We start from the raw sequence: 56,842 nt of genomic DNA, 5'->3' as shown, positions 1-56,842 counted from the left end.
ACGGGCCCGGCGGCGAACCGGGGGCGGCTGCAGCCCGCCCCGCGGATCGGCGACGGGGTGGTCCGGCACGCCCTGACCTTCACCGTCAAGCCCGGCAGTGAGAAGGACGTCGCCGCGATCCTGGCGAACTACGCCTCGCCCGAGTCGCGGGTGGACGACACCACCCGGCTGTGCCGCACCTCGCTGTTCATGAGCGGCAATCGGGTGGTGCGCGCCGTCGAGGTCCAGGGCGAGCTGATGGCGGCGCTGCGCCATGTCTCCCGGCAGCCGGAGATCCGCGAGGTCGAGGAGGCCATCAACCCGTACCTGGAGGAGGCGCGCGATCTGGACGACCCGGAGTCGGCGCGGGAGTTCTTCATGCGGGCGGCGCTGACGGCCGTGCACCACCTGTCGGTGAAGGGCGCGGGGCACTCGTCCGCCGACATACGGCGTCATGCGCTGCTCTACCCGGTCAAGGAGGGCTGCGGGATGGCGGTCGCCCGGCTGCTGGCCCGCCAGGACGAGCTCGCCATCGGCGGCGAGGGGGCAGGCGGACGGAAGGGCCGGGGGAAGAAGGGCGCTCCGGCCGTGGTGACCAGCACGATTTTCCACCACGTGGACACCGTCGTCCGGCTGGTGGATATCACCGGTTCGCTGGACCAGGACCCCGCGCTCTTCGCCGGGGTCGGCGGCAAACGTGCCGCGGCCATGCTCAGCCGACTGGTCGAGGTCGGTCCGGGCCGGGAGCTGTCGGACGAGGCGGGCCTGCGGCGTTTCCTCGCCGACTGCGACATGACTCCGGTCACCGACCGCCGCGCGGCGGACTACTGACGTCGTTCCCGCTTGCCCGCGTCCCCTTTCGTCCCCACGTCCGGAAGGTACCGATCATGACCACGCAGTCCCCCCGCATCGTCGACCTCGCCGACGTCGCGCACAACCGTCGGCGCGGCGGCGACCTGCGCGCCATGCTCACCCCGAGCACCGTGGGCGCCACGAGCGGCTTCATGGGCCTGGCCATCATGGGGCCCGGTGAACGCATCGGCGAGCACTACCACCCGTACTCCGAGGAGTTCGTGTTCGTCGTGTGCGGCGATCTGGAGGTGGATCTGGACGGGGCCACCCACCCGCTCCGGCCCGACCAGGGTCTGCTGATCCCCCGCGATATGCGCCACCGCTTCCGCAATGTGGGGGACACCGAGGCCCGGATGGTCTTCCACCTCGGTCCGCTGGCCCCGCGTCCCGAGCTCGGGCACGTGGACACCGAGGCCACCGAACCGGCAGAGGCATCGTCGTGACCCGACGGGTGGCGGTCACCGGGATCGGTGTGGTCGCGCCGGGAGGCGTGGGCGTCCCGGCCTTCTGGGACATGCTCACCGCCGGGCGTACGGCGACGCGCGGGATCACGCTCTTCGATCCGGCGGGGTTCCGGTCGCGGATCGCCGCCGAGTGCGACTTCGACCCGGTGGCCGCCGGGCTGACTCCGGAGCAGATCGAACACTCCGACCGGTACGTGCAGTTCGCGATCGCGGCATCGATCGAGGCGACCCGGGACGCGGGCCTGGCCCCGCAGCCGGAGAGCTGGCGCACCGCGGTGTCGCTGGGTACCGCGGTCGGCGGCACCACCCGGCTGGAGCACGACTACGTCAAGGTCAGCAGCGGGGGCGAGCACTGGGACGTGGACCACCGGCGGGCCGGTCCGCATCTGCACCGCGCGTTCGCCCCCAGCGCGCTGGCCTCCGGTGTCGCGGAACTGATCGGCGCACAGGGCCCGGTGCAGACCGTCTCCACGGGCTGCACCTCGGGCCTTGACGCCATCGGCTACGGCTTCCAGGCGATCGAGGAGAACCGGGCCGATGTGTGCCTCGCGGGCGCGGCGGACTCGCCGATCTCCCCGATCACCGTGGCCTGTTTCGACGCCATCAAGGCCACCTCGGCCAACAACGACGACCCGACGCACGCCTCGCGGCCGTTCGACGCCCGCCGCGACGGCTTTGTCCTGGGCGAGGGCGCCGCCGTGCTCGTCCTGGAGGAGCTGGAGCACGCGCGCGCCCGCGGGGCCCGGATCTACTGCGAGCTAAAGGGCTTCGCCACCTACGGCAACGCCTATCACATGACCGGTCTGACACGGGAGGGCCTGGAGATGTCCGAGGCCATCGACCACGCGCTGGGACATGCGCGTATCGACAGTTCCGAGATCGACTACGTCAACGCACACGGCTCCGGCACCCAGCAGAACGACCGCCATGAGACCGCCGCGGTCAAGCGCTCGCTGGGCGAGCACGCGTACCGCACCCCGATGAGCTCGATCAAGTCCATGGTCGGCCACTCCCTCGGCGCCATCGGGGCGATCGAGGTGGTGGCCTGCACCCTGGCCCTCGCCCACGGTGTGGTGCCGCCGACCGCGAACTACGAGAACCCCGACCCCGAGTGCGACCTCGACTACGTACCGCGCACCGCCCGCTCGCTGCCGCTGCGCCATGTGCTCTCGGTGGGCAGCGGGTTCGGCGGCTTCCAGTCGGCGGTGGTCCTCAGCCACGGGGGTGCGTCATGAGCGCCCCGGAGAGCGGACACGACCGCGGCGCGGTCATCACCGGGCTGGGGATCGTGGCGCCGAGCGGGGTGGGCACCGACGCCTTCTGGAAGGCGGTACGGGAAGGGATCAGCTCCCTGGACCGGCTGTCCCGGGAAGGCTGTGAGCACTTCCCGCTGCGGGTCGCGGGCCAGGTCCACGGTTTCGAACCGGGCGCGGTGATCGAGGAGCGCTTCCTCGTCCAGACCGACCGCTTCACCCACTTCGCGATGGCCGCGGCCGATCTGGCGCTGGAGGACGCCCGGCTGCCGGCCGGGGAGATGTCGCCGTTCGCGGTGGGCGTGGTGACCGCGGCGGGCTCCGGTGGCGGTGCGTTCGGCCAGCACGAGCTCCAGCAGCTGTGGGGCAAGGGTCCGCGGTATGTGGGCCCGTACCAGTCGATCGCCTGGTTCTACGCGGCCAGCACCGGCCAGATCTCCATCCGCGGCGGCTTCAAGGGCCCCTGCGGGGTGGTGGCCAACGACGAGGCGGGCGGCCTGGACGCGATCGCCCACGCCTGCCGGTCCATCCGGCACGGCGCGGACGCGATCGTGGTGGGCGCCGCCGAGGCGCCGCTCGCCCCGTACTCGATCGTCTGCCAGCTCGGCTACGAGGAGATGAGCCTGGCCCGTGAACCGGGCCGGGCCTACCTGCCGTTCACCGAGGACGCCCGCGGTTTCGCCCCCGGCGAGGGCGGGGCCATGCTGATGGTCGAGGAGGAGGGCGCCGCGCTGCGCCGCGGGGCGCGGATCCGCGGCCGGATCCTCGGTCATGCCGCGACCTTCACCGGACCGTCCCAGTGGGAGCGATCCCGGGAGGGGCTCGCCCACGCCATCCAGGTCGCCCTGGCGGACGCGGACTGCGCGCCGGAGGAGATCGATGTGGTGTTCGCGGACGCCCTCGGCACCCCGGCGGCGGACCGCGCCGAGGCGCTGGCCCTCGCCGACGCACTGGGCGCGCACGGCACCCGGGTCCCGGTGACCGCCCCCAAGACCGGCTTCGGCCGGGCGTACTGCGCGGCTCCGTGCCTGGACGTGGCGGCCGCGGTGCTCGCCATGGAGCACCGTGTGGTCCCCCCGACCCCGTACGTCACCGACGTATGCCATGACCTCGACCTCGTCACCCGCACCTCCCGTCCGGCCGAGCTGCGGACGGCGCTGGTGCTGAGCCGAGGGCTCATGGGTTGCAACGCGGCGCTCGTGCTCCGCGGCCCGGAAGGAGATATCTGATGCCCAGTCAACTGTCCTACGGTGAGCTGGCGGCGCTCATGAAGAGCTGCGCCGGACTCACCGTCGACCCCCAGCTGCTCGAAACCCGCCCGGACGCCCCCTTCGAGGAGTACGGGCTGGACTCACTCGGTCTGCTCGCCATCGTCGGCGAGCTGGAGAACCGCTACGGCACCCCGATCGAACCGGGCGCCGAGAGCTCCAAGACCCCCGGCGACTTCCTCGACGTCATCAACACCTCACTCACCACGGGAGCATGAGATGGCCGCCCATACCGACAACGAGATCGTGATCGCGGCTCCCCTGGATCTGGTCTGGGAGATGACCAACGATCTGGAGAACTGGCCGCAGCTGTTCAGCGAGTACGCCTCGGTGGAGGTGCTCCAGCGCAGCGGTGACACCACCACCTTCCGGCTGACGATGCACCCCGACGAGAACGGCAAGATCTGGAGCTGGGTCTCCGAGCGGGAGACGGCCCGCGATGTGCGGACCGTCTGGGCGCGCCGGGTCGAGACCGGCCCCTTCGCCTTCATGAACATCCGCTGGGAGTACGACGAGGAGCCCGAGGGCACCCGGATGCGCTGGACCCAGGACTTCGAGATGAAGCCCGACGCCCCGGTCGACGACGCCGGGATGACGGAGCACATCAACCGCAACTCCAAGATCCAGATGGAGCTGATCCGGGACAAGATCGAGCAGCGCGCCCGCGCGCGGGTGGGTGCGTGAGCCATGTACCGATCACTGATCGTCGCCCGGATGAAGGAGGACTCGGCGCCGGGCATAGCCTCGGTCTTCGAGGAGTCGGACCGCGGTGAACTGCCGCGGCTGATCGGGGTCACCGGTCGCAGCCTGTTCCAGTTCGGCGATGTGTATCTGCATCTGATAGAGGCCGACCGCCCGCCGGGACCCGAGGTCGCGCGGCTGGCCGGCCATCCGGAGTTCCGCGACATCAGCGACCGGCTGGCCGCGTACGTCCAGGCGTACGACCCGGAGACCTGGCGGGAGCCGAAGGACGCGATGGCCCGCGAGTTCTACCGCTGGGAACGGGACCGGAGCGGCCCGGCCCGGAGCTGAAGGGAGCACCACGTGGTCGCCGACTGGGTGCGCTGCGCGGGCTGTGCCGGGCTGATCTACGGCAAGCGGTTCACCCGGTGTCTGCGGGTCTGCCCGGACTGCGGCCGGCACAGCCCCCTGTCCGCGCCGCAGCGGCTGGACCAGCTGCTGGACCCGGGCAGCACCGAGCCGCTGGACACGGTGCGGACGGTGGACGACCCGCTCCGCTTCACCGACACCCGGCCGTATCCGGACCGGCTGGCGGAGGCGCGCACGGAGACCGGTCTTGACGAGGCCGTGGTCGGTGTCCGGGGCCGGATCGAGGACCGGCCGGTGGTGGTGGCCGTGATGGACTTCCGCTTCCTGGGCGGCAGTCTGGGCTGCGCGGTCGGTGAGCTGATCACCGAGGCGGCCCGGACCAGTCTGCGCCACCGCGTTCCGCTGCTGCTGGTGACCGCCTCGGGCGGGGCGCGGATGCAGGAGGGTGTGCTGTCCCTGCTCCAGATGGCCAAGACCGCGCAGGCGCTGGCCGCGCTCGACGCGGCGGGTGTGCTCACCGTCTCGCTGGTCACCGATCCGACGTACGGGGGCGTGGCGGCCTCCTTCGCCACGCTCACCGACGTGATCATCGCCGAGCCCGGTGCGCGGCTCGGCTTCGCCGGGCCCCGGGTCATCGAGCAGACGACCCGGGAGCGGCTTCCGGAGGGCTTCCAGACCGCTGAATTCCTGCTGGCGAACGGCATGGTGGACAGCATCGTGCCGCGCCCGGGACTGCGGTCCGCCCTCGCCCGTCTGCTGGGTCTCGGGCACCCCGGCCCCTCCCCCGGCTCCGGCGCGCAACCCGCCCCGGAGCACGCACCGCTCGACCCTGCCGAGGTGCTCCTGCGGAACCCCGAGGAGCTTGCGGAGCGGGAGCCGTGGGAGGCGGTACGGCTGGCCCGGCACCCCGGGCGGCCCACCACCCGGGACTACATCGGCCATCTCCTGGACGACTTCCACCCGCTGCACGGCGACCGGCTGGCCGAGGACTGCCCGGCGGTGGTCGGCGGGCCGGGGCGGCTGAACGGCATGCCGGTGATGGTGATCGGCACCCACAAGGGCGGACCCACCCTCGCCGAGCGCCAGGCGTGCGCCTTCGGGATGGCCACCCCCGGCGGCTACCGCAAGGCGGCCCGGCTGATGCGGCTGGCCGCCAAGCTGGGGCTGCCCGTCATCACCCTGGTGGACACCCCCGGCGCCAACCCCGGCACCGACGCCGAACGCGGCGGCCAGGCACTGGCCATCGCGGAGAACCTGCGGCTGATGTCCGTACTGCCGGTGCCCATCGTGGCCGTGGTCACCGGGGAGGGCGGCAGCGGCGGGGCCCTCGCCCTGGCCGTCGCCGACCGGGTGCTGATCAGCGCGGGCGGGGTGTACTCGGTCATCAGCCCTGAGGGCTGCGCCGCCATCCTGTGGAAGAACCCGGAGGCCGCGCCCACCGCGGCGGCGGCGCTGCGGATGGACCCGCGGGAGCTGCTGCGCCTGGGGGTGGTCGACGGGGTGGTCGCCGAGCCGCCGGACGGCGCCCACAGCGACCACGCCAAGGCGGCCGCGCTGCTCGGTGACGCACTCACCGCCTGCTTGGGCGAGTTGACCCCGTGGGACCCGGACCGGCTGCGGCAGGAGCGTGTCCGCCGCTTCCAGCGGATCGGCGTCGCCACCGGCGCGGACCCGGTCGCCACCACGGCAGAGGCAGACGACGGGAGAGGTGCATGACCATGGACGGCCCTGTGACGAACACCGCGGACCATCGGGAGAACGGCCACCACCGGCCCGGTCCGGTCGTGCTGCCCCCGCACGCCACCCTGGACTCCCTGTGCCGCAGTGTGACCGAGCTGGCGAAGGCCGCCGATCAGCAGCCGCGCCGGATCACCCTGCGGCACGGACAGACGACGGTCGAGATGGAGTGGCCGGACCCGGCCGGGACCCGTCCGGCCGCGCCGCCACCGGCCCCGGCCGGGCCCACGGCGGAGGGCGCCGCGGGCCCCGTGGCCACGGCCGCCCCCGCGTCCCCGCCCGCCGTCGTGGACGGCGCGCACCCCGAACACCCGGCGCGCACCGCCCCGGCGCCCCAGGACGCGGCGCCGGGGATGCGGTACGTACAGGCACCGACGGTCGGCACCTTCTACCACGCGCCCGAACCGGGCGCCCCACCGTTCGTCGCCGTCGGCGACCTGGTCAGGCCGGGGCAGCCGGTGGGTGTCCTGGAGGTCATGAAGATGATGAGCACCGTCGAAGCGGACAGCGCGGGACGGGTGGTGGAGATCCTGGTGCCCAACGGCCAGCCCGTGGAGTACCAGCAGCGGCTGCTCGCGGTGGAGCCGCTGTCCGGCACCGGCCCGGGGTGAGAACAGTGTTCTCCACCGTTCTCGTCGCCAACCGCGGCGAGATCGCGATCCGGGTGGTACGCGCCTGCCGTGAACTGGGCATGCGCACGGTTGCGGTGTACTCCACCGCGGACCGTGACTCGGCCGTCGTCCGGCTCGCGGACGAGGCGGTGCACATCGGACCCGCACCGTCCAAGCGCAGCTATCTCGCCATCCCCGCGATCATCGAGGCGGCCCGGCGCACCGGCGCCCAGGCCGTCCACCCGGGATACGGATTCCTCTCCGAGGACCCGGACTTCGCGGAGATCTGCGAGGACAACGGGATCACCTTCATCGGTCCCCCGGCCTCGGTGATGCAGCGGCTCGGGGACAAGGCGGCGGCCCGCGCCCTGATGGAGAAGGCGGGGCTGCCGGTGCTGCCCGGGAGCCCCGGCGCGGTGGCGACTCCGGTGGAGGCACGGGAGATCGCGGAGCGGATCGGCTATCCGCTGATCCTCAAGGCGGTGGCGGGCGGCGGTGGCCGGGGGATGGCGGTGGTGCGCCAACCCGACGCCCTGGTAAGGGCGTTCAACGAGACGCGCGCGCACGCGCGCGCGGTATTCGGGGACGAACGTCTCTACATGGAGCGGTTCGTCGATGACGCCCGCCATGTCGAGGTGCAGGTGATCGGGGACCGGCACGGCCGGGTGGTCCATCTCGGCGAACGCGACTGCTCGGTGCAGCGGCGCCACCAGAAGATGGTGGAGGAGGCCCCGGCGCCGAATCTCCCGCCGGAGCGGCGGGAGGAGATGTGCGCGGCGGCGGTGCGCGGCGCCGAGGCGGTGGGCTATGTGGGCGCGGGCACCTTCGAGTTCGTGCTCTCCCCCACCCATGAATTCCATCTCATGGAAATCAACTGCCGCCTCCAGGTGGAACATCCGGTCACCGAGATGGTCACCGGAATCGATATCGTCCGGGAGCAGATCCTCATCGCCGCCGGACAGCCGCTCTCCGTCCGCCAGGAGGACGTGGTGCGGCGCGGGGTGGCCATCGAATGCCGGGTGAACGCCGAGGACCCGGACCGGGAATTCATCCCCGCCCCCGGGCTGCTCACCGAATTCATCCCGCCCGGCGGGCCCTTCGTCCGGGTGGACACCCATGCCTTCCCGGGCTGGCGGGTGGGACCGGACTATGACTCGCTGCTGGCCAAGACCGTTGTCTGGGCGCCCGACCGCGAGCAGGCGCTGGCGCGTATGGACCGGGCCCTGGGCGAGTTCCGGGTCACCGGCGAGGGCGTACGGACCACCCTCGGCTTTCTGCGCCGCGCACTCGCGCACCCGGATTTCCGCTCGGCGACACACACCACTGGGCTTATCGGAACGATGTCGGCCGAATCGGTGACGCGGCATCAGCCCGTTCGCGCGGCAGAAGAGTGATCACTGCGCTTATCTCCACCCGGAGGGCTTAACACCGGGGCGATTGTAGGCCGCGTCAGGTGGCAGCAGGCGCATTCTTCGCTGACGGTGGATAAGACGCCTACGCGATCCCTTTATCTGGCAAATAGTCAGTAATCGTGCAGGCGCCGGAAGGAATGACTCATGCGATCGACTCGCGCACTCTTCACCGGGGCGGCGATTGCCGCCACCCTGACCCTGGGCGCCCCTGCCGCCGCGTTTGCCGCCGACGTCTCGGACCCGGGCGGTCACGGTGGGTACTCGAGCAGCCAGGAGTCCTCCGACGACAGCTACGGCGAGAGCGGCGACCCCCGGATGGACCACAAGAAGGACCACGGCAAGGAGGAGGGCAAGGAAGAAGGCAAGGAAGAAGGCAAGATGGAAGGCAAGGACGAGGGCGACTGGTCCGGCCGGGAAGGCAAGGACGAGGGCGACTGGTCCGGCAAGGAGGAGCACGGCAAGGAGGAGCACGGCAAGGAGGACCACGGGCGCGAGCACGACTGGTCGGGCGACAAGAAGCACGACTGGGAGGGCGGCTCCTGGAAGTCCGAGAAGCCGAAGGGCGGCGTCCACACCGGCGGTGGCGGTATGGCCTCCACGGGCAGTGGCATGGCTGCCGGCTCCGTTCTGCTTCTCGGTGGCCTCGGCGCCGGCGCCTACGCCCTGCGTCGCCGCAACTCCGCGGGCACCGCGATCTGAGCCTGACTCTTTCGTATTCCGTGCTGCCGTGGCACCTCCGCCCAGCGGTGGTGCCACGGCAGCGCTACGCGGCTTGCGAGAAAGGCACACACCTCCATGAGCAAGCAGGGCAAGCAGGGCGGCGCCGACGGCAACACCCGCGTGCTCCGGTGGGCCGCGGCATCGGCCCTCATCGGTGTCTTCCTGATCTACAACTCCGTCGACGCGGCCTCCCAGAACTCTCCGTCGGACACACCCACGGCCGCCGCCTCCGCGAACCGGCCCGAGCCGGAGTCGGTTCCGGACACGGAACCGCAGACGCCGCCGCGGCAGGAGCCCACCGAGGAGCCGGCGGCCACCCCGCAGTACCGGCCCGGCCCCGCGCTCTCCCGCTCCCCCGCGACCCATCTGGACATCCCCTCGATCGGGGTGAGCGCTCCGTTCACCCAGCTGTCGCTGGACTCGGGCGGCACCCTGATCCCGCCGCCGGACACCGACAACAACCTGGTCGGCTGGTACAAGGACGGCCCCGCCCCCGGGGAGCGCGGCAACGCCATCGTGGCGGGGCATGTGGACACCAAGATCGGCCCTGCCGTGTTCTACACGCTCCGAAACCTGAAGCTGGGCAGCGAGGTCAACATCACCCGCGAGGACGGGATCGTCGCGACCTTCACCGTCGACAAGATCAAGACCTTCAAGAAGAACGACTTCCCGGACCGGAAGGTGTACGGGGAGACCCCCAACGCCCAGCTGCGTCTGATCACTTGCGGTGGCGCGTACGACCACAACGTCAAGGACTACACCGCGAACGTGGTGGCGTTCGCCCATCTCACCACCTACCGCTGGGCCTGAGCGCACCGGCCCCGGAAGCCGCACCACAACGCCAGGGTGCCCGCGCTGTCGTGGACAGCGCGGGCACCCTGGCGTGACGGGTGGCTCAGCCCGGCACCGTGCTGTCGAAGGCGTGCAGATAGCCGTTGACCGGGCGGATGTCGGTGACGGTGAGTCCGGCGGCGGTCATCCGCTCCGTCATGCTGTCCGTGGTGTGCTTGCGGCCGCCCACGTTGAGCAGCAGGAACAGATCCATCGCCGTGGTGAACGACGCGGGGCTGTTGTCGACGAGGTTCTCGATGACCACGACCCGGGCGCCCGGCCGCGCGGCCCTGACCACATTGGCGAGGGTGCGGCGGGTGCTCTCGTCGTTCCACTCCAGGATGTTCTTGATGATGTACAGGTCGGCCTGGACCGGGATCTCCTGACGGCAGTCGCCAGGCAGCAGCGTGGCCCGGTCGGCCAGCGCACCGCCGTCCCGCAGCCGGGGGTCGGCGCCCGCCACCACCGGCGGCAGATCGAGGAGCGTACCGCGCAGGGCCGGATGCCGCTCCAGCAGACCGGCCAGCACATGCCCCTGACCGCCGCCGATGTCCACGACCTCCTTGATGCCCTCGAGGTCGAGGAAGGCGGCGACGTCCTCGGCGGACTGTCTGCTGGAGGTGGTCATCGCCTTGTCGAACACCTCGGCCGACTCCCGGGCGTCCTCGTGGAGATAGCGGAAGAAGTCCTTGCCGAAGATCTCGTCGAAGAGGACACCGCCGGAGCGGACCGCCTGGTCGAGACGTGGCCACGCCTCCCAGGTCCAGGGCTCGGTGCACCACAGGGAGATGTAGCGGAGGCTGTGGGGCGCGTCCTCGCGCAGCAGCCGGGAGATGTCGGTGTGGGTGAAGCGGCCGTCCTCGGACTCGGCGAAGATCCCGCAGCAGGCCAGGGCGCGCAGCAGCCGGCGCAGCGGATCGGGCTGGGCGGCCACGGCGGCGGCCAGCTCCTCGACGGTGGCGGGCTGCTCCCCCAGGGCGTCGGCGACACCCAGCCGGGCGGCGGCGCGGACGGCGGCCGCGCGGGCGGCGCCGAAGGCGATCTCGCGCAGCTGCCGGGTCGCCTGCGGCGGAGCGGGGGCGGAAGGGGTGGTCCCCGTGGTGGTCATGGCGCCGCCTTTCAGCACCGGTCCGCGGGCACGGAGGTCCCGCAGACGTTGTCGGCGAAGGTGTTCCCGGGACCCTTGTCCCGGTCGGCCAGATCGGCCGGCCTGTTGCCGCTCAGCACGTTCTGGCTGATGGCGTTCTGGGTGTTCGGTACGCCGACGAAGCTGTTGAACAGCACCACCCCGCCGGACATCGGGGACTTGCCCACGTTGTTGAACACCTGGTTGCCCGTCACCCGGCTGCCCTCGGATCCGGTGAGCACGATGCCCGCGCCCTGGATGACGGGGAGCCGGTCGCTGGCCGGACAGAGCCGGTTGTTCTCCAGCACGGCGTTGTGGCGGAGGGTCAGCGCACCGGCGCGGGGCTTGTTCTCGTCGCCGATGACGAAGAGACCGCCGCAGTTGTCGGTGATGATGTTCTGCTCGACGGTGAGGTTCCGCATCCGCCGGATCACCACACCGAGTCCGTTCTCGCTCAGCCGGTTGCCCACCACCTCGGTGCCGCGCGCGTCGATGGACCCGGCCTCATGGGTGTTGGTGTTGACGATGTGGATGCCCGACTCCTTGTTGCCGCGCAGCACGTTGCGGACGAAGACACCGCGGGTGGACATCTCCTGGCCGATGCCCTGCTGGCCGTTGTCGGCGGCGGTGACCCTGCGGACCCGCAACCGGTCGGTGTACGAGGCCCAGATGCCGTTCTTGGCGAAGCCGCTGACCTTCAGGGACTGGATGCGGACATTGGTGACGGGCTGTTCGGCCGTCCCGGTGACACACAGTCCGTGGCCCGCCTTGCCACAGGCGTTGGCCGCGGCCTTCTTGTCGGGTCTGAGCACGGTACGGGAGCCCGCGCCGCGGAGGGTCACCTGGGAGGTGGTGATCTGGACGTTCTCCCGGTAGACACCGGCCAGCAGCTCGATGGTGTCCCCGGGCCGGGCGGTGTTCAGGGCCGCCTGGATCGACTGGCCCGGCTGGACGACATGGACAGGGTCGGGGCCGCCGCTCGCCACCGACCCGGTGGCCTGGGCGCTGGGCAGGGCGGCGAGCTCAAGGGCAAGGGCGGCCGCGGTGAGGGCCGTGAGACCACACAGTTTTCGTGTACGCATGAACAGGAAGCTAGGCGGGCCCCGCACCATTCGCCACTTATGATCCATTTTCCGGATATGCCTGGTTCTCCCTCATTCGAGCACCCGGGAGCCGCCGATCGGCAGATCCCACAGCGCCTCGCGCGGAGCGCCGGTGGCCTCCCAGGAGGCCCGCACCCGGTGCAGCGGTTCCAGCGGCGGTTCGGCCGAGAGCAGGAAGGTGGACCAGTGCATGGGCACCAGCGCCCGTGCCCCCAGGTCGCCGAACGCCCGCACCGCCTCTTCCGGATCGGTGTGCACCGTCCGCAGCATCCAGCGCGGGTCGTACGCGCCGATGGGCAGCAGCGCCAGATCGATGCCCGGGTAGCGGCGGCCGATCTCGGTGAACCAGTGGCCGTAGCCGGTGTCCCCGGCGAAGTACACCCGCTGTCCGTCCGGACCGGTGAGCACCCAGCCGCCCCACAGCGAGCGGCAGGTGTCGGTGAGGGTGCGCTTGCTCCAGTGGTGGGCGGGGACGAAGTCGAAGCGGACCGGGCCGCCCTCGCCGTCGAGTTCGGCCGCCTCCCACCAGTCCAGTTCGGTCACCCGGGTGAAGCGGCGGGTGCGGAACCACCGGGCGAGACCGGCGGGGACGAACAGCGGAGTGGCACGGGGCAGCAGCTCGAGAGTGGGCGCGTCCAGATGGTCGTAGTGGTTGTGGCTGATGACCACGGCGTCCACCGGCGGCAGATCCTCCCAGCGGACCCCGGGCGGGGTGACCCGGACCGGGGTGCCCAGGATCCTGCGGGCCCAGACCGGATCGGTCAGCACGGTGAGCCCGCCGATCCGGACCACCCAGCTGGCGTGGCCGACCCAGGTGAGCGCGGTCTGCCCGGGGCCGGTCAGCGGCAGCGGGCCCGGGGCGAAGGGAAGTTCGGGGATCTCGCGGAGCGCCTCGGCGGGCGGCCGCAGCCGCCCCTCACGGGCCAGCCGGGCGATGGCCCGCACCCCGGGCAGCGGGGAGGTCAGCCGGTGGACGAACGACCGCGGCCAGGTGCGCACCTCGCCGAGCGGGCGCGGCGCGGGCAGCGCGGGCGCGGCCGGGGCCGGACGGGGCCGGCCGGAGGCGGCGGACCGGGTGCGGCGCAGCTCGGCCGGTTCCGCGGGCTCGGCCTGCTCGGCGTGGTCGGTCATGGCGTGGACTCTCCCTTCCCTCGGTGGGACGACCCCAGCGGCACCGCCGCGAGGGCTTCAGCCGCCGTCCTCGATCAGCGCCCGGAAGCCCGTGTCGAAGGCGGCCAACGCCTCCTTCACATGCGGAAGTTCCAGCGGGTCCGGGGCGTCCAGCGCCCGCTGCCGCTGCGCGTCGGCCGCCCCGAGCAGCGGCAGCGTCGACAGCCGCACCCGCAGGGTGTGCGGAGGGTCGCCGAAACGGTGGCCACCCGCCACGCCCCGGCCGAGCCGCCCGCTCAGTTCACGCTCCAGCTCCACCGAGTCGGTGATGTTACGGGCGGCCAGCACCCCGCGCAGCTCGTCGAGATCGGCGTAGAGATGGCGTCCGGCCTGGGGCGGGCGGCACAGCGCCCCCACGGCGGTCAGCGCGCGGTAGGCCGCGGCGGCCACCGCGCCGTGCGTCCGGGCCGCGGCGGCCGTGCGGGCGCGCACCGGCGGGGGCTCGTCCAGGGCGTAGGCGGAGGCGGCGGCGACAGGGGCGGGCAGCCCGGAGCGTACGGCGGTGAGCAGGGACAGCACCCGGGCCCGCAGCTCCACCCCGCGCTCGGTGGCCGGGAACCGGGCGATGGCGGAGGGCCAGCCGGCCGGGGTGAACGCGCCGACCAGATCGGAGAGCACGATGACGTCGTCGGGGCACATCTCGGCGGGGCTGAGCAGCACCGTGCCGTGCGGATGGTGGACGGTGTCGCGCCAGGTTTCATCGCTGACGATCAGCAGTCCCTCGGCCACGGCCGCCTCGCACACCTCGTGCATCAGCTCCGGCGGCGCCACCGTGCCGGTCGGGTCGTCGGCCACCGACAGCAGCAGCATCCGCGGCCGCCCGTCCTCGGCGCGGATCCGGCGGACGGTCTCCAGCAGGGCGAACGGATCGGGCAGTCCACCGCACTCGGCCGGGACGGGCGCGTGGTAGGCACGCCGGTCGACCAGCCGCACCAGCGGCGCGTACCAGGCGGCGCAGGGCCGGGGCAGCAGCACATCGCCGCCGGAGGCCGAGGCCAGCAGCGCCAGCAGCAACGGCTCGGCGCCGGGGGCGACCACCACATGGGCCGGGTCGGTCCACAGTCCGCGCCGCGACCAGTAGCCGCAGGCGGCATCCCGCAGCTCGGCCGAACCGCCGACCGGCTCCGGCGCGGTGCGGTCCACCGCCCCGGCGAAGCGCTCGGCCAGCTCGGGGAGGACGGGCAGACCGCCGTCCTCCCGGTCCGCCGGAGCCGGTGCGGTCCACTGCCGCTGCATTCGTCCACACCTCCGCCTGGCTGCCCCCGGGTAACCGTGCTGACCCGTCCACCTTCGCAGATCTCCGGCATCGTTTCGCGGGACCGGGCCGGGGGACCCGGGCACCATGACAGCGATGCCCGAACAGCACGATGTGGTGGAGCTGCTCACCGCGGACCACCGTCAGGTGCAGGAGCTCTTCGACGGCTACCGAACCGCCGGGGACCCGGGGCAGCGGCGGCGGCTCGTCGAGCGGATCACCGTGGAGGTGGTGCGGCACTCCGTCGCCGAGGAGGCCCATCTGTATCCGACGGTGCGCACGGCCCTGCCGGACGGCGACCAGGTCGCGGACGAGGAGATCGAGGAGCTGATCCAGGCCGAACGGATCCTGGCCGACCTGGACGCGCTGGACCCCCGGGACCGGGAGTTCGACCCGCTGGTGCGGCGGCTGATGGACGTGGTGTCCATGCATATCCGCGGCGAGGAGGACCTGGTCTTCCCCGAGCTGCGGGAGCGGCTCACCCCCGAGGAGCTGCTGGCCCTGGGCCTGCGCGTCGGGGAGACGACGGCCGCGGCGCGGGCGGCGGCGCCGCTCAGCCCCGAGGAGGGTCCTGGTCCGGGGCGGACCCTCGCCGATCGCGTCCGGAAGCAGCTGACCGGCCGAGGGCGATGAGGTTCCGCTCCAGACCGCGGCCCCGGGTGCGCACCACCGTCCCGGCCAGCTCGGTCAGCTTGCGGTTGGTCCGCTGGGAGGTGCGGCGCAGCAGGTCGAACGCCTGGTCCGGATCGCAGCCCAGCACATGCATGACGATGCCGCACGCCTGGTCCACGACCGGGCGGGCGCGCAGCGCCGCGTCCAGCTGGTCGACCTGGGCGAGGGCGTCGCGGTAGAGGCGGTCGCGGGCCAGGCTCTCGGTGGCCAGGTCGCCGAGGAGTCCGGTGGTGCCGCGGGCCGCCTCCTCCAGGGGGCCGGGGCGCAGCCCGTAGAGGGAGACGGTCACCCTCAGTCCGTCGCATTCGAAGGGCAGGGTGGCGGTGGACCGGATGCCCGCGTCCAGCGCACAGGCCCGGAAGCGCGGCCAGCGGGTGTCGCGCAGCAGATCGTCGGCGCCCACCGGGCAGCCGCGGTCCTGAGCCTCGGGGATCGGCCCCTCCCCGGTGCTCAGCTGCACCGAGACCAGCGGGGACAGATCGGGATGGGTGGCCGCCGTGGTCGGACCGGGGTCCGCGGCCCCGCGCCCGTCCGGCGCGGCCTCGGCGGTGGTGGCGGCCCCGCATCCGGCGGGGGTGTGGGCGAGGGCTTGCTCGGCGAGGTCGGCCAGGCCGCGGCCGAGGAACGGCGCGTCGGTCTGGCAGGCCGGGCGGCTGTGGCTGCGGTCCGGCATCGCCCGTCCCTCCGTCCGGCGTCGGTGGCCGTGGCCCCAGGGGGCCTTAGGGTCCGGCTTCCCACGGCGGGGAGCGGAAAACACGCGCGGTGCCTGGACCGGGGCCGGTCAGGCTACGGTGTGGCCATGACCGGGGCGCAGGAGTTCGGTGCGGAGATCACAGACTTCCGCAGACGGGTCGAGGAACTGCGGAACGCACGGGCGCTGCCCGCACAGGAGCGGCTGTCCGTGCTGGACGCCGCTCTTTTCGAGCTCCAGCACGTGGTGGATGTGCTGATGCCGGGCTACGAGGAGCTGGCCGGGGCGGCGCGCGCCCCGGACGGGGCCCGGTCCGACGCCCGTGAGCAGCAGTTGCTGCGGGAGCTTTTCCAGCGGCTGCCGGTGGCGGTGGTGCTGCTGGACCGGGAGGCCGTCGTACGGCGGATGAACGATGCGGCCACCCGGCTGTTCAACACCCGGGCGGGATACGCCACCGGGCGGCCGCTGACGTCCTCGCTGCGGCGGGACGGACAGGCGGCGCTGCGCTCACAGGTGGCGGCGGTGGCGCGGGGCGAGGGCAGCCGCAGTCTGACCGTGCGGCTCTCGCAGCCGTCGGCGGACGGCGAGGTGCGGGTGACCCTGTCGGCGCTGCGGCCGCCGGGCGAACCGCATCCGGCGGTGCTGGCGGCATTCCAGCCCGGTGTGCCCGCGGGGACGGGCGGCGGCGCGGAGGGCGGCCGGGAGCCGCGGCCGGGTCCGGATCTGGCCGAGGTGACACGCCATTCCGAGCTGCTGGACCTGGTCGACGACATGGCCGCGGCGCTGCTGGAGGGCGCGGCGTCGGCCGACGGCGGACCGGAAGCGGTGCTGGCGCGGGCGGCGCAGGTGCTGCACGGCCGCTTCGCGGACTGGGTGATCGCCGATGTCGCCCCGGAGGACCCCTCGGGGGCCCCGCGCCGGGTGGTGGCGCTCGGCCCGCCGGAGGCGGTGGGCGACCGTACGGCGTCCCTGGCCGGCCAGGACCCGGCCGGCTGCCCGCTGGTGCTCGACGCGCTGGAGGACGGGGTGTCCGCGCTGCGGGTGAGCCCTCCGGACGCGGACGCCTTCGGCCAGGACGCGGCGGGGGCGCCGGTGCTGGTCCGCGAGGAGGTGACCTCGCTGTTGTGCATACCCCTGCGCACCTCGCCGGCGGACCGGGTCCGGGGTGCGCTGACGCTGTTCCGGACGGGCGGACGGTCCGCCTTCGCGATGGCGGAGGCGGGGGCGGCGGACCGGGTCGGCCGCCATATCGCGCTGGCGCTGCCGCCTCCCAAGCCGGAGGACACGGACGCGGCCGCCGGGCCCTGAGGCCGCCGGGGGCGCCAGTCGAGGCCGGAGCCGGTCCAAGGGCCGGTCACGCCGCGTCGGCTCCGACCTCCTCGCCCAGCCGGGCACAGGTGCGGGAGATGAGCCGGGAGACATGCATCTGGGAAATGCCCATCCGGTCGGCGATCCGGCTCTGGGTCTCATCGCAGAAGAACCGCAGATACAGGATCTCCCGCTCGCGCTCGGGCAGTGCCCGCAGCCGGGGCTTGAGGGATTCGCGCTGCACCACCCGCTCGTACGACGGCTCCGTCGCGCCGAGGGTGTCCACCAACGCGTATCCGTCGTCGGCGCCGCGCAGTTCGGCGTCCAGGGAAAGGGTGGTGAAGCTGCCCAGGGCCTCCAGGCCGACGCGGACGTCCGCCACGCTCATCCCGGTGTGGGCGGCTATCTCGGCCGCGCCGGGGACGCGGTCGTCCGGGGTGCGGGTCAGCTCCTGGACGGCGATACGCACCCGGTTGCGCAGCTCCTGGACCCGGCGCGGGACGTGCAGTCCCCACAGGTGGTCGCGGAAGTGCCGTTTGACCTCACCGACGACGGTCGGCACGGCATAGCTCTCGAAGGCCGAACCGCGGTCGGGGTCGTACCGCTTGACCGCCTTGACCAGGCCCACCATGGCGACCTGGCGCAGATCCTCGGTCGCCTCGCCGCGGTTGCGGAACTGGCGGGCCAGCCGTTCGGCCATCGGCATCCAGGCCCGGACCACCTCGTCCCGCAGGGCGTCCTTGGACGCGCCGTCGGGCAGGTCGGCGATCCGGCGGAAGGCGGCCGTGGTGTCGGGGGCGTCGTCGTGCGGACGTCGGGGCTGTGCTCGTACGGATGTCATGCGCCGGTGTCTCCCTTGAGCTATGGTCGGATCACCAAAAGGAGCAAAACCGGACAGAATCGGCGACCATTCGAGACACGCCGCCAGCAGCCAAGCTGCTCCCATGGCGTGCCTCCGGTCCGAAGCACACCGTGCGCCTGCCCGTCACGAGCCCTGCCAAACCAGGCCGAACCAGGTTTCCTTCCCGGCACCCCGGTCATCCGTCGCACCGGCTGCCCGCCTCGAGGAGGGCCTATGACCGAGTACGGCTACTTCCTGGCCGCCGAAGAACATGGACCCGCCGCACTCGTCGAACAGGCACGGATGGCGGAGCAGGCCGGATTCAGCGCCCTGTGGATCTCCGACCACTACCACCCCTGGACCGGGGCCCAGGGCCAGAGCCCCTTCGTCTGGTCGGTCATCGGCGCCCTGGCCCAGGCCACCAGCCTGCCCGTGCAGACCGCGGTCACCTGCCCCACCGTCCGCATCCACCCCGCCGTCGTCGCGCAGGCCGCGGCGACCAGCGCGGTGCTGCTGGAGGGCCGGTTCCGGCTGGGGGTGGGCAGCGGGGAGGCGCTCAACGAGCATGTGCTGGGCGGCCGGTGGCCCCAGGGGTCGATCCGGCTGGAGATGCTGGAGGAAGCCGTCTCGGTGATGCGCCGACTCCTCGCGGGGCACGAGGTGAACCACCACGGCAGGCACTACACGGTGGAGAACGCCCGGCTCTACACCCTGCCCGAGGAGCCGGTGCCCATCGACATCGCCGCCTCCGGCCCGGCCGCCGCGGAGCTGGCCGGACGGGTCGGCGACGGCTTCATCACCATGGTCCCGGACGCGGAGATCGTGGCGCGGTTCCGGCGCGGCAGCGGCGCAAGCGGCAACTCCAAGCCCGTGCGCGGAGGGCTCAAGGTGTGCTGGGCCACCGACCCCTACGAGGCGTTGCGCACCGCCCACCGGCTGTGGCCGAATCTGGCCCTCCCCGGGGAACTCGTCCAACTGCTGCCCACCCCGGCCCATTTCGAGCAGGCCGTCGAGCTGGTCACCGCCGAACATCTGGCGTCCCGGGTGACCTGCGGCGACGATCCGGAAGCGCACACCCAGGCGCTCGCCGCCTACGCGGGGGCCGGTTTCGACACCGTCTTCGTCAACCAGATCGGCCCCGACCAGCGAGGCTTCTTCGACTTCTACCGCACCAAAGTGCTGCCGCAGCTGCCGGGTTGAGGCCATGACCGGGAATGTGGCCGACCATCTCCTCGCCCGGCTCGGTGAGTGGGGCGTGTCGCATGTCTTCGGCTGCCCCGGCGACGGCATCGGCGGACTGCTCGCGGCCTGGGGACGGGCGGCGGACGAACCGCGGTTCATCCGGTCCCGGCACGGGGAGATGTCCGCCCTCGAGGCCGTCGGCTACGCCAAGTTCAGCGGGCGGCTGGGGGTGTGCGCGGCGGCCTCGGGCCCCGGTGCGGCCCAACTGCTGGGCGGGCTGTACGACGCCAGGCTGGACCACGTCCCGGTGGTGGCGCTGGTCGGGCAGGTCCCCCGCAGCGCGATGGGCGGCTCGTACCAGCGGGAGGTGGATCTGCACAGTCTGCTCGAGGACGTCGCCTCCGCGTTCCTGGAGACGGTGACCGTCCCCGAGCAGCTGCCCAACGTACTGGACCGGGCGATCCGCTCCGCGTACGCCCGCCGCGCCCCCACCGCGGTGATCGTCCCGGCCGATGTACAGGAGCTGGAGTACACCCCGCCCACCCAGGAGTTCGGAAACGTGCCCTCCAGCCTGGACCGCAGCGGCTGGTCGGCGGTGCCGTCCGCCGCCGCCCTGGAGCGGGCCGCGGAGGTGCTGAACGCGGGCGAGAGGGTGGCCGTGCTGATCGGCCGGGGCGCCGGCCGGGCAAGCGCCGAGGTCCAGCGGGTGGCCGAACGGCTCGGCGCGGGCGTGGCCAAAGCACTGCTCGGCCTGGACGCGCTCAGCGATGAACTCCCCTATGTCACCGGGCCGATCGGACCGCTGGGCACCCGCCCCTCCTATGAGCTGATGCGGGACTGCGACACCCTGCTGACCATCGGCTCCAGCTTTCCGTACGCCGAGTTCCTCCCGGAGTTCGGCACGGTGCGGGCCGTATCGATCGATCTCGACCCCCAGATGATCGGGCTGCGCTATCCGTACGAGGTCAATCTGGTCGGCGACGCCCGGGAGACCCTGCTGCGGCTGCTGCCCCTGCTGCACCGCACCGAGTCCCGCGACTGGCAGGAGGAGATCATCGCGGGCGTCCAGCGGTGGCGCCGGGTGCTGGAGCACCGCGCCGGGCTGGCCGCCGACCCCGTCAACCCCGAGTACGTGGCCCACTGCCTGGATCCGCTCCTGCCCCCGGACGCCATCGTCACCTGCGACTCCGGCTCCGTCACCCACTGGTACGCACGCCATCTGCGGATGCGCGACGAGCTGCGCGCCTCGCTGTCGGGCACGCTCGGCGCCACGGGCTGCGCCCTCCCGTACGCGATCGGGGCGAAGTTCGCCCGGCCCGAGCGGCCGGTGGTGGCGCTGGCCGGGGCCGGCGCGATGCGGATGAACGGCATGGCCGAGCTGATCACCGCGGCCGCGTACCGCGACGCCTGGGAGAATCCGCGGCTGGTCATCGGCGTCTGGCGTGACCATGACCTCGACGAACCGACAGGGCAGACGGGCGCGTGGGGCGACGCACCGCGGTTCCCGCCCCCGCGGACGCTCCCGGACGTGCCCTACGCGCGCTTCGCCGAGTCCCTCGGGATGACCGGTATCCGGGTGGAGGAGCCCGAGCGCGTCGAACCGGCGTGGCGCGAGGCGTTGGGCGCGGACGGCCCGGTGGTCGTGGAGTTCGTCACCGACCCCGGGGTGCCGCTGCTCCCGCCGGACACCGACTGGGAGCGGATGGAGGCCCCGGTGGAGCCGGTCGCCGAGGAGGGCGCGGACCGGGAGGGCGCGGACCGCCGGGGGTTCGGGGCCAGGGCGCGGGAGTTCCTGCCGCACCGGGGTCATCGCCCGGACCACCCGGACCACCCGGACGCCTCGGACCACCCGGACGCCTCGGACCGCCCCGAAGGCCCCGACGGCCCCGACTGTCCCGACCGCCCCGGCCGCGGTACAACACCCGAGGGGGACGGCCCATGACGGTGTGTGCACCATGAAGAGCGCGCGAGGCATGACCGCCGACCCGCTGATCGACCGGCTCGATGTCACGGCGTACACGGTGCCGACCGAGGCTCCGGAGGCCGACGCCGGACTCGCCTGGCACGAGACCACCGTGGTCGTGGTGGAGGCCCGCAGCGGGCGGTCCACCGGCCTCGGCTGGACCTACGCGCCCGCCGACGCGGGATCGGTGGCGGGCGATCTGCTGCGCCCCGCCGTGGTCGGCCGCTCCCCGCTGGACATCGCGGGGGTGTACGAGGCCATGGGCCACGCCGCGCACACCGCGGGCCGCCCCGGTCTGGTCGCTCGCGCCGTGTCCGCCGTGGACATCGCGCTGTGGGACCTCAAGGCGCGGCTGCTGGGGCTGCCGTTGGCCCGGCTGATCGGCGCCGTACGCGAGACGGTGCCCGTCTACGCCTCCGGCGGCTTCCTCACCTACCACGACACCCATCTGGCCAGCCAGCTGGGCGGCTGGGTGCACGGACAGGGCATCGAACGCGTCAAGATCAAGATCGGGGAGGCGCGGGGACGGGCGGTGGAACACGATCTGAGGCGGGTGGGCCACGCCCGGGACGCCATCGGCCCGCATGCCGAGCTCTATGTGGACGCGGGCGGCGCGTACACCCGCAAACAGGCGGTGCGGGTGGGCCATACCGCCGCCGAACACGGGGTGGGCTGGTTCGAGGAGCCGGTCCCCGCCGACGATCCTGAGGGCCTGCGGATCGTCCGCGATCTGGTGGTCTGCGATGTGGCGGCGGGCGGCCACGGCTCGGTGCTGTCCGACTTCGCCCGGCTGACCCCGGTGGTGGACTGCCTCCAGGCCAACGCGACCCACTGCGGCGGGCTCACCGTCTGGCTGCGCGCCGCGGCCCTCGCCGAGGCCATGGGTCTGGAGATCTCCGGCCAGGGAGCGCCCCACGCGCATGCCCACGCTGCCGCGTGCGTGCCCAATCTGCGCCACCTAGAATGGTTTCACGATCATGCGCGCATCGAGTCCACGCTCTTCGCGGGCGCCTTGGACCCGACCGGCGGGTCGGTGCGTCCGGGCGCGAGCGGCGAACCGGGACACGGGATGAGCTTCCGGCACCAGACCGCCGCGCCCTACCGCGTCCTGTGACCACGTCCCACCCCATCGTCCCGCGCCCGCTGATCACCTCCCCTCACCCATCCGGTATTCCCGGTTTCGCCCCCTGCCCCGCTGGCTACCCGCTCAGCCGGGCGCAACGGTTCCGCGGGAGAAGAGGGAAGGACGTGACACACATGAAGGTCGCCTTTCTCGTCGCCCCGGCGGGTGTCGAACAGGTCGAACTCACCGATCCCTGGCAGGCGGTCCGCGATGCCGGCGGCACCCCCCGGCTGGTGTCCACCAGGCCCGGCCGCGTCCAGGCCTTCCACCACCTCGACAAGGCGGACACCTTCGAGGTCGACCAGGTGGTGAAGGACGCGGAGGTCGGGGAGTACGACGCGCTCGTCCTGCCCGGCGGGGTGGCCAACCCCGATCTGCTGCGGCTGGACCACAAGGCCGTGGCCTTCGTCAGGGGCTTTGTGGACGCGGGCAAACCGGTGGCCGCCATCTGTCACGCCCCCTGGACGCTGGTGGAGGCGGACGTGGTGCGCGGCCGCACCCTCACCTCGTGGCCGAGCCTGCGCACCGACATCGCCAACGCGGGCGGGAACTGGGTGGACGAGCAGGTCAGCGTCTGCACCAGTGGCCCCAACACGCTGATCACCAGCCGTAAGCCGGATGATCTCAAGGCCTTCGACGAGGCGTTCCTGGAGGAGTTCGCGAAGAAGGGAGCCGGACCATGACGGACGACCGCAAGGAGCGTCAGCGCGAGGCGTACCGGGCCGCCGAGCCGGCCGAGGGCCCGCTGACCACCGACCAGGGCGTGGCGGTCGACCACACCGACGACTCGCTGTCGGCGGGTGAACGCGGCCCCACGCTGATGGAGGACTTCCACTTCCGCGAAAAGCTGATGCACTTCGACCACGAGCGCATCCCCGAGCGGGTGGTGCACGCCCGGGGCGCGGGCGCGTACGGCTACTTCGAACCGTACGAGTCCTGCGCGGAGTTCACCCGCGCCGCCTTCCTCCAGGACCCGTCCGTGCGCACTCCGGTCTTCGTACGGTTCTCCACCGTGCAGGGGCCGCGCGGATCGGCGGACACCGTCCGCGACGTCCGGGGCTTCGCGACGAAGTTCTACACCTCGGAGGGCAACTACGACCTCGTCGGCAACAACATGCCGGTCTTCTTCATCCAGGACGGCATCAAGTTCCCTGACTTCGTGCACGCGCTCAAACCCGAGCCGCAGAACGAGATGCCCACCGGTGCGTCCGCCCATGACACCCTGTGGGACTTTGTCTCGCTCCAGCCCGAGACCCTGCACATGATGATGTGGCTGATGTCGGACCGGGCCATTCCGCGCAGCTACCGCATGATGCAGGGGTTCGGGGTGCACACCTTCCGCTTCGTGGACGCGCGCGGCAAGGGCACCTTCGTCAAGTTCCACTGGAAGCCGAAGCTGGGGGTGCACTCGCTGGTGTGGGACGAGGCCCAGGAGTGCCAGGGCCGGGACCCGGACTTCAACCGGCGCGATCTGTGGCTGGCCATCGAGGCGGGCGAGTTCCCGGAGTACGAACTGGGCGTTCAACTCATCCCGGAGGAAGAGGAGTTCAGCTTCGACTTCGATCTGCTCGACGCCACGAAGATCATTCCGGAGGAGCAGGTGCCGGTGCGGCCGATCGGCCGGATGGTGCTGGACCGCAATCCGCACAACTTCTTCGCCGAGACCGAGCAGGTCGCCTTCCACACCGCGAACGTGGTCCCCGGGATCGACTTCACCAACGACCCGCTGCTCCAGGCCCGCAACTTCTCCTACCTGGACACCCAGTTGATCCGGCTGGGCGGCCCCAACTTCGCGCAGATCCCGGTCAACCAGCCGGTCGCCCCGGTCCGTACCAACCAGCGCGACGGCTACCACCAGACCGCGATCCACACCGGCACCAACTACTCCCCCAACTCGCTGGGCGGCGGCTGCCCGGCCATCGCCGGACCGGACGGCTACGCCTTCACCCACTACGCGGAACGGGTCGACGGCGCCAAGATCCGCAAGCGCAGTGCCAGTTTCCAGGACCACTACAGCCAGGCGGCGATGTTCTGGAACAGCATGAGCGACTGGGAGCGGCGGCATATCGTCGACGCCTTCCGCTTCGAGCTGGGCAAGGTCGGGGCGGTGGAGATCCGGGAACGGACGGTCGGCGAGCTGGCGCATATCGACTACAGCCTGGCGACCTCGGTCGCCGAGGGCATCGGGGTCGCCATGCCGAGCCCCGGTGGGAACGACCACAAGCCGGTGGCCTCCCCCGCGCTCAGCCTGGACAATCTGCGCGGTGACCACTCCATCCGCACCCGCATGATCGCGGTGCTGGTCGCCGACGGGGTGGACACCGTCCAGCTCGGCCAGGCGAAGGAGGCGCTGTCCGCCCAGGGCGCCGTGGTGGAGGCCCTGGCCCCGCACGACGGCACGGTGCGGAGCAGTGACGGCAACGACTGTCCGGTGGACCGTGCGCTGCCGACCGTCGCCTCGGTGCTCTACGACGCGGTACTGCTGCCCGGCGGCCCGGTCGGGACCCCGGACCTGTCGTCCGACAGCACGGCGATGCGGTTCGTCCGGGACGCGTACCGGCACGGCAAGCCGATCGGTGCGCTGGGCTCGGGCGTGGGGATCCTGGCGGCGCTGGAGCCGGAGGGGCTGCACATCGCCTCGGGACACGGCCATGTGTGCGCGGACCGCGGGGTGGTCACGGACACCACGACGGGTGCGGCGAGCGAGGAGTTCACCCGGGCCTTCGCCGAGGCCGTCGCCGGCCACCGGTATTGGGACCGGCCCTCGGTGCGCTGCTGAGCCACGGCGGCGCCGTAGCGTCATTGCAGCCGTGGGGCACGGCACGGGCCGTGCCCCACGGCTGTGCCTCGTGGCCGAGGGCGGTCGGTCGGCTATGCCTCCCGGCCGAGAAGGGCCAGCAGCTTGGTCTGCGCGTCGGCGCCGGGCGGGGGTTCCACCGGGGCGGCGAACAGACCGCTCTCCTCCAGATCGACGGCGTACGGCGCGACCTCCCGCACCGAGAAGTCGACCAGCGGCTTCGGGATCCGCTCGTCCGCGCCGATGGCCCGGGACAGATCCCAGGCGTGCACGGCGGCGTCCGCCGTCATCTGGGCGCAGTAGTGCGCGGCCGGGGTCTCACCGAAGGAGAGGTCGACGGTCCGGCCGAGGGCACCGGGCTCGCGGAAGGCTTCGCGGGCCGCGGCCGCCGCCGCGTCCCAGGTGGCCACGGGGTCGTCGCCGAGCAGATCGCCCTCCAGGGCGTCGCCCTGTTCGGCGAGGCTGGACCCCTCCCGTACCAGCGGTGGCACCCACATCTGCTCCACGGCCAGGTGGTTCACCAGGTCGCGTACGGTCCACTCGGTGCAGGGCGTCGGGGCGTCCCACTGATCGGGGGTGATCGTGTGCACCCGCTCGGTGAACAGCTCCAGCGCCTCGGCATAGCGGGCCAGCAGCGGTTGATCAGCCATGGTGCTCCCTCATCGTGCCGTCCCCGGCGGCCTGGCGGCCGTCATCCGCGGTGGGGCGGGGCCGGTGGCTCGGTGGGCGGCTCGGGCGGCTCGGGCGGCTCGGGCGGCGTCGGAGGGCCCGACGGGGCCGACGGGGCGGCGGGAGCGGAAGGCGCCGACGACGGAGCCTTCGGTCCCCGCGGGGACCAGGTGGGCCAGTGCGGCGCGTGCGGTGGCTGACCCGCGGCGTTCTTGACCACCGCGGCCAGCACCATCAGCATCGCGCCGACGATCAGCGCCGCTGCCCACCCCGGCATCGCAAGGGCGAACAGCAGCACCAGACACGCGGTGAGCACGCCCCCGGCGTAGAACGCGATCGCCGCCGCACCGCCCCACAGGCGGACGGTACGGCTCCGGGACTGCGCGCACAGCTCATCCCGCAGCTCATCACGCAGGACGTGCAGTTCCTTGCGGACTTCTTCGCGGACGACCCGGGCGACCTGCCCGGACAGCTCCCCGGCCGACGGCACGCCTCCGTGGTCGCCCGATCTCGGATAGGCCGATTTATCAGTCATGCGCGCCGGGTACCCGTGACCCACCGCCGTTAACACCGGGCCGGACGCCCGGCGCGCGTGCAGGGCCGCGGCACCGGACGCGGGCCCCTGATCTCCCGCGCCCGGCGCCGCTCCTCACTCCCTGCGGGCCGCTCGGCCGACCTCCGGGTCCCCCGCCCGGCGGCCGCCAAACCTGCCGCGAACAGATGGTCGCACCCGATCAGGGAAACCTCGTGTTGATGACGCGGCGGCGGGTACGCAAAGGGGACGACGGGTCGGCCGGAATCGGCCGTACCGCCACAACGGGGGGCGAAAACGGAGAGAGAACAGATCTCGGGCCCACCGGCCGGCCCGAGGTGCGACGGACCCGCCAGGAAGGGGACCGACATGCAGCGAGGCAGCAACCGGGTGAGCGTCCGCAGGGACGACGAGATGAAGCACGAACTCCAGGGACTGATCCGCTCCGGCCACCCCACGCGGGTCGAGGAGTGGCACGACCCGGAACCCGCCGCCGACGACGACCCGCCGGTCATGACCGGACCGGTGCCCGCTCGCGGGACGGGCGGCGAGGCGGAGGCCCTGCGGTTCGAGTTCGCCCGGCGTCTGGGACGTACGACGTTCCCCGCGGACCGCGGCACCGTGCTGCGCACCTTGCGGGAGCGGCACACCCCGGACCGGCTGATCGCCCGTGCCGAGGAGCTGCCCTCGGACCGCACCTACCACACGGTCGGGGAGGTGGTCTCGGCGCTCGGCCTGCACCCGGAGGCGTAGAGCCGCGGGGTTGAGGGGAGGGGCGACCGCCCCTCCCCCTCTTTTTTGTGCGGATTCTTTGTGCGGGCGCGCGACCGTTCTGCATAGTGAGACGTCACTCTCGCGATACGAGATGGCGTTCTAGGGTGGAGCCACTGCCGACCATCGGTCGATTCGTCAACCTCCAGGGCTCGAAGGGGAGTTCCGCCATGCCGAAGGACACCGCCGTCTACACCCACGGACACCACGAATCGGTGCTGCGCTCGCACACCTGGCGCACGGCGGCCAATTCCGCGGCCTATCTGACCGGCCATCTCGAGCCCCGGATGCGGATTCTGGACATCGGCTGCGGCCCCGGCACGATCACCGCGGATCTGGCCGAACTGGTCCCGGGGGGCGAGGTCATCGCGGTCGACGCGGACAGCGGCGTACTGGAGCGGGCGCGGGCGGTGGCGGAGGAGCGGGGGCTGTCCCATGTCCGCTTCGCGGTCGCCGACGTCCACGAGCTGGACCACCCGGACAACTCCTTCGACGTGGTACACGCCCACCAGGTGCTCCAGCACGTCGGCGACCCGGTGCGGGCGCTGCGCGAGATGCGCCGGGTGTGCCGTCCGGGCGGGCTGGTGGCGGTGCGGGACAGCGACTACGCCGCCATGACCTGGTATCCGTCCGTGCCCGGGATGGACGAGTGGCTGGGTCTGTACCGCCGGGTCGCCCGTGCGAACGGCGGTGAGCCGGACGCCGGGCGCCGACTGCGCTCCTGGGCGCTGGCGGCGGGCTTCACCGACATCACCGCGACCGCCGGCACGTGGTGCTACGCCACCCCCGAGGAGCGGGCCTGGTGGAGCGGGCTGTGGGCGGACCGTACGGTCGCCTCCTCCTACGCCCGTCTCGCGGTGGACGGGGGCCATGCGACCGAGGCCGAACTGCGGGGGATCGCGGACGCGTGGCGGGCGTGGGGGGAGTGCGCCGACGGGTGGTTCAGTGTGCTGCACGGTGAACTCCTCTGCCGCGTCTGAGCAGTTCAACTGGGCTCGGCAGTTCAACTAGGCTCGCCCGCATGGACATTCTCGGGACTTCACTGCGCGTGTGCGTCGACGACCTGGACTCGGCGATCCCCGTCTACGAACGACTGACCGGCGCCGAGGCGTTCCGCTTCCAGCGGGGAGGGGTCTCGGTCGCGGCGGTCGGCTGCTTCTTCCTGATGAGCGGCCCGGAGTCGGAACTGTCGATCCTCCGTAAGATCCAGGCGACACTCGCGGTGAAGGACGTGGACGAGGCGGTGGCCGATCTGACCGCCGTGGGCGCGCAGATCGTCGCCGGTCCCCTGCCCGCCCCCGTGGGCCGCACCCTGGTGGCCCGTCACCCCGACGGATCGGTCTTCGAATACGTCGACCGCAACCCGACGGACTGACGGAAACCCGGGGCCGCCGGGCCGTGGGATGACGGCCCGGCGCCCGGGGCCTGGGCGGGGCGCATGCGGAACTCATAGGGCTCGGGCAGGGGATGTTCCGCCCTCGCCCGGGTCCGTGTCGCTTCCGTCCGCGGCTCGCCCGGCCGCGCGATCAGCGCCTCGGCGATCGCATACCACGTATCGCTCAACGCCTCGTCGCCCTCGCGCAGATCGCAGACCTCGAACCCCTCGTCGAAGACGGCGCGGGCGGCTTCGGGGTCGCCCTGGGCGAGCAGCACCTGTGCCCGCAGCAGTCGGAAGCGGCCGCGTGCGCGGACGGCCGGGCGCAGTGCGTCGAGCACCGCGCGGGCGTCATCGGCGCGATCGACGGCGAGGAGGGCGACAACCGCCTCACGACCCAGTGCCGCTTCGGCCGCCTCCATGGCGCGGGGGTCGGGGTCGGCGGGCACGGGCGGCGCGGCGAGAGAGACGCCGACCGGGGTCGGGGCGGCGGAGGATTCGGTGGCCACTGGTTCGACGGCCACCGCTTCGGTGACCCGGCCGGTGGCGGCCCGTTGGGTGGCCACCGCTTCGGTGACCGGGTTGGTGGTGGCCAGCACCAGCCGTACCGCGCGCAGCAGCCGCTCGGCCGCACGGGACGGGTGGCCGGCCTCGCTGTCGGCCACGGCGAGACAGCGCAGCGCCCAGGGGGACTCCGCACATCGCAGCGACCGCTCCCAGCTGCGCTCGGCCTGGGCCCGGTCGCCCGCATGCCACTGGGCGACACCCAGGTGGTATTCGGCGGCGGCGGTGGCCGGTGCGGCCTCCAGCAGGTCACGCCAGGCCGGGGCCACCAGGGACGGGCCGGGGTCGGCCCGGGAGGGGCCCGGCTCCCAGGCAGGGAGGGCGCCGGTGCGCAGCAGCCGTCGCCAGGGCTCCTGTTCAGCACCGAGGGTGTCCGGGTCGAAAGGGGTGCCGGGCAGCCGGTGGCCACCGCGCTCGACCTCCAGCGCGCCCCATCCGGAACCGGTGGCGAGGCGCTGTTCCAGTGCGGCGTCGGCGTACGGACGCCAGGCGTCGTACGCGGCGTCGACGGTGGCGCGCGGAAGCGCCGCTTCGAGCCGCTCCTCGATCGCCCGCCGGGCCGCCGCCCAGTCCTCGCCGTGCGCGGCGGCCGGGTCGGCGGACAGCGGTCCGTACGCCTCCAGCCAGGCGAACTCCTCCCCCGCGTCCAGCGGGACGTGCTCCAGCTGGGTACGGGCCAGCCCGGCCTGGATCTCGGCGTAGCCACCGGTGCCGGGTTCGGTCAGCCACCGCTGCCAGCGACGGCCGCCGGGCCCGGCACCCCACAGGAAGAGCTTGCGGCCGCGCAGCAGATCGGTGGAGGTCTGGACGAGGCCGTGGCCCCGGTCGTCCACCGCGGCGATCCAGCGCCGGGCGTCCTCGGGGAGTTCGTAGAAGTAGTCGGCGGGATGGCTGCCGCGCAGCGGATAGCTGCGGTCGGCACCGTTCCACTCCGGGACCGGGACCCGGGTCAGGGTGCGGGTGTAGCCGAAGTGCCAGGCTTCGTCGGCGGGGGCGAGGACACGGGTGCGCTCGTCCTCGGGGACGGCGATGTTGGACCACCAGTAGACAGGGGCGGGGTGGTGGTGCGGATTGCGGATCCGTACGCCCACGTACAGGAACGCGGAGTCGGCCGGCAGCCACAGATCGACCTGGAACGGCAGGTCGCGCAGCCGCTCCCACTCCCACAGCCGCACCATCGCGCCCCCGTCGGCGGCGTCGGGCGCGGGTACCCGGGCGGCGTGCAGGGGTGCGCAGGACAGGGTGGTGTGGCCGGTGGCGCCGATGTTCCACTCGATGCCGCCGGAGAACCAGGCGCCGTTGAGCGCGAAGTCGGCGGGCTGGAACACCGGGTTGCGGTAGAGGAGTTCACGGCCGGTGGGCTTGTGGTGGAGGGAGTGCACCCGGCCGCCGAGACCGGGCAGCACGGTGGCGCGGAGGTGGTCGTTCTCAAGGACGAGGGCGTCGAGTGCGGTGGGGAGGCGGTCGCGGCCGTAGCCGTCGCGCAGCCGCACCGGGAGCACCGAGCGCAGTGGGCGGTAGGCGACCTGACGGGCCATATCGGCGGGGAGGGTGGCGCGGACGCGCTCGTCGACGCGGTGGGTCTCGTCGAGGGGGCGCAGCGCGGGCAGGGGGTTCCCGGGCCCGAGCGGGGCGGCGGGAAGGGTCAGGGTGGTACGTCGCACGGTCGTGGCCACTGGCTGCCTCGTTCCGACTGCCTCGGGTCACCTCTGCTGTGGCGACCGTCCGATGACCATGGAACCGCGTCGCGGGCCCGGTGAACAGAGCGGCCGCACACCGTGGATGGCTCATTCGCCGCGGGCGTCGTCCAGCATGTCGCTGGTGATGGCCCAGCGCTCGTGGTCGCGCCAGGCGCCTTCGATGTAGAGGAAGTCGGGGGAGAAGCCCTCCAGCCGGAGGCCGTGGCGCTTCACCAGCCGGAGCGACGCCTTGTTGCCGGGCTGGATGTTGATCTCGATGCGGTGCAGTCCGAGCGGGCCGAAGGCGTGCCGCAGGACCAGTCCGAGCCCCTCGGACATATAGCCCCGTCCGGAATGGGGCGCGAACGCCCCGTAGCCGATCGATCCGCACTGGAAGGCGCCGCGCACAATGGTGTTGATGTTGATGAATCCGGCGAGGGCGCCGGTCTCCCGGACACAGACGAGGAAGCCTTCGCGGTCATCGCTCTCCAGCTGGGAGATGAAGGGCTCGTACGCCTGCTCGGTGGTGGGCAGGGTCAGCCAGGGGCGGTGGAAACCGGCGCTGTCCCGGGCGCAGCGGATGAACTCCGCGCGGTCCTCTCGCCGGTGGGGCCGGATGGCGACGCGGGCGCCCTCGGCGAGATACGGATGATCAGGCATGGGCTCATGATGGTACGGGGCGGTGGACCGCGCCAGCGGTTCACCGCCCCGTACCGCGGAACCGGCCCCGCCGGGTCCGCGGTGGCGGCCGCCGAGAGGGGTCAGGCCGTCTGCGCGGGGTCCAGCAGGGCGAGGGCCGCCGCGTACCCGGAGCCGGAGGGGACCGCGTCGGTCAGGGGGATGTCGAGCAGTGTCCAGGGACCGACCGGCACCGGCTCGGGGCCCGTGCCGACATAGCTGATCGACGGGTCCTGGGACAGCCCGGTGCCGATGCCCTTGAGATACGCCTCCTTGCGCGTCCAGCAGCGGGCGAAGGCCGCGGGCCGGCCCTCCTGCGGAAGCGCGTCCAGCTCGGCGCGCTCCGAGGGGTGCAGGCTCCCGGCGACCGTCTCGACCACGGAGGCGGGCTGGAGCTGCTCCACATCGGCCCCGACCGGGGAACCCGCGAAGGCGAACAGCACCAGATCACCGGCGTGGGACATATTGAAGTGCAGCGGGTGGCCGGGCACCGCGGGGCGGCCGTGCGGACCGCCGCAGCCGGGGCATGCCTCACGGGTGAACGGCACGGCGGCGGGCTCCAGATCGAGATAGCCGCCGAGCAGCTGACGCAGCCCCATATGGGCGGCGGTGTACCGCAGGCGGTCCTCCTCGCGCATGAACTTCCCGGCCCGCTCGCGCTCCTCGGCGTCCAGGATCTTGTCGGGTGCCTCCATCTCGGGGGCGGAGGTATAGGCGGAGACGCTGAGCAGCCAGGTCTCGGGCCCGCCGTGTGGCCAGGTGCCGGACAGGGCGGCGGGCAGCGGCTCACGGCCGACGATGCGTGGGGCCCGTGGGGGTGTCAACTCGCTCCTCCAGAAGGGGTGATGGCGAAATGCCCGGTGTCGCGGTGATCACGCTACCGGGACCGCGGGGCCCGGGGCAGCGGAGCTCCGGACAATCTTCGGCGACGCGCCGCCGAAGTCCGGGCGCGGGGCCACGGGGAAGGGCATCGGGCGTGGGCCGGGGGTTACGTCTTCAGATCGAGGGCGGGGACATCGGTGCGGGGGATCCCGAAGGTCTGGGTGTAGAGGGAGAGTTCGGCCTCCAGGGCGCGGATCATGGTGTCGGAGCGCCGGAAGCCATGGCCCTCACCCTCGAAGGTGAGATAGGCGTGTGGAATGCCGCGCCCGGCGATGACCTCGAGGAAGCGCTCGCACTGCTCGGGCGGGCAGATGGTGTCCTCCAGCCCCTGGAGCAGCAGGAAGGGTGCGCGGATCCGGTCGGCGCGATGGATCGGGGAACGCTCGCGATAGCGCTCGGGGACCTCGGCCGGCGGTCCGACCAGCGACTCCGTATAGCGGGACTCGAAGTCATGGGTGCCGCCGGTGGCCCAGGCGGTGAGGTCGAGGATGGGGTAGCTGATGGTGCCGCAGGCGTAGAGCCCGGTGGTGGTGAGGGAGACGGCCGCGGTCCAGCCGCCCGCGCTGCCACCGCGGATCGCCAGCCGCGCACGGTCGGCGGTGCCCTCGTCGGCAAGGGCCCGGGCGACGGCGGCGCAGTCCTCGACATCGACCACACCCCACTGGCCGTGCAGCCGGTTGCGGTAGGCGCGGCCGTGGCCGGTGGAGCCGCCGTAGTTGACCTCGGCGACACCGATACCGCGCGAGGTGAAGTAGGCGATCTCCAGATCCAGGACGAGTGGGGCCCGGGAGGTGGGGCCGCCGTGGGCCCGGACCACATAGGGCGGCAGCTCGCCCTCGGGCGCGGTGTGGTCGGGATGGTGCGGTGGATGGATGTGGGCGTGGATCTCCCGGCCGTCCGGCCCGGTGAAGGTGCGGACCCGCGGCTCGGGGTAATAGGCGGGGTCGACGGGGTCGGTGTGCGGGCTGCCGATGACCCGGGCGTGGCCGGTGCGGGCATCCAGCTCGACCACCTCATGGCCGCTGCGGGGGCTCGCGGCGACACCCCTCACCCGGGTGCCGTCCACGGCGAGCGTCGGCTCCCATTCGGTCCATGGCCCGGGGACATCGGCCAGCTCACCGGTGTGGGGGTCGAGGATGCCGAGCACGGCGGCGCCCCGGCCGTGCGTGACGGCGATCAGCCCGTCGGGCAGCGGGGCGAACCAGCGGTGGCCCAGCTTCCACAGCGGACCGGCGAACTCCTCCTGCCGGTCGCAGAGGGTGGTGCGCGGAACGGCGCCGCCGCCCACCGCGTCGGGGTCGATGCGCTGGAGCTGCCACCAGCCGCTGTGGTCGGAGACGAACAACAGCGAGCCGTCGGGCGCCCATTCGGCCTGTGGCACCGATTCCCCGGTTCCGCCGGCCACCGGCCGTACCGCGGTGAACACGCCCTCCGCGGTGATGTCGGCGAGCATCACCACCGTGCCGTCCCACGGCATCCGCGGATGGTCCCAGGCGATCCAGACGGCCCGGCGCCCATCGGGCGAGAGCCGGGGGCCGGTGACGAAGTCATGGCGGGCGTCGGTCAGCTCCCGCACCGCCGCGCGGTCCCCGGCGGCCGAACCGTCCAGCGGTACGGCGGCGATCACCCGCCGTACGTCACCGGGCCCTTCGCCGGTGGATTCCTCCAGCACTCCCCACACTTCGCCGCGCTCGGGGTGGATCTGGAGATCCGCCCAGCGCAGCCCGCCGCCCACCCGCGACACCGGGGTCAGCGGGCGCGGTGCCGCCCCCTCCGGGGCATCGGGCTCGAACGCGTACAGCCGCTGGTCGGCGAAGTGGACAAAGACCGCCAGCGGGCCCCGGGCGGGGCGCGGCACCGCGGCCCACGGGGTGCCGCCGTACCCCATGACCCGGCTGCGCGCATGCCACGGCGCGGGCAGCACCGAGAGCTCCGGGCCGTCGGCCCGCCGCCGTACCAGGGTGCGGCGGCCGCCCTCCGCCGGGCGCGGCGCGGTCCACCACACCTCCTCCCCGACGCTGCCCAGATACTCCGGATGGCCGTCGTGGGAGGCGGCGAGCGCGGCGTCCACCGGGGAGTGCCAGGTGCCGTAGGGGGCCGACACGGTTGTCATCTGCTGCTGCCGCATCGCTCACGCCCTCTGCAAGAAGTGGTCGAGAACCCGGACGCCGAAGTGCAGGGCGTCCACCGGCACCCGCTCGTCCACGCCGTGATAGAGCGCCTGGTAGTCGAAGCCCTCGGGGAGCCGCAGCGGTGAGAAGCCGTAGCCGAGGATGCCGAGACGGGAGAACTGTTTGGCATCCGTGCCGCCCGACATGCAGTACGGCACCACATGACCGCCCGGGTCGAACCGCTCCACGGCGGCGCGCATCGCCTGGTACGTCGGGGCGCCGGGTCCGACCGGTGCCTGGAGCGGAACCTCGCGGTGATGGAACTCCCAGTCCACCTCCGGCCCGGTGAGCCGGTCGAGGGTGGTACAGAACTCCTCCTCCGCGCCGGGCAGGATCCGGCCGTCCACATAGGCGGTGGCGCTCCCCGGGATCACATTGATCTTGTAACCGGCTTCCAGGACCGTGGGGTTGGCGCTGTTGCGCACGGTCGGCTCGACCAGGGCCGCGGCGGGACCCAGCCCGGCCAGCAGCGCGTCGATGTCGAGGTCCGGCGCGTCCAGATCGGCCGGATGGCCCCGCAGCGCGGCCAGTTCGGCCAGCGCGGCCTGCACGGTGGGCGTCAGCCGCACCGGCCACTGGTGTTCGCCGATCCGGGCCACGGCCGCGGCCAGTCTGCTGACCGCGTTGGCCCGGTTGACCTTCGAACCGTGTCCGGCCCGGCCGTGTGCGGTGAGCTTGAGCCAGGCCGTGCCGCGCTCGCCCGCCGCTATGGGGTAGAGCCGCATCCCGGATCCGGCGTGGAAGGTGAAGGCGCCCGACTCGCTGATGCCCTCGGTGCAGCCCTCGAACAGCTCGCCGTGCTGATCGGCGAGAAAGCCGGAGCCCGCCACGGCGCTGTCCTCCTCGTCGGCGGTGAAGGCCAGCACGATGTCCCGGCGCGGCCGCACCCCCGACCGGGCCCAGGCGCGCATGGTCGCCAGCACCATCGCGTCCATGTTCTTCATGTCGATGGCGCCGCGGCCCCACACCACCCCGTCGCGGACCTCACCGGAGAAGGGGTGCACGGTCCAGTCGGCGGGCTCGGCGGGCACCACGTCCAGATGGCCATGGACGAGCAGCGCGGGCGCGGAGGAATCGGTGCCCTCGATCCGGGCGACCACATTGGTGCGCCCCGGCGAGCGCTCCAGCAGGGTGGGGTCGATGTCCACATCGCTGAGCATCTCCGCCACATACTCGGCGGCCGGGCGCTCGGAGCAGTCTCCGCCGCCGCGGTTGGTGGTGTCGATCGCGATCAGCTCGGAGGTGAACCGCACCACCTCCTCGAGCGCCTGGGGATCGATCGCTTCGATCGCCTGGGGACGGCCGGTGTCAGCCATACTGCTCCTCCACCGCGGCCGAGACGACCGTCGTGACCGCCTTGAAGCAGCGGATGCCCTCGTACATGGTGGGTGAGGTGTAGGCGACGCGGCGCTCACCGGTGGGCTCCACCCCCGGCACCACACTGGCCGCGCCCGCCAGCTGCGCGGCGTCGAACTCCAGCTCCACCCTGAACGGCCCGCCGCGCACGGGCTCATGGCGCACCGCCAGCGCCGCCGCCTCGCGCGCCGCCTCCCGGATGTCCGCGGCGGTGCGGGCGGGGGTGCGGCACACCGCCGCATAGCGCGACACATAGTCCTTGACGGCGACCGAACGGGCCGCAGGCGCATAGCCCTTGGCGTCCTCACAGGTGCGGTCGTCCCCGGTCACCAGCACCACCGGCACCCCGTACTCGGCGACGACCAGGGCATTGAGCCGGCCTTCGCTCGCGGGTACACCGTCCACCCACACCCCCGTGATGGAGTTGGCCAGATAGGTGTGGGCGAGGACGCCCTCGGTGCCCGCGCCGGTGTGATAGCCGACGAACGCGATCCCGTCCACATCGCCGTGCTGCACCCCCTCGACCATGCTCAGGCTCTTGTGCCGGCCGGTGAGCATCTGGGCCCGCTCGTCCAGCTCCTCCAGCAGCAGATTGCGCATCGTCCAGTGCGCCTCGTTGATGAGGACCTCGTCCGCGCCCCCGTCGAGGAACCCTGCGACCGCCGCGCTCACGTCGGACGTGAACAGACGGCGGCAGCGCTCCCACTGCGGGGTGCCGGGCAGCACATCAGCGGGCCAGGTCACGCCGGTGGCGCCCTCCATGTCGGCGCTGATAAGGATCTTCATGCCTCGTCACGTTACGCGCTGGGACGGACACGAACCAGCCCTGTGGAAAACTGGTCTAGCCCAGTTGCGCGCGGTCCCGCCTCACCACGAACCAGCGCGCCGGAAGCTCCACCCGGGAGCCGTCGGCCCACTGCTCCGTCTGGGCCAGCGCCGTCGGACCCTCGGCCAGTATCTCCAGCCCCACCGCCGCCAGCAGGTCCGGCACCTCCACGTCCGCCGCGTCGGCGGGCCTGAGGCCGTGGTCGAATACCCGCCGCAGCTTGGCGGGCGGACCATCGGGGCTCTGGGCCAGCTTGCCCAGCGTGGCCTTGGACGCCTCCGTCAGCTCCGCCACAAAGGCCCGGCCGCACTCCCCCACCAGGGTCGCCACCGCCTCCGCGACCGCGCGCCGGTCCCCGGCGTCGCTCTGGTGGATGACGGCCCGCATATAGGCATTGGCGTCCCCGAGCCCTTCGTGGAGCTCCCGTATCCCCTGCCGATCCGTCAGGCTCAGCTGCCGGAACTCCGCGACGCCCGCGCTGTCCGCGCGCTGTGCGTGCTCCACCGCCGCGCAGGACAGGTCGACGCCAATCGCCCGTGGGAAGCGGGTGGCCAGATAGCGGGTCTGGGTGCCGTTGCCGCAGCCGAGGTCGACGATCGGCAGCGAGAGGTCCGCGTACGGCGCCAGCAGCTCCATATGCGGGGCCGCGCTCAGCGACGGGTCCACGTCCCAGATGGCCTCCCCCGGGTCCTGTGACGTCTCCTTCCAGTAGCTCTCCCACGCTTGCCTGTAGCGATCCGACACGCTCATCGCCGCTCCCGGGGTCCGACTCGGCCGACATCACGACGTGCTGCCCCGCTGCCTACCCCCACCGCCCGGAGCGGACAAGTGTTCCGGCGCACAACGGTCCGCTCCCCCGGAATCCTTCACGCCGTGTTCGAAACCTCAGACCGCCGGGCGCGGCAGCGCCTGCTCGAACCACACGGTCTTGCCCCGCCCCGAACGGCTGGTGCCCCACTCCCGGGCCAGCGCGCTGATCACCCGCAGACCCCGGCCGCACTCGTCCTCGCGGCCCGCGCTCAGCAGCGTGGGCAGCTCGTGGTCGTCGTCCGAGACCTCGCACAGCAGGGCCTCGGTACGCACCAGACGCAGCATCACATGGTGGGTGTGGGCGTGCCGTAGCGCATTGGTCACCGCCTCGCTCACCAGCAGTTCGGCCGCCTCCGCGGCCTCGCCGAGCCCCCAGCGGTCCAGCCGCTCCCGGACCAGCCGGCGGGCCCGCCCGACCTCCTGGGGATCCAGCGCCAGCCGCCACTGTGCGACATGGTCGGCCGGGATGCCGTTCAACCGGGCCATCAGCAGGGCCACATCGTCCTTGCGGCCGTCGCGGGGGTTGAGGGCACGGATGATGGTGTCGCAGGCGTCGTCCATGGACGCGGCCGGGTGCGCGGCGGATTCGCACAGCGCCGCGAGCCCCGCCCCGATGTCCTGGCCGCGCACCTCGACCAGCCCGTCGGTGCACAGCACCAGCCGGTCGCCGGGTGCCACCGTGACCCGCGCCGTCTCGAACGGCACTCCGCCGACCCCTATGGGCGCCCCGGTCGGCAGCTCCAGCAGCTCGCTGCGGCCGTCCTGGGCGCGCACCAGCACCGGCGGGATATGACCGGCGTTGGCGATCAGCAGCTCGGAGCGGATCGGGTCGTAGACGGCGTACAGACAGGTGGCGAGATAGTGCTCGCCAAGCCGCTGCGCCAGGTCGTCGAGGTTGCGCAGCAGCTGGGCAGGCGGCAGGTCGAGGGCGGCCATGGTCTGCACGGCGGTCCGTAACTGGCCCATCATCGCGGCCGAGTTCAGCCCGTGTCCCATGACATCGCCCACCACCAGCGCGGTGCGCGAACCGGGCAGCTTGATGCTGTCGAACCAGTCGCCGCCGACCCGGCCGAGCCGGGTGCCGGGCAGATAGCGGGTGGCGGTGTCGCAGCCCGCCATCCGCGGGGGGACCCGCGGCAGCATGCTGTCCTGGAGCGTCTCGGCGACGTTCTCCTGGAAGGTGTACATCCGGGCGTTGTCCAGCACCAGCCCGGCGCGGGCGGCGAGTTCGGCGCCGGTCGTCCGGTCCATGTCGTCGAACAGCTCACGCCCGGGACGGCGCAGCAGCACCATGAAGCCCAGCACCACCTGGCGCGCCTTGAGCGGCACGATCAGCACCGACCGGCCGTTGATCAGCGGCCGCAGATCGCGCTTCTCGAACTGCCCGGCGATCCGGTCCCCGATCTCCTCGCCGAGGTGCGGGATCAGCACCGGCTCACCAGTGACCATGCACTGGAAGAACGGGGTGTGTTCGGGGAAGGCGATGCTCTCGCCGACCGGCACCGTGTCGTCCCAGCGGCCCGGTTCGTCGTTGTGCTCCACCCAGACGCGGTGCCAGACGGTGGTGACGTCGGGCGGGCCGTCGGGGAAGCCCTCGCCCGCGAGCACCTGGGCACGCAGATGTGTCCCGGCGAAGTCCGCGAAGCGGGGGACGGCGGCGCTGGTGACCTCGCGGATGGTGCGGGAGAGGTCCAGGGAGCTGCCGATGCGGCCACTGACCTCGTTGAGGAACTCCAACCGCTCGCGGACGGCGGCGTGTTCGAGGTCGATCTCCTCGGCTTCGGTGGGCGGGGCGGGCTCCCCGGGCGCCTGGGAGTCAACGAGGGTGTGCGGATGGGGCCGTGCGCCGTCCGTCATCTCCACGCGCCGCCGGACCGCCTCCTGGCGCGCCTGGCGCTCGCGGTAGCGGGGCATGCCCCAGTCCGGGGTCACCGGCACCCGCTCATGGTGGCTGATCTCCAGGACGGGATAGCCGAGTTCAAGGACCTGGGACACGATCCGGCCGATCGCGGCCGGGCCCATATTGGGCAGGATGTCCGGCAGTCGGCCCGCCAGCCGCTCGGCGTCCGGGAACTCGGTGTGCAGTGCGAAGCCAGGGGTGAACCGCTCCTGCTCCCCGACCGCGTCCGCGCCGGATCCCGCCGCCTCCCCGCCGAGCGCGGCGGCGTCGGCCGCCAGCACCAGCAGCCGTTCAGGTCCCGGCCCCACCAGCGGATACGCCCACCACAGCACATCGGTCCGGTGCCGCGCCGGGTCCCCCATCCGGGCGCGGCCCGCGGTCGGATAGCGGACCGGTCCGTGTCGCGAGTCCTCGAGACCGGCGTGGTCACCGGGGACGTCCACACCGCGCAGCGCGCCCGAGACCGGCATCAGATCCACCGCGGGACGGCCGACGGCCTGGTCACGGGCGCGTCCGAAGAGCCTGCGCGCCCCCGAACTCCAGTGGGTGACCAGCCCCTCGGTGTCCACCACGACCACCGCGAGCGGCACCCTCCCCGGTACGGCGCCATGCCGCCGCGGCACCGCGGGCGCGCCGCCCCGCTCGTCGTCGCCGTGCGACGTGCCATGCTCCATCGGCGCAAGCTCCTCCGCACGCAAGATCTCCGACACCGCTACCCACGGTACGACCGTGATGGCCGCCCGTGTGGGGTAATACCCGAATAGGTGTCATGTGCGGGGGAGCGCCCCGGACCGTCCGGCGCCGTGCCCCGCAATACGGACACGGCCCGCGGGAAGGCCGGGGCATCCGGGGAGCGCGAGCGCCGCCGGGGCACCCCTGTTCGGGGTTGCGTCCCGGCGGCGCCGACGAGCCATCGGTGACCGGACGTCAGTCCTCGTGTCCCAGCTGGAGGTCGCGTTCGGTCCGGCCGCCACCCGCTACCTGGAGCACGGTCGCCACCGGCGGATAGCCCGCGGCGATCACCGTGTACTCGCCCGCCGACAGGTCGATGAAACGGAAGGCGCCGTCGGTTCCCGTCGTGGCCGTGTCGACGACATTGCCCGCCGCGTCCAGCAGCGTGACCCGCGCGTCCTCCACCGGGCGCCCGCCGCCCGCGCGGACCACACCGCGCAGCACCGCGCCGCCCGCCAGCTCGATGTCCTGCCGGGTCTCCCGCGCGGCCTGCACGGTGACCGGCAGGGCCGCGGGGCGGAACGCGGGGGCGCTCGCGGCGAGGGTGTACTCCCCCGCCACCAACTCGGCCATCACATAGCCGCCTTCGCGGCCGCTGCGGGTGGAGGCGACCACGTCGCCGCGTACGTCGGTCAGGGTCACCGTGGCCTCCCGTACCGGGGTGCCGTCCGCGGTGAGCACGGCCCCGGCGAGCCGTCCCGCGCCGCCCAACACCACGTCCAGCTCGACCGGGCGCTCGCCGACCGTGACACTGACCGCCCGGGGCTGGTGCCCGCCGGCCGCCGCGATCAGGACGTACGAACCGCTGCCCGGTGTGCTCAGCGCGTACCGGCCGTCCTCGCCGCTTGCGCCGCGCCCGATCTGACGGCCGCCCACGTCGATGAGGGTGAGGGCGGCCCGCGGAACCGTTGTGCCGTCGTGGTGCTGGACGGTGCCGCAGACCGGGACGCCCGCGCTGGGCGGTGGCGCGGCGGAGGCGGCGGCGTGCCGCGGCGCCGTGCCCGTGCGCGCCGCCGGTACGACGGGGTCTGGCTGGACGGCAAAGTCGGTGTGGGACACCAGAGGTTTCTCCTTCAGCAGGAAGGCGAGCAGGAAGCCCAGGACGAGCACCGGCACGAGATAGAGGAAGATCCGCGGCATGGCGTGGGCATACGCCGCGATGTACCCGTCGCGGAGGGGACCCGGCATGGCGTGCACCACCTGCGGGGTGACCGACTCGGGGTCGGGCAGTCCGGCCGCGTCCCCGCCGTGGCCGGACGCCGCCCCGGCGGGCAGCTCGACCGTGAGCCGGTCGGCGAGGCGGTTGGCGAAGAGCGTGCCGAAGACGGCCGCGCCGACACTGCCGCCGATCTGCCGGAAGTAGTTGTTGGCGCTGGTGGCCGAGCCGAGGTCGGCGGCGGGCACGGAGTTCTGGACGGCCAGCACCAGCACCGGCAGCACCAGCCCGATGCCGAGTCCGAGGATGCCCATCCACAGGCTGTAGTCCTGCCGGGAGGTGTCCTCGTCCAGCCGGGACAGCAGCCACATGCCGCCCACCGAGATCGCGCCGCCGAGGACGGGGAAGACCTTGTACCGCCCGGTGGCGCTGATGAGCTGGCCGGAGAGGATCGAGGCCAGCACCATGCCGCCCATCATGGGCACCATCAGCAGACCGGATTCGGTGGCCGAGACCCCGTCGACCATCTGGAGGAAGGTGGGAAGGTAGCTGGCGGCGCCGAACAGGGCCACCCCGATGACCGCGCCGATCAGCCCGCTGACGCAGAAGACCGCATCGCGGAACAGCCGCATGGGGATGATCGGTTCGGGGGCGATGCACTCCACGACGACGAAGAGGACCGCCGAGCCGAGCGCGCCGAGCGCGAGCCCGAGGATGACGCGGTCGCCCCAGGCGTACTCCGTACCGCCCCAACTGGTCAGCAGCACCGCGCAGGTGGAGAACACCGACAGGAACAGCGCGCCCAGGAAGTCGAAACGGGCCCGGCGGGGCGCCTCGGGCACCCGGAGGACCATGGCCACCACGACCAAAGTGACCAGGCCCAAGGGGACGTTGACGTAGAAGCACCAACGCCAGGAGGCATGGTCGGTGAAGAAGCCGCCGATCAGCGGTCCGGCCACCGAGGCGAGGCCGAACGCGGCGCCGATGAGCCCCATGTAGCGACCGCGTTCCCGCGGCGGCACGATATCGGCCATGATCGCCTGAACGCCGATCATCAGCCCGCCCGCGCCCACGCCCTGGAGCGCGCGGAAGACGATCAGCTCCTCCATGGTGCGCGACCAGCCCGCCAGCGCGGACCCGGCGATGAAGACGACGATCGCGAAGATGAAGACACTCTTGCGGCCGATGAGATCGCCCAGCTTGCCGTAGAGCGGCAGCACGATGGTGACGGCGAGGAGGTAGGAGGTGACGGTCCAGGACATCTTGTCCAGACCGTGGAGTTCACCGACGACCTCGGGGAGGGCGGTGGCCACGATGGTCTGGTCGAGCGCCGCGAGCAGCAGCGCCAGCATCAGCCCGAAGAAGACCGTCCGGACCCGGGCCGGACTGAGCGGGGCCGCCGCGGCGGGACCATCAGTCGCGGGGGGCGGCGGGCCGTCCGCCTCGAGGACCGGGGCGGGCGCGTAGCCGGAGGCGGGAGTGTCCGCGGGCCCGTGCCCCTCGGCCTTCCCGGCCCCGTCCGCCCCTTTCGCCAAGGTGGTCCCGGTGGTCTGGCCCACGTCCTGCTCCCCTCATCACGCCTGCGCCGCCGCCCATTTCTCGCATTACGCGTCACAACCGGCAAACCACGACGAATCGTCGATGAGGGGGATGAGGGGACATTCTCCCCGGTGAGAGTGTGTGCGGGCGTTATGCCGCACCGAAGGGGAAACCACCCGAACCGGTGACCGCGGCAGCCGTCCCCTGACGGGGCGGACCGGCCGCGGCCCGGCCGGAAGGGGGTGTCAGGTCACGCCGGTTCGCGGCGGAAGGGGGTGTCAGGTCACGCCGGTTCGCGGCGGAAGGACGGCGTCACTCGGAGCCCTGCGCGGCGACCTCCGCCGCCAGCTTCTCCAGCAGCTCGTCATAGATACGGGCGAGGCCCTTGGGGGCGAAGGTCCGCTCGAAGAAGCCGCCGATGCCGCCCGCCCCGTTCCAGACCGAGGTGACAACGACCCGGGACCGGCCCTCGCCCGCCGGGGTCACCGTCCAGGTGGTCACCATCGAGGAGTTGCGGTCCTTCTCCACCAGCTGCCCGTCGGTGGGCTCGGAGACCTCCAGCAGACAGTCGCGCACCCGCTTGCTGGTGGCCTGGAGCTTCCAGTGGACAAGGGTGCCCTCGCCGTCGCCGCCCTCGCGCACCTCGTACTCACTGAAGTGCTGCGGAAGCAGCCGGGGGCGGGTCTCGCGGTAGTCGGCGAGTGCGTCGAACACATCCTCGGGCTTGCCCGTGACGATGCGCTCCGTGGTGGCCTCGACCTGCCCCATTGCTCTTCCTCCGTGTCGACCGTGAACCGGTGCGGCGCCCGGCTGTCCGCGGCGCCCCTGGCTGCGGCAAGCCAACCACCTCCGGGGCGGCCGCCCAAATCCAAGGGTTGACGGAACCGAATGAAACATGTGTTCTATTGTGGTACGAGCGAGACCCGGAGGTGCGTGCCATGCGCTGGGACAACCTGACCAACGACGCGGAAGCGGGCGCTCCGGCCCTGTTCGCGGCGAACGCGGTCACCACCCGCACCATCGACACCCCCGAGTTCAGGGGAATCACCTTCCACGAGATCCGGGCCCGCTCGATCGTCAACCGGGTGCCGGGCGCCTCCCGGATGCCCTTCGAGTGGACGGTGAATCCGTACCGGGGCTGCACCCACGCCTGCGTCTACTGCTTCGCCCGCAAGACCCACAGCTATCTGGATCTCGACACCGGCCTGGGCTTCGACTCCCAGATCGTGGTGAAGGTCAACGCCCCGGAGCTGCTCCGCCGGGAGCTGGCCTCACCCCGCTGGCGCGGCGACCACATCGCCATGGGCACGAATGTGGACTGCTACCAGCGGGCCGAGGGCCGTTATCAGTTGATGCCCGGCATCCTCTCCGCCCTGGCCGAGCGCGCCAACCCGTTCTCGATCCTCACCAAGGGCACGCTGATCCTGCGCGATCTGGAGCTGCTGCGCCGGGCCTCGCGGGTCACCGACGTCGGCGTCTCGGTCTCGGTGGGCTTCACCGACCGCGAGCTGTGGCGCACCGTCGAGCCCGGCACCCCCTCCCCCGAGCGGCGGCTGGACGTGGTGCGCACCCTGACCTCCCACGGCATCCCGTGCGGAGTGCTGATGGCCCCGGTGATCCCGTTCCTCGGCGACTCCCCCGAGCAGCTGCGCGCCACCGTGCGGGCCATCGCGGAGTCCGGGGCGACCTCGGTGACCCCGCTGGTGCTGCATCTGCGGCCGGGCGCCCGCGAGTGGTTCACCGGCTGGCTCACCGAGCACCACCCGCGGCTGCTGCGCCGGTACGACGCCCTGTACGAGGGCGGCGCCTACGCCCCGAAGTGGTACCAGCGGCGGATCACCGGCATGGTCCACGACCTGGCCGCCGAGTACGGCATCGGCCCCTACGAACCGGGCGCGCACCGCAACCTCCCCGCGCGCGAGCCCGAGCCGCCCGCCGCACCGGAACCGGCCCAGCTGTCCCTGCTGTAGGCGACGATCCCCACCGGGCCCCGACCCGGGGGCCGCTGCCGGAGATCGAAGCGTTCGCGATCATCGGGGACGGTGGATCCGGCAGCTGATGTGCCCCGTCCCGGCGTGCGGGAAGGCGGCCGAGGCGGCGCGGGCCAGATCGGTGGTGTCCTGGGAACGGATGTCCAGACCGGGCCAGTTGACGCACTCCACATCGTCCAGCCCGCGCGCCGCCAGCGATTCCAGAAAGGCGGTCCAGCTGTCGCGCGGCCGCAGGGCGATCACGCCGTCGGCGTCCCGCGCCCGCAGGAACCGCAGTTCCACCCGGGCGCCGGCGTCCCGCACCCACTGGGTGGGTGCGTCCAGCGCGATCCGCTCGCGGTGGACGGTGGGCACCGGGCGCCCGGTCAGTTCGTCCACCGCCGCGTCCAGCAGCGCGGCCAGCTCGTCGAGGGCCGGGCCGGACGGCGCAGGCGCCTCCAGCCGCCGGGCCAGCCGCGGCACCCGCTCCCGCGAGCCGCGCAGCGCGTAGCCGAGACGGACGACCGGCAGCAGCGCGCCGCCATCGGCGGGGCGGTTCAGCGCCGCCGCCAGCGCGGCCACCCGCCGCCGTACGCCCGAGGCGTGGTGCTCGTCCAGATAGCGGGCGAACCACTCGTGCTCCGGCACCTGTTCGGGCCGCCCGGACCGCGTCACGGACCTGCCTCCGCCCGGTCCAGGGCCTCGGCCGGCCGGTCCCGGGCCCGTGTCTGGGCGGCGATCCGCGCGTCGAGGACGGCGAGCCGGTCCCGGGCGATCCGCAGCCCCTCCGAGCCGGGCGGGGCGGTCGCCATATCGCCGTCCAGACACGGGGCGAAGCAGCGGACATCGTCCAGGGTGAGGCCCACGGCCAGCAGATGGCGGATATTGCGTACGCGTACGGCGGCACGCTCGTCGTAGACGCGATAGCCGTTGTCCGCCCGCGCGGACTCGATCAGCCCCGCCTGCTCGTAGTGGCGCAGCGCACGCGGCGTGGTGCCCGTCGCCTTCGCCAGCTCCCCGATCCGCACCGGCCCCACCTCCGGTGCCCGTTCTATCAGCGGGCCGTGGGCCCGGGGCGCCGTCACCCCACGACCGCCCCGCCGTCGACCGGGAGCACCACGCCGGTGAGGAACGAGGCGCCGGGCGAGGCGAGCCGGGTGATCGCCCACGCCACTTCCCCGGGCCGCCCGATCCGCCCCAGCGGGGTGTGGTCGATCCGCCAGGCCCGCACCTGGGCGCGCTGCTCGGCCGAGAGCCCCGAGTGCTCCCCGATCGGGGTCTCGATCGCCCCGGGCGCCACACACACCACCCACACCCCGCGCGGTGCCAGTTCCACCGCCCAGCTGCGGGTGAGGGTCTCCAGGGTGTGGCGGACGATGTCCTCGGCGGCCCCGGCGGCGGTGATGTCGGCGGACAGCGGGTGGATGCGCGGATGCCCCTCGGCGGTCCGGGCCAGCGGTTCGGGCCGCCGTCCGACGGCCACGACCGGGTGCCCTCCCCGGCGAGGGCACGGGCGGTGGCCCGGCCGATACCGGTGCCCGCCCGGCCTGTGACCCTTCCGCCAGTGACAAGGTCAAGCCACCTACGGTGGGAGTCATGAACGGGGTACGGGTACGGGAGATGACCGAGGCGGACATCGACGCCGTGGCGGCAGTACGGGTGCGGGGCTGGCAGGAGGCGTACGCGGGGCTGATGCCGCAGTCGTATCTGAACGGAATGAGCGTCCAGGAGGACGCCGAGCGGCGTCGGGAGTTCTTCTCACGAGGTGTGGGGGACGTGGTCAACCTGGTGGCGGAGGCGAACGGCGGTGAGGTGGTGGGCTGGTGCTGCTTCGGCCCGTACCGGGACGGCGACGCTCCCACCGGGGACGCCGAGTTGTACGCGCTCTACGTACGCCCCGCGCAGGTGGGCACGGGTGTCGGCCGTGCCCTGCTCGGTGAGTCCCTGGACCGGGTCGGCGAGCGGGGCTTCCCCCGGCTGCGGCTGTGGGTGCTGCGGGACAACGCCCGCGCCCGCCGCTTCTACGAGCGGGCCGGGTTCGCGCCGGACGGCGGCACGGAGTCGTACGAGGTGGACGGGGTGTCCGTACCCGAGGTGCGCTACGCGCTGCGGCTGGACCCGGCGGCCGGCTGAGGGCCGCCGGGCCCCGCGGAGGAAGGGGCGCACCGGGCGGAAAGGACGCGCCGCGCGCACGGGGCGTACCGGACGCGGGGAGCGGTGGACCGCAGGCCGTACAGAGGGAGCGGGAACGCGGAGGCATGCCACGCCGTCACCGCGCGTGCGCCTTGTCCGCCGCATCGGCCGGTCCGCCCCCTCCTCCGCTGATCCGGGCCAGCGCCGCGGCCGCCGCCGCACTGAGCCGTATGTACTTGCCCGCGGCGGTCAGGGCCGGGATGGCCCGCTCGTCGCCGATCGCGCCCAGCCCCTCCACACAGGCCCGGGCGATCGGCCAGTGGCGGTCCCGGGCGGCCAACTGCCGCTCCAGCGCGGCGACCAGGGCGGGCACCGACTCGGGGGCGCGCAGCTCGACCAGCAGCCGGATGGGGTGCAGGGAGTAGGCGGTGCGCAGCGGATTGGTGGCCAGTGCGGCGGCGGCCCGCGCGGTGCGCGGATCGCCGAGGCGGGCCAGTACCCGGGCGGCGGTCGCACAGCGGGCGGGCTCACGGTAGTTGAGCAGCAGGACGAGCGTTTCGAAGGCCCGGCGGTCGCCCGCGCTGCCGAGAACAAAGGCCGCGGTCTCCCGCGCCCACAGCGGCTGCTCGGGCGCAACCAGGATGCGGGCGAGCTGTTCCCGCGCGGCGGGGGTGCCCTTGCGTACCAGCGAGAGCAGTGAGGCATGGGCCGCTGCCTCCTGCGGTGTGGTGAGCGAGGCCCGTACCCGCTCGGTCAGCGTCCGGAATTCATCGTCCATGCGAGGTCTCCCCTCCCCGTGAGCCGCGCCACCGCAACGGCTCGTCATCCGCTCTGGCGTCTTGGTTACCCGAGAGTTAATATGACGACACGAGCAGCACCCCTGCTCAGGCGGCCTGGTGACGCAGCCGCCTTGTGTGACGTCGGTTCGGCAGTACCAGCAGTACGGCATGGCCCCGGGACAGGGCCCGCCGCGTGTCTCCCACGGGCAGTTTCCTCCGTGCGGCGCTGTCCGCCAGGGAGCGTGCAAGCCCTTCCGTCGGAGTGGTGTGTCATCCGTTTCTGAGCCCAGCGCGTCAGCGGCATGACCGCCAGCTCCTCTCAAGTCGTCACTTCATCCCCGCTTCCGCGGGGAACACCCTCTGGAGTCCGCGATGGACCGTCTCCCACACACCGGCGTCAGCACCACGCCCTCCTCTGATCTCTCCCCCTCCGCGGCCCCGCTCACTACTGTCGCCGTCGTCGGTCTCGGCACGATGGGCACCGGCATCGCCGAAATCCTGGCCCGTGCGGGGCGCGAGGTGATCGGCATCGACATCAGCGAGCACGCCTGTCAACGAGCGGTGACCGCACTGGAGGTCGCCACGTCACGCGCCGTCGAGCGCGAGCGGATCAGCCAGGAGGAGCGGACCGGCATCCTGTCCCGGTTCCGGGTCTCCACCGATCTGCGTACCGCGGCCGATGCGCAGCTGGTGATCGAGGTCGTGCCCGAGGACTACGGCATCAAGCACGAGGTCTTCACCGAGCTGGACACCGTCGTCAGCCCGAGCACCATCCTGGCGACCGGCACCAACGCGCTGTCGGTGACCCGGCTGGCCGCCGAATCCGCCCGTCCGGAACGGGTCCTGGGCCTGCACTTCTTCAACCCGGCACCCGCCATGAAGCTGGTCGAGATCGTCTCCAGCGTGCTGACCTCGCCCGCGGCCGTCACGGCGGTCACCGAACTCGCCCGCGATCTGGGCAAGGAGCCGGTGGCGCTCGGCGACCGGCCCGGCTTCGTGGCCGACGGGCTGCTGTTCGGCTATCTCAACCAGGCCGCCGCGATGTACGAGGCCAAGTACGCGGCGCGCGAGGACATCGACGCGGCGATGCGGCTGGGCTGCGGGCTGCCGATGGGCCCGCTGGCGCTGCTGGACCTGATCGGCATCGACACCGCCCGGACCGTTCTGGAGGCGATGTACACCGCCTCCGGCGACCGGCTGCACGCGCCCGCGCCCATCCTGGGGCAGCTCTCCGAGGCCGGGCTGACCGGCCGCAAGGCGGGCCGCGGCTTCTACACCTATGAGGCGCCGGGCAGCGGCACCGTGGCCCCGGACGGCGCGACGGCGGACGAGGAGCACGCCACGGACGGCGCACGCCCGGTGCGCGCGGTCGGCGTCGCGGGCTCGGGCACGATGGCCAGCGGGATCGCCGAGGTCTTCGCCAAGGCGGGGCTCGATGTGGTGCTGGCCGCCCGTACCCAGGAGAAGGCGGACAAGGCGAAGGCCCGGATCGCCAAGTCCCTGGACCGCTCGGTCAGCAAGGGGCGGATGACCCAGGAGGCCCGGGACGGTGCGCTGGCCAGGATCACCCCGGCCGATGCGCTCGACGCCTTCGCCGAGGTGGATCTGGCCGTGGAGGCCGTCGCCGAGGACCTGAACGTCAAGCAGGAGCTGTTCCGGGTGCTGGACAAGGTCTGCAAGCCCGGTGCGGTGCTCGCCACGACCACCTCCTCGCTTCCGGTGATCGCCTGCGCCCGGGTCACCTCGCGTCCGCAGGACGTGATCGGTATGCACTTCTTCAACCCGGCGCCCGCGATGAAGCTGGTCGAGGTCGTGCGTACGGTCCTGACGGCGGACGACGTCCGGGCGACCGCGCACGCGGTCTGCAAGGCGGTGCGCAAGCACCCGGTCGACTGCGGCGACCGGGCCGGATTCATCGTCAACGCCCTGCTGTTCCCGTACCTCAACAACGCCGTGAAGATGATCGAGGAGCACTACGCCACCCCCGATGACATCGACACCGCGATGAAGCTCGGCGGCGGCTATCCGATGGGCCCCTTCGAACTGCTCGACGTCGTCGGCCTCGATGTCTCGCTGGCGATCCAGCAGGTGCTGCACCGCGAATTCCGCGATCCGGGCCTGGCCCCGGCGCCGCTGCTGGAGCATCTGGTCGCGGCCGGCTGCCTGGGACGCAAGACCGGGCGCGGCTTCCGCGAGTATGCGAGGCGCTGAGTACGACCCGGGGTGGGGCGGCCTGCTGGAGCCCTCTGTCAGTCCGCCCCCGCACCGGCACTCACAAGCGTGTTACGTTCCCCACATGTCCCAGCCCGTGAAGGCCGCTCGTCGCAAGCCCGCGCATTCGTCGCACTCCTCCGAGGGCGGTGAGAGCGCGGGAAGCCGCCGCGCCGCCGCCCAGCGTCTGACCATGCGCCGCAAACTGGCCGCGGCGGCCATGGAGTTGTTCGCGACGCAGGGGTACGAGGCGACGACGGTCGATGAGATCGCGGCGAGAGCGGGGGTGGCCCGGCGTACCTTCTTCCGTCACTTCCGCTCCAAGGAAGAGGCGATCTTCCCGGACCACGACGACACGCTGGTGCGTGCCGCGGCCGTGCTGGACGCGGCCCCGCCGCACGAGAACCCGCTGGACACGGTGTGCCGGGGGATCAAGGAGGTCATGCGGATGTACGCGGCCTCCCCCGCGGTCTCCGTGGAGCGCTATCGGCTGACCCGTGAGGTGCCCGCGCTGCGGGAGCGGGAGATCGCCTCGGTGGCCCGCTACGAGCGGCTGTTCACCCGCTATCTGCTGGGCCATTTCGACGAGGGCGCCCACCACGACGGCGATGACGACCCGCTGCTGGCGGAGGTGGCCGCCTCGGCGGTGGTCACGGCGCACAACCACGTACTGCGGCGCTGGCTGCGGGCGGGCGGCGAGGGGGATGTGGAGACCCAGCTCGACCACGCCTTCGCCATCGTCCGGGAGACCTTCGGCACCGGCATCGGCGCCGGACGCCCCGCCCCGGGGCGCCAGTCGGCGGCTGTGACGACGCAGGAGGAGGACGATGTGGTGGTGATGGTGGCACGTACCGACGCGCCGCTGAACGAGGTCATGCGGACCATCGAGCGGGCCCTCAAGCGCTGACGCTCCGCGGGAACGCAGCGGAGGTGACGTCGTTCGTCTGCGGCCGCGTCGTGGCTGGTCGCGCCCACGCGGCGGAGCCGCACATCGACACAGCCCGCGCCCCTTCGGAACGCACACAACCGAACACCATCAGCAACGGCCGCCCCATCCGGGGCGGCCGTTCTTGCTCATGCGTGCACCGCGGATGACAACTGAGAGAAATTGTTGGCACGCAGTGTCTTGCGGGGTGGCACAGGGTGCCATACGGTGAGGGTGTCCGGACGGCCGGCGTGCTGCACACACCGCGCGCCGGCTGTCCCCGCAAACCGTATTGCGCGTCCGGACAGCGTCTGCGTCACCAGGCGTTCCCGGCGCTACCCGCGCCCATCGAGCAGCACTCCGCCGAACCGACGGCACAGCAGCATCACCCGTCACGAGCCCAGCGTTCCCTCAAGCGTCCCCATGCGACGCTTCGCCGGAGGCACCGATGAACGAGATACTTGACGCGATCCTGGCGTCGGACACAGGACCCGAGGACTTCGCCGCACTGCGCATCCCCGAGTCGTACCGCGCGGTGACCGTGCGCAAGGACGAGGCCGACATGTTCGCCGGCCTGACCACCAAGGAGAAGGACCCCCGCAAGTCCCTGCACGTGGACGAGGTCCCGGTGCCGGAGCTCGGCCCCGGTGAGGCACTCGTCGCCGTGATGGCCAGCTCGGTCAACTACAACTCGGTGTGGACCTCCATCTTCGAACCGCTGTCGACCTTCGCGTTCCTGGAGCGGTACGGCAAGCTCTCCCCCCTCGCCAAGCGGCATGACCTGCCGTACCACGTGATCGGCTCCGACCTCGCGGGCGTGGTGCTGCGCACCGGCCCCGGAGTCAACGCCTGGAAGCCGGGCGACGAGGTCGTGGCCCACTGTCTGTCGGTGGAGCTGGAGAGCGCCGACGGCCACGACGACACCATGCTCGACCCCGAGCAGCGCATCTGGGGCTTCGAGACCAACTTCGGCGGCCTCGCCGAGATCGCCCTGGTCAAGTCCAACCAGCTGATGCCCAAGCCCGGACACCTCAGCTGGGAGGAGGCGGCCGTGCCGGGGCTGGTCAACTCCACCGCCTACCGGCAGCTGGTCTCCCGCAACGGCGCCGGGATGAAGCAGGGCGACAACGTCCTGATCTGGGGCGCCAGCGGTGGACTCGGCTCCTACGCCACGCAGTTCGCGCTGGCCGGTGGCGCCAACCCGATCTGTGTCGTCTCCTCTCCGCAGAAGGCGGAGATCTGCCGGAAGATGGGCGCCGAGGCGATCATCGACCGCAACGCCGAGGACTACAAGTTCTGGAAGGACGAGCGCACCCAGGACCCGCGCGAGTGGAAGCGGTTCGGCAAGCGCATCCGCGAATTCACCGGTGGCGAGGACATCGACATCGTCTTCGAGCACCCCGGCCGCGAGACCTTCGGCGCCAGCGTCTTCGTCACCCGCAAGGGCGGCACCATCACCACCTGCGCCTCCACGTCGGGCTACATGCACGAGTACGACAACCGCTATCTGTGGATGTCGCTGAAGCGGATCGTCGGCTCGCACTTCGCCAACTACCGCGAGGCATGGGAGGCCAACCGCCTGATCGCCAAGGGCAAGATCCACCCCACCCTGTCCAAGACCTACCGGCTGGACGAGACCGGCCAGGCCGCGTACGACGTGCACCGCAATCTGCACCAGGGCAAGGTCGGCGTGCTCGCCCTCGCGCCCGAGGAGGGCATGGGCGTGCGCGACCCGGAGATGCGGGCCAAGCACATCGACGCCATTAACCGCTTCCGGGACATCTGATGAGCGGCTCACCTCGCGAACGGGACCGCCCGTGGCTGATGCGGACGTACGCCGGTCACTCCACGGCCGAGGCCTCCAACGAGCTGTACCGGCGCAATCTGGCCAAGGGCCAGACCGGTCTCTCGGTCGCCTTCGACCTGCCGACCCAGACCGGCTACGACCCCGACCACATCCTCGCCCGTGGCGAGGTGGGCCGGGTCGGGGTTCCCGTCTCCCATCTGGGGGACATGCGGCGGCTGTTCCAGGACATCCCCCTGGAGCAGATGAACACCTCGATGACCATCAACGCGACGGCGATGTGGCTGCTGGCGCTGTATCAGGTGGTCGCAGAGGAGCAGGGCCTCGAGGGGGAGGCACTCTCCAAGCTCCAGGGGACGACCCAGAACGACATCGTCAAGGAGTACCTGTCGCGCGGGACGCATGTCTTCCCGCCGGGGCCGAGCCTGCGGCTGACCACCGACATGATCGCGTACACGGTCAACCACATCCCCAAGTGGAACCCGATCAACATTTGCAGCTACCACCTCCAGGAGGCCGGGGCCACCCCGGTCCAGGAGATCGCGTACGCGATGTCGACGGCGATCGCGGTGCTGGACGCGGTGTTCGACTCCGGACAGGTGCCCGAGGACCGCAAGGGCGATGTGGTCGCCCGGATCTCCTTCTTCGTGAACGCGGGTGTCCGGTTCATCGAGGAGATGTGCAAGATGCGCGCCTTCGGCCGCATCTGGGACCGCGTCACCCGGGAGCGGTACGGGATCAAGAACCCCAAGCAGCGCCGGTTCCGTTACGGCGTCCAGGTCAACTCGCTCGGCCTGACCGAGGCGCAGCCGGAGAACAACGTCCAGCGCATCGTGCTGGAGATGCTGGCCGTGACGCTCTCCAAGGACGCCCGCGCCCGCGCGGTCCAGCTCCCGGCCTGGAACGAGGCCCTGGGGCTGCCGCGCCCCTGGGACCAGCAGTGGTCGCTGCGCATCCAGCAGGTGCTCGCCCATGAGAGCGATCTGCTGGAGTACGACGACGTCTTCGCCGGTTCCCATGTGATCGAGGCCAAGGTCGCCGCGCTGGTCGAGGAGACCGAGGCCGAGATCGAGCGGATCCAGGGGATGGGCGGGGCGATGTCCGCCGTGGAGTCCGGCTATCTCAAGGCGCAGCTGGTGGCCTCGCACGCGGAGCGCCGGGCGCGGATCGAGGCCGGCGAGGAGAAGATCGTCGGCGTCAACTGCTACGAGGGCACCGAGCCCAACCCGCTCACCGCCGATCTGGACACCGCCATCATGACGGTGGACCCGGCCAACGAGGCGCGGGTGGTCTCGGCCCTGCACACCTGGCGCGAACAGCGGGACACCGCCCGGGCCGAGGAGGCCCTCTCGGCGCTGCGGAAGGCGGCCGCGGGCACCGAGAACCTGATGGCGGCCACCCTCGAATGCGCCCGCGCGGGCGTCACCACGGGCGAATGGTCCTGGGCGCTGCGCGATGTGTTCGGCGAGTTCCGCGCCCCCACGGGGGTGGGGGGCGCGCCACTCGCGGTCGCGGCGGAGGCGGGTTCCCTGCTCGCCTCCGTCCGCGAGAAGGTCGAGAAGACCGCGGCGGAGCTGGGCGGCGGGCGGCTGCGGCTGCTGGTCGGCAAGCCCGGTCTGGACGGCCACAGCAACGGCGCGGAGCAGATCGCGGTACGGGCCCGGGACGCCGGGTTCGAGGTGGTCTACCAGGGGATCAGACTGACCCCGGAGCAGATCGTGGCGGCGGCGGTCGCCGAGGACGTGCACTGCGTGGGTCTGTCGATCCTGTCCGGTTCGCACGCCGAGCTGGTACCGGACGTCCTGGAGCGGCTGCGCGCCGCGGGCGCCCAGGACATCCCCGTCATCGTCGGCGGCATCATCCCGGCCGCGGACGCCGCGGCGCTGCGCGCGGCGGGTGTCGCCGCCGTATTCACCCCCAAGGATTTCGGTATCACGGAGATCATCGGCCGTATTGTCGATGAGATCCGCACCGCGAACACGCTTCCCGCTCTGGAGGTTCCTGCATGACCGCCCCCGACGGCTCCGCGCCCAACCGGCTGCGTCCGCGCCGCTCCTGTCTGGCCGTGCCGGGCAGCAACCCGCGCTTCCTGGAGAAGGCGCAGGGGCTCCCGGCCGACCAGGTCTTCCTGGACCTGGAGGACGCCTGTGCCCCGCTGGCCAAGCCCGGGGCGCGGCACACGATCGTGAAGTTCCTCAACGAGGGCGACTGGACCGGCAAGACGCGGGTGGTACGCGTCAACGACTGGACGACCGAGTGGACGTACCGCGATGTCGTCACCGTCGTCGAGGGCGCGGGCCCGAACCTCGACTGCATCATGCTGCCGAAGGTGCAGGACGCCCAGCAGGTGGTGGCGCTGGACCTGCTGCTGACCCAGATCGAGAAGACGATGGGCTTCGAGGTCGGGCGGATCGGCATCGAGGCACAGATCGAGAACGCGCAGGGCCTGAACAACGTCAACGAGATCGCGCAGGCTTCTCCGCGGGTGGAGACGATCATCTTCGGCCCGGCCGACTTCATGGCGTCCATCAATATGAAGTCGCTGGTCGTGGGTGAGCAGCCGCCCGGCTACCCGGCGGACGCGTACCACTACATCCTGATGAAGATCCTGATGGCCGCCCGCGCCAACAACCTCCAGGCGATCGACGGCCCCTACCTGCAGATCCGCAACATCGACGGCTACCGCGCGGTGGCGCAGCGCGCCGCGGCGCTGGGCTTCGACGGCAAGTGGGTGCTGCACCCCGGCCAGGTGGAGGCGTCCAACGAGATCTTCTCGCCCTCCCAGGAGGACTACGACCACGCCGAGCTGATCCTGGACGCGTACGACTACTACACGTCCGAGGCGGGCGGCAAGAAGGGCTCGGCGATGCTCGGCGACGAGATGATCGACGAGGCCAGCCGCAAGATGGCCCTGGTCATCTCCGGCAAGGGCCGCGCCGCCGGGATGAAGCGCACCAGCACGTTCGAGATCCCGGAGGCGTGAGCATGCAGTTCGGGCGCACCTATGAGGAGTTCGAGGTCGGGGCCGTCTACAAGCACTGGCCCGGGAAGACGGTCACCGAGTACGACGACCACCTCTTCTGTCTGCTCACCATGAACCATCACCCGCTGCACATGGACAGCAACTACGCCGAGAAGACGACCGACTTCGGCAAGAACGTCGTGGTCGGGAACTACATCTACTCGCTGCTGCTGGGCATGTCGGTGCCGGACGTCTCCGGAAAGGCCATCGCCAATCTGGAGATCGAGTCACTGAAGCATGTCGCGCCGACCTTCCACGGCGACACGATCTACGGCGAGACCACGGTTCTGGACAAGACGCCGTCGAAGTCCAAGAACGACCGGGGCATCGTGTATGTGGAGACCAAGGGCTACAAGCAGGACGGCACGCTCGTCTGTGTCTTCCGCCGCAAGGTGATGGTGCCCACCGCGACGTACATCAAGGAGCGCGGCGGCGAGCAGCCGGGCCGCCCGGAGCTGGGAGAGCAGTGACATGAGCCGTCTCGCGCAGACCGAGGGCCTGACCGACATCCAGCGGGAGATCCTCTCCACGGTCAGGGAGTTTGTCGACAAGGAGATCCTGCCGGTCGCCACCGAGCTGGAGCACCGCGACGAATACCCGACCGCGATCGTCGAGGGCCTGAAGGATCTCGGCATCTTCGGGCTGATGATCCCGGAGGAATACGGCGGTCTGGGTGAGTCACTGCTCACCTACGCACTGTGTGTGGAGGAGATCGCGCGCGGCTGGATGAGCGTGTCCGGCATCATCAACACCCACTTCATCGTGGCGTACATGCTCAAGCAGCACGGCACCCAGGAGCAGAAGGACTACTTCCTGCCCAAGATGGCGCTGGGCGAGATCCGGGGCGCCTTCTCGATGTCGGAGCCGGGGCTGGGCTCCGATGTGTCCGCGATCACCAGCAAGGCGGTGCGGGACGGCGACGACTACGTTCTCAACGGCCAGAAGATGTG

Annotated in this window: 52 protein-coding genes and 1 pseudogene (2 of these 53 cut by a window edge); 31 read left to right on the top strand and 22 right to left on the bottom strand. The window is 72.1% G+C overall.

The window, feature by feature from the left end; genetic code table 11:
• From JK363_RS30085 to JK363_RS30030, 12 genes are all read left to right on the top strand, one after another.
• Window positions 1-810: the 3' portion of a SchA/CurD-like domain-containing protein gene (locus tag JK363_RS30085; RefSeq protein ID WP_201879722.1), read on the top strand. Its footprint begins 372 nt before the window's first position; 810 of the gene's 1,182 nt are visible here — the last part of the coding sequence; the start codon falls outside the window, past its left edge; it ends in the stop codon at window positions 808-810.
• A 56-nt stretch (window positions 811-866) separates the two neighbouring features.
• A complete protein-coding gene (locus JK363_RS30080) occupies window positions 867-1,274 on the top strand; it encodes a cupin domain-containing protein (protein WP_201879720.1) in 408 nt (135 codons plus the stop codon).
• Window positions 1,271-2,530, top strand: a complete 1,260-nt coding sequence (locus JK363_RS30075; RefSeq protein WP_307821913.1) for a beta-ketoacyl-[acyl-carrier-protein] synthase family protein — start codon at window positions 1,271-1,273, stop codon at window positions 2,528-2,530. Before JK363_RS30080 ends, JK363_RS30075 begins: the two co-directional genes overlap by 4 nt.
• Window positions 2,527-3,777: a beta-ketoacyl synthase N-terminal-like domain-containing protein gene (locus JK363_RS30070; RefSeq protein WP_201879718.1), complete on the top strand. Its 1,251-nt coding sequence runs from the start codon at window positions 2,527-2,529 to the stop codon at window positions 3,775-3,777. Before JK363_RS30075 ends, JK363_RS30070 begins: the two co-directional genes overlap by 4 nt.
• Entirely contained in the window at window positions 3,777-4,034 is a 258-nt protein-coding gene (locus JK363_RS30065; protein ID WP_201879716.1) for an acyl carrier protein, read from the top strand. Before JK363_RS30070 ends, JK363_RS30065 begins: the two co-directional genes overlap by 1 nt.
• A gap of 1 nt (window position 4,035) precedes the next feature.
• Complete coding sequence (locus JK363_RS30060; RefSeq protein ID WP_201879714.1) at window positions 4,036-4,500, top strand: SRPBCC family protein; 465 nt, start codon at window positions 4,036-4,038, stop codon at window positions 4,498-4,500.
• 3 nt (window positions 4,501-4,503) lie between these two features.
• Window positions 4,504-4,848, top strand: a complete 345-nt coding sequence (locus tag JK363_RS30055) for a TcmI family type II polyketide cyclase (protein ID WP_201879712.1) — start codon at window positions 4,504-4,506, stop codon at window positions 4,846-4,848.
• A 12-nt stretch (window positions 4,849-4,860) separates the two neighbouring features.
• Window positions 4,861-6,582 (top strand): acetyl-CoA carboxylase, carboxyltransferase subunit beta, encoded by a 1,722-nt coding sequence (accD, locus tag JK363_RS30050; RefSeq protein ID WP_201879710.1) that lies wholly within the window; start codon window positions 4,861-4,863, stop codon window positions 6,580-6,582.
• A gap of 2 nt (window positions 6,583-6,584) precedes the next feature.
• Window positions 6,585-7,214 (top strand): acetyl-CoA carboxylase biotin carboxyl carrier protein, encoded by a 630-nt coding sequence (locus JK363_RS30045; RefSeq protein ID WP_201879708.1) that lies wholly within the window; start codon window positions 6,585-6,587, stop codon window positions 7,212-7,214.
• Between the two features lie 5 nt (window positions 7,215-7,219).
• Window positions 7,220-8,608 (top strand): acetyl-CoA carboxylase biotin carboxylase subunit, encoded by a 1,389-nt coding sequence (gene accC, locus JK363_RS30040; RefSeq protein WP_201879706.1) that lies wholly within the window; start codon window positions 7,220-7,222, stop codon window positions 8,606-8,608.
• Window positions 8,609-8,770: 162 nt separating this feature from the next.
• Entirely contained in the window at window positions 8,771-9,325 is a 555-nt protein-coding gene (locus tag JK363_RS30035) for a hypothetical protein (protein ID WP_201879704.1), read from the top strand.
• 96 nt (window positions 9,326-9,421) lie between these two features.
• On the top strand, window positions 9,422-10,156 hold the full coding sequence (locus tag JK363_RS30030; RefSeq protein WP_201879702.1) for a class F sortase: 735 nt from the start codon (window positions 9,422-9,424) through the stop codon (window positions 10,154-10,156).
• An 85-nt stretch (window positions 10,157-10,241) separates the two neighbouring features.
• On the opposite strand, the gene JK363_RS30025 is transcribed toward JK363_RS30030, so the two are convergent.
• The 4 genes from JK363_RS30025 to JK363_RS30010 all read right to left on the bottom strand — a co-directional run bounded on the left by JK363_RS30025 (window position 10,242) and on the right by JK363_RS30010 (window position 14,812).
• The gene (locus tag JK363_RS30025) at window positions 10,242-11,285 is read right to left on the bottom strand and encodes a methyltransferase (protein WP_201879700.1); all 1,044 of its coding nucleotides are present in this window, start codon (window positions 11,283-11,285) and stop codon (window positions 10,242-10,244) included.
• Between the two features lie 11 nt (window positions 11,286-11,296).
• Window positions 11,297-12,385 carry a right-handed parallel beta-helix repeat-containing protein gene (locus tag JK363_RS30020; RefSeq protein WP_201879698.1) on the bottom strand — a complete coding sequence of 363 codons (1,089 nt, stop codon included), beginning with the start codon at window positions 12,383-12,385 and terminating at the stop codon, window positions 11,297-11,299.
• A 72-nt stretch (window positions 12,386-12,457) separates the two neighbouring features.
• Window positions 12,458-13,537, bottom strand: a complete 1,080-nt coding sequence (locus tag JK363_RS30015; RefSeq protein ID WP_201879696.1) for an MBL fold metallo-hydrolase — start codon at window positions 13,535-13,537, stop codon at window positions 12,458-12,460.
• Window positions 13,538-13,594: 57 nt separating this feature from the next.
• A complete protein-coding gene (locus tag JK363_RS30010) occupies window positions 13,595-14,812 on the bottom strand; it encodes an aminotransferase class I/II-fold pyridoxal phosphate-dependent enzyme (RefSeq protein ID WP_201879694.1) in 1,218 nt (405 codons plus the stop codon).
• A 115-nt stretch (window positions 14,813-14,927) separates the two neighbouring features.
• On the opposite strand from JK363_RS30010, the gene JK363_RS30005 reads away from it, so the two are divergent.
• Entirely contained in the window at window positions 14,928-15,464 is a 537-nt protein-coding gene (locus JK363_RS30005; protein WP_236076211.1) for a hemerythrin domain-containing protein, read from the top strand.
• Here the strand turns inward: JK363_RS30005 and JK363_RS30000 are convergent.
• Entirely contained in the window at window positions 15,385-16,176 is a 792-nt protein-coding gene (locus tag JK363_RS30000) for an ANTAR domain-containing protein (protein ID WP_201879690.1), read from the bottom strand. The genes JK363_RS30005 and JK363_RS30000 overlap by 80 nt on opposite strands.
• Window positions 16,177-16,302: 126 nt before the next feature.
• Between JK363_RS30000 and JK363_RS29995 the strand changes: the two genes are divergently transcribed.
• Window positions 16,303-17,502 carry a PAS domain-containing protein gene (locus JK363_RS29995; protein ID WP_201879688.1) on the top strand — a complete coding sequence of 400 codons (1,200 nt, stop codon included), beginning with the start codon at window positions 16,303-16,305 and terminating at the stop codon, window positions 17,500-17,502.
• Between the two features lie 46 nt (window positions 17,503-17,548).
• Here the strand turns inward: JK363_RS29995 and JK363_RS29990 are convergent, their stop codons facing one another.
• A complete protein-coding gene (locus JK363_RS29990) occupies window positions 17,549-18,343 on the bottom strand; it encodes a SigB/SigF/SigG family RNA polymerase sigma factor (RefSeq protein ID WP_201879686.1) in 795 nt (264 codons plus the stop codon).
• Between the two features lie 234 nt (window positions 18,344-18,577).
• Here JK363_RS29990 and JK363_RS29985 point away from each other — a divergent pair, with 234 nt between their 5' ends.
• The 5 genes from JK363_RS29985 to JK363_RS29965 all read left to right on the top strand — a co-directional run bounded on the left by JK363_RS29985 (window position 18,578) and on the right by JK363_RS29965 (window position 25,390).
• Window positions 18,578-19,543 (top strand): TIGR03557 family F420-dependent LLM class oxidoreductase, encoded by a 966-nt coding sequence (locus tag JK363_RS29985; RefSeq protein ID WP_201879684.1) that lies wholly within the window; start codon window positions 18,578-18,580, stop codon window positions 19,541-19,543.
• A gap of 4 nt (window positions 19,544-19,547) precedes the next feature.
• Window positions 19,548-21,467 (top strand): thiamine pyrophosphate-requiring protein, encoded by a 1,920-nt coding sequence (locus tag JK363_RS29980; RefSeq protein WP_201879682.1) that lies wholly within the window; start codon window positions 19,548-19,550, stop codon window positions 21,465-21,467.
• 13 nt (window positions 21,468-21,480) lie between these two features.
• A complete protein-coding gene (locus JK363_RS29975; protein WP_236076210.1) occupies window positions 21,481-22,602 on the top strand; it encodes an enolase C-terminal domain-like protein in 1,122 nt (373 codons plus the stop codon).
• Window positions 22,603-22,745: 143 nt separating this feature from the next.
• Window positions 22,746-23,294, top strand: coding sequence for a type 1 glutamine amidotransferase domain-containing protein (locus JK363_RS29970; RefSeq protein ID WP_201879827.1), 549 nt, complete (start codon window positions 22,746-22,748; stop codon window positions 23,292-23,294).
• Window positions 23,291-25,390: a catalase gene (locus JK363_RS29965; protein ID WP_201879680.1), complete on the top strand. Its 2,100-nt coding sequence runs from the start codon at window positions 23,291-23,293 to the stop codon at window positions 25,388-25,390. The genes JK363_RS29970 and JK363_RS29965 overlap by 4 nt, the downstream gene beginning before the upstream one ends.
• Before the next feature lie 92 nt (window positions 25,391-25,482).
• On the opposite strand, the gene JK363_RS29960 is transcribed toward JK363_RS29965, so the two are convergent.
• Window positions 25,483-26,058 carry a TIGR03086 family metal-binding protein gene (locus tag JK363_RS29960; RefSeq protein WP_201879678.1) on the bottom strand — a complete coding sequence of 192 codons (576 nt, stop codon included), beginning with the start codon at window positions 26,056-26,058 and terminating at the stop codon, window positions 25,483-25,485.
• 41 nt (window positions 26,059-26,099) lie between these two features.
• A complete protein-coding gene (locus tag JK363_RS29955; protein ID WP_201879676.1) occupies window positions 26,100-26,612 on the bottom strand; it encodes a phage holin family protein in 513 nt (170 codons plus the stop codon).
• A 366-nt stretch (window positions 26,613-26,978) separates the two neighbouring features.
• Between JK363_RS29955 and JK363_RS29950 the strand changes: the two genes are divergently transcribed.
• The 3 genes from JK363_RS29950 to JK363_RS29940 all read left to right on the top strand — a co-directional run bounded on the left by JK363_RS29950 (window position 26,979) and on the right by JK363_RS29940 (window position 28,755).
• Window positions 26,979-27,362: a DUF2795 domain-containing protein gene (locus JK363_RS29950; RefSeq protein ID WP_201879674.1), complete on the top strand. Its 384-nt coding sequence runs from the start codon at window positions 26,979-26,981 to the stop codon at window positions 27,360-27,362.
• A gap of 188 nt (window positions 27,363-27,550) precedes the next feature.
• Window positions 27,551-28,360, top strand: a complete 810-nt coding sequence (locus JK363_RS29945; RefSeq protein WP_201879672.1) for a class I SAM-dependent methyltransferase — start codon at window positions 27,551-27,553, stop codon at window positions 28,358-28,360.
• 41 nt (window positions 28,361-28,401) lie between these two features.
• Window positions 28,402-28,755: a VOC family protein gene (locus tag JK363_RS29940; protein ID WP_201879671.1), complete on the top strand. Its 354-nt coding sequence runs from the start codon at window positions 28,402-28,404 to the stop codon at window positions 28,753-28,755.
• Here the strand turns inward: JK363_RS29940 and JK363_RS29935 are convergent.
• The 10 genes from JK363_RS29935 to JK363_RS29890 all read right to left on the bottom strand — a co-directional run bounded on the left by JK363_RS29935 (window position 28,704) and on the right by JK363_RS29890 (window position 43,816).
• Window positions 28,704-30,995, bottom strand: a complete 2,292-nt coding sequence (locus JK363_RS29935; protein ID WP_201879669.1) for a DUF5107 domain-containing protein — start codon at window positions 30,993-30,995, stop codon at window positions 28,704-28,706. The genes JK363_RS29940 and JK363_RS29935 overlap by 52 nt on opposite strands.
• 111 nt (window positions 30,996-31,106) lie before the next feature.
• Entirely contained in the window at window positions 31,107-31,658 is a 552-nt protein-coding gene (locus tag JK363_RS29930; RefSeq protein ID WP_201879667.1) for a GNAT family N-acetyltransferase, read from the bottom strand.
• A 101-nt stretch (window positions 31,659-31,759) separates the two neighbouring features.
• Complete coding sequence (locus JK363_RS29925) at window positions 31,760-32,500, bottom strand: 4'-phosphopantetheinyl transferase family protein (protein WP_201879665.1); 741 nt, start codon at window positions 32,498-32,500, stop codon at window positions 31,760-31,762.
• Window positions 32,501-32,664: 164 nt separating this feature from the next.
• Window positions 32,665-34,686, bottom strand: a complete 2,022-nt coding sequence (locus JK363_RS29920; protein WP_372444877.1) for a S9 family peptidase — start codon at window positions 34,684-34,686, stop codon at window positions 32,665-32,667.
• A gap of 3 nt (window positions 34,687-34,689) precedes the next feature.
• On the bottom strand, window positions 34,690-36,045 hold the full coding sequence (locus tag JK363_RS29915; protein ID WP_201879663.1) for a M20/M25/M40 family metallo-hydrolase: 1,356 nt from the start codon (window positions 36,043-36,045) through the stop codon (window positions 34,690-34,692).
• Entirely contained in the window at window positions 36,038-36,871 is an 834-nt protein-coding gene (locus JK363_RS29910; protein WP_201879661.1) for a M55 family metallopeptidase, read from the bottom strand. Before JK363_RS29910 ends, JK363_RS29915 begins: the two co-directional genes overlap by 8 nt.
• 55 nt (window positions 36,872-36,926) lie before the next feature.
• Window positions 36,927-37,661, bottom strand: a complete 735-nt coding sequence (locus tag JK363_RS29905) for a class I SAM-dependent methyltransferase (RefSeq protein WP_201879659.1) — start codon at window positions 37,659-37,661, stop codon at window positions 36,927-36,929.
• A gap of 135 nt (window positions 37,662-37,796) precedes the next feature.
• The gene (locus JK363_RS29900) at window positions 37,797-40,295 is read right to left on the bottom strand and encodes an ATP-binding SpoIIE family protein phosphatase (protein WP_201879657.1); all 2,499 of its coding nucleotides are present in this window, start codon (window positions 40,293-40,295) and stop codon (window positions 37,797-37,799) included.
• A 253-nt stretch (window positions 40,296-40,548) separates the two neighbouring features.
• The gene (locus JK363_RS29895; protein WP_307821909.1) at window positions 40,549-43,068 is read right to left on the bottom strand and encodes an MFS transporter; all 2,520 of its coding nucleotides are present in this window, start codon (window positions 43,066-43,068) and stop codon (window positions 40,549-40,551) included.
• Between the two features lie 292 nt (window positions 43,069-43,360).
• Window positions 43,361-43,816, bottom strand: coding sequence for an SRPBCC family protein (locus tag JK363_RS29890; protein WP_201879655.1), 456 nt, complete (start codon window positions 43,814-43,816; stop codon window positions 43,361-43,363).
• Between the two features lie 170 nt (window positions 43,817-43,986).
• Between JK363_RS29890 and JK363_RS29885 the strand changes: the two genes are divergently transcribed.
• The gene (locus JK363_RS29885) at window positions 43,987-45,018 is read left to right on the top strand and encodes an Rv2578c family radical SAM protein (RefSeq protein WP_201879653.1); all 1,032 of its coding nucleotides are present in this window, start codon (window positions 43,987-43,989) and stop codon (window positions 45,016-45,018) included.
• A 60-nt stretch (window positions 45,019-45,078) separates the two neighbouring features.
• Here JK363_RS29885 and JK363_RS29880 read toward each other — a convergent pair whose 3' ends face one another.
• The 3 genes and pseudogenes from JK363_RS29880 to JK363_RS29870 all read right to left on the bottom strand — a co-directional run bounded on the left by JK363_RS29880 (window position 45,079) and on the right by JK363_RS29870 (window position 46,548).
• Window positions 45,079-45,693: a hypothetical protein gene (locus JK363_RS29880; RefSeq protein ID WP_201879651.1), complete on the bottom strand. Its 615-nt coding sequence runs from the start codon at window positions 45,691-45,693 to the stop codon at window positions 45,079-45,081.
• Window positions 45,690-46,046, bottom strand: a complete 357-nt coding sequence (locus JK363_RS29875) for a MerR family transcriptional regulator (RefSeq protein ID WP_201879649.1) — start codon at window positions 46,044-46,046, stop codon at window positions 45,690-45,692. The genes JK363_RS29880 and JK363_RS29875 overlap by 4 nt, the downstream gene beginning before the upstream one ends.
• Window positions 46,047-46,099: 53 nt before the next feature.
• Window positions 46,100-46,548, bottom strand: a pseudogene (locus tag JK363_RS29870) (SDR family NAD(P)-dependent oxidoreductase).
• A 66-nt stretch (window positions 46,549-46,614) separates the two neighbouring features.
• Here JK363_RS29870 and JK363_RS29865 point away from each other — a divergent pair.
• Window positions 46,615-47,151 (top strand): GNAT family N-acetyltransferase, encoded by a 537-nt coding sequence (locus JK363_RS29865; RefSeq protein WP_201879646.1) that lies wholly within the window; start codon window positions 46,615-46,617, stop codon window positions 47,149-47,151.
• A 136-nt stretch (window positions 47,152-47,287) separates the two neighbouring features.
• Here the strand turns inward: JK363_RS29865 and JK363_RS29860 are convergent, their stop codons facing one another.
• A complete protein-coding gene (locus JK363_RS29860) occupies window positions 47,288-47,929 on the bottom strand; it encodes a HEAT repeat domain-containing protein (protein ID WP_201879644.1) in 642 nt (213 codons plus the stop codon).
• Between the two features lie 373 nt (window positions 47,930-48,302).
• Here JK363_RS29860 and JK363_RS29855 point away from each other — a divergent pair, with 373 nt between their 5' ends.
• The 7 genes from JK363_RS29855 to JK363_RS29825 all read left to right on the top strand — a co-directional run.
• Window positions 48,303-50,141: a 3-hydroxyacyl-CoA dehydrogenase family protein gene (locus tag JK363_RS29855; protein ID WP_201879642.1), complete on the top strand. Its 1,839-nt coding sequence runs from the start codon at window positions 48,303-48,305 to the stop codon at window positions 50,139-50,141.
• A gap of 85 nt (window positions 50,142-50,226) precedes the next feature.
• A complete protein-coding gene (locus tag JK363_RS29850) occupies window positions 50,227-51,048 on the top strand; it encodes a TetR family transcriptional regulator (RefSeq protein WP_201879640.1) in 822 nt (273 codons plus the stop codon).
• Between the two features lie 466 nt (window positions 51,049-51,514).
• Complete coding sequence (gene ccrA, locus JK363_RS29845; protein ID WP_201879638.1) at window positions 51,515-52,852, top strand: crotonyl-CoA carboxylase/reductase; 1,338 nt, start codon at window positions 51,515-51,517, stop codon at window positions 52,850-52,852.
• On the top strand, window positions 52,852-54,879 hold the full coding sequence (locus tag JK363_RS29840; protein WP_201879636.1) for an ethylmalonyl-CoA mutase: 2,028 nt from the start codon (window positions 52,852-52,854) through the stop codon (window positions 54,877-54,879). Before ccrA ends, JK363_RS29840 begins: the two co-directional genes overlap by 1 nt.
• Window positions 54,876-55,853, top strand: a complete 978-nt coding sequence (locus JK363_RS29835; protein WP_201879634.1) for an HpcH/HpaI aldolase/citrate lyase family protein — start codon at window positions 54,876-54,878, stop codon at window positions 55,851-55,853. The genes JK363_RS29840 and JK363_RS29835 overlap by 4 nt, the downstream gene beginning before the upstream one ends.
• Window positions 55,854-55,855: 2 nt before the next feature.
• On the top strand, window positions 55,856-56,362 hold the full coding sequence (locus JK363_RS29830) for a MaoC family dehydratase (protein WP_201879821.1): 507 nt from the start codon (window positions 55,856-55,858) through the stop codon (window positions 56,360-56,362).
• A 1-nt stretch (window position 56,363) separates the two neighbouring features.
• On the top strand, window positions 56,364-56,842 hold the 5' portion of the coding sequence (locus tag JK363_RS29825; protein WP_201879633.1) for an acyl-CoA dehydrogenase family protein. 727 nt of this gene lie beyond the right edge of the window; 479 of the gene's 1,206 nt are visible here — the first part of the coding sequence; it begins with the start codon at window positions 56,364-56,366; the stop codon falls past the right edge of the window.

The organism is Streptomyces coffeae (genome assembly GCF_016741875.1).
GTDB classification, from domain to species: Bacteria; Actinomycetota; Actinomycetes; order Streptomycetales; family Streptomycetaceae; genus Streptomyces; species Streptomyces coffeae.
The sequence above is the reverse complement of the archived record's forward strand: the minus strand, read 5'-3'. Positions and strand labels throughout refer to the sequence as shown.

Coding starts and splice junctions, on each gene's coding strand:
- JK363_RS30080 (WP_201879720.1), top strand. CDS start 867: ATGACCACGCAGTCCCCCCGCATCGTCGACCTCGCCGACGTCGCGCAC.
- JK363_RS30070 (WP_201879718.1), top strand. CDS start 2,527: ATGAGCGCCCCGGAGAGCGGACACGACCGCGGCGCGGTCATCACCGGG.
- JK363_RS30065 (WP_201879716.1), top strand. CDS start 3,777: ATGCCCAGTCAACTGTCCTACGGTGAGCTGGCGGCGCTCATGAAGAGC.
- JK363_RS30060 (WP_201879714.1), top strand. CDS start 4,036: ATGGCCGCCCATACCGACAACGAGATCGTGATCGCGGCTCCCCTGGAT.
- JK363_RS30055 (WP_201879712.1), top strand. CDS start 4,504: ATGTACCGATCACTGATCGTCGCCCGGATGAAGGAGGACTCGGCGCCG.
- JK363_RS30045 (WP_201879708.1), top strand. CDS start 6,585: ATGGACGGCCCTGTGACGAACACCGCGGACCATCGGGAGAACGGCCAC.
- JK363_RS30035 (WP_201879704.1), top strand. CDS start 8,771: ATGCGATCGACTCGCGCACTCTTCACCGGGGCGGCGATTGCCGCCACC.
- JK363_RS30030 (WP_201879702.1), top strand. CDS start 9,422: ATGAGCAAGCAGGGCAAGCAGGGCGGCGCCGACGGCAACACCCGCGTG.
- JK363_RS30025 (WP_201879700.1), bottom strand. CDS start 11,285: ATGACCACCACGGGGACCACCCCTTCCGCCCCCGCTCCGCCGCAGGCG.
- JK363_RS30020 (WP_201879698.1), bottom strand. CDS start 12,385: ATGCGTACACGAAAACTGTGTGGTCTCACGGCCCTCACCGCGGCCGCC.
- JK363_RS30015 (WP_201879696.1), bottom strand. CDS start 13,537: ATGACCGACCACGCCGAGCAGGCCGAGCCCGCGGAACCGGCCGAGCTG.
- JK363_RS30010 (WP_201879694.1), bottom strand. CDS start 14,812: ATGCAGCGGCAGTGGACCGCACCGGCTCCGGCGGACCGGGAGGACGGC.
- JK363_RS30005 (WP_236076211.1), top strand. CDS start 14,928: ATGCCCGAACAGCACGATGTGGTGGAGCTGCTCACCGCGGACCACCGT.
- JK363_RS30000 (WP_201879690.1), bottom strand. CDS start 16,176: ATGCCGGACCGCAGCCACAGCCGCCCGGCCTGCCAGACCGACGCGCCG.
- JK363_RS29995 (WP_201879688.1), top strand. CDS start 16,303: ATGACCGGGGCGCAGGAGTTCGGTGCGGAGATCACAGACTTCCGCAGA.
- JK363_RS29990 (WP_201879686.1), bottom strand. CDS start 18,343: ATGACATCCGTACGAGCACAGCCCCGACGTCCGCACGACGACGCCCCC.
- JK363_RS29985 (WP_201879684.1), top strand. CDS start 18,578: ATGACCGAGTACGGCTACTTCCTGGCCGCCGAAGAACATGGACCCGCC.
- JK363_RS29980 (WP_201879682.1), top strand. CDS start 19,548: ATGACCGGGAATGTGGCCGACCATCTCCTCGCCCGGCTCGGTGAGTGG.
- JK363_RS29975 (WP_236076210.1), top strand. CDS start 21,481: ATGAAGAGCGCGCGAGGCATGACCGCCGACCCGCTGATCGACCGGCTC.
- JK363_RS29970 (WP_201879827.1), top strand. CDS start 22,746: ATGAAGGTCGCCTTTCTCGTCGCCCCGGCGGGTGTCGAACAGGTCGAA.
- JK363_RS29965 (WP_201879680.1), top strand. CDS start 23,291: ATGACGGACGACCGCAAGGAGCGTCAGCGCGAGGCGTACCGGGCCGCC.
- JK363_RS29960 (WP_201879678.1), bottom strand. CDS start 26,058: ATGGCTGATCAACCGCTGCTGGCCCGCTATGCCGAGGCGCTGGAGCTG.
- JK363_RS29955 (WP_201879676.1), bottom strand. CDS start 26,612: ATGACTGATAAATCGGCCTATCCGAGATCGGGCGACCACGGAGGCGTG.
- JK363_RS29950 (WP_201879674.1), top strand. CDS start 26,979: ATGCAGCGAGGCAGCAACCGGGTGAGCGTCCGCAGGGACGACGAGATG.
- JK363_RS29945 (WP_201879672.1), top strand. CDS start 27,551: ATGCCGAAGGACACCGCCGTCTACACCCACGGACACCACGAATCGGTG.
- JK363_RS29940 (WP_201879671.1), top strand. CDS start 28,402: ATGGACATTCTCGGGACTTCACTGCGCGTGTGCGTCGACGACCTGGAC.
- JK363_RS29930 (WP_201879667.1), bottom strand. CDS start 31,658: ATGCCTGATCATCCGTATCTCGCCGAGGGCGCCCGCGTCGCCATCCGG.
- JK363_RS29920 (WP_372444877.1), bottom strand. CDS start 34,686: ATGCGGCAGCAGCAGATGACAACCGTGTCGGCCCCCTACGGCACCTGG.
- JK363_RS29915 (WP_201879663.1), bottom strand. CDS start 36,045: ATGGCTGACACCGGCCGTCCCCAGGCGATCGAAGCGATCGATCCCCAG.
- JK363_RS29910 (WP_201879661.1), bottom strand. CDS start 36,871: ATGAAGATCCTTATCAGCGCCGACATGGAGGGCGCCACCGGCGTGACC.
- JK363_RS29905 (WP_201879659.1), bottom strand. CDS start 37,661: ATGAGCGTGTCGGATCGCTACAGGCAAGCGTGGGAGAGCTACTGGAAG.
- JK363_RS29900 (WP_201879657.1), bottom strand. CDS start 40,295: ATGGAGCATGGCACGTCGCACGGCGACGACGAGCGGGGCGGCGCGCCC.
- JK363_RS29890 (WP_201879655.1), bottom strand. CDS start 43,816: ATGGGGCAGGTCGAGGCCACCACGGAGCGCATCGTCACGGGCAAGCCC.
- JK363_RS29885 (WP_201879653.1), top strand. CDS start 43,987: ATGCGCTGGGACAACCTGACCAACGACGCGGAAGCGGGCGCTCCGGCC.
- JK363_RS29865 (WP_201879646.1), top strand. CDS start 46,615: ATGAACGGGGTACGGGTACGGGAGATGACCGAGGCGGACATCGACGCC.
- JK363_RS29860 (WP_201879644.1), bottom strand. CDS start 47,929: ATGGACGATGAATTCCGGACGCTGACCGAGCGGGTACGGGCCTCGCTC.
- JK363_RS29855 (WP_201879642.1), top strand. CDS start 48,303: ATGGACCGTCTCCCACACACCGGCGTCAGCACCACGCCCTCCTCTGAT.
- JK363_RS29850 (WP_201879640.1), top strand. CDS start 50,227: ATGTCCCAGCCCGTGAAGGCCGCTCGTCGCAAGCCCGCGCATTCGTCG.
- ccrA (WP_201879638.1), top strand. CDS start 51,515: ATGAACGAGATACTTGACGCGATCCTGGCGTCGGACACAGGACCCGAG.
- JK363_RS29840 (WP_201879636.1), top strand. CDS start 52,852: ATGAGCGGCTCACCTCGCGAACGGGACCGCCCGTGGCTGATGCGGACG.
- JK363_RS29835 (WP_201879634.1), top strand. CDS start 54,876: ATGACCGCCCCCGACGGCTCCGCGCCCAACCGGCTGCGTCCGCGCCGC.
- JK363_RS29830 (WP_201879821.1), top strand. CDS start 55,856: ATGCAGTTCGGGCGCACCTATGAGGAGTTCGAGGTCGGGGCCGTCTAC.